This is a genomic window from uncultured Paraglaciecola sp. (assembly GCF_943787955.1).
GTDB lineage: Bacteria > Pseudomonadota > Gammaproteobacteria > Enterobacterales > Alteromonadaceae > Paraglaciecola.
On the sequence record NZ_CALSOK010000008.1, the window covers coordinates 1 to 57,671 of the forward strand.

General features: G+C 39.2%; 54 protein-coding genes, 4 tRNA genes and 1 rRNA gene (1 of these 59 running past the window's edge). 46 read left to right on the forward strand and 13 right to left on the reverse strand.

The window, feature by feature from the left end:
- Nucleotides 1–174 precede the first annotated feature (174 nt).
- Nucleotides 175–290 (forward strand): 5S ribosomal RNA (gene rrf / locus Q0Y52_RS06310).
- 139 nt (nucleotides 291–429) lie between these two features.
- Here rrf and Q0Y52_RS06315 read toward each other — a convergent pair.
- From Q0Y52_RS06315 to Q0Y52_RS06325, 3 genes are all read right to left on the reverse strand, one after another.
- On the reverse strand, nucleotides 430–1,926 hold the full coding sequence (locus Q0Y52_RS06315; RefSeq protein WP_297819522.1) for an IS66 family transposase: 1,497 nt from the start codon (nucleotides 1,924–1,926) through the stop codon (nucleotides 430–432).
- Nucleotides 1,927–2,011: 85 nt separating this feature from the next.
- Nucleotides 2,012–2,362, reverse strand: coding sequence for an IS66 family insertion sequence element accessory protein TnpB (gene tnpB, locus Q0Y52_RS06320; RefSeq protein WP_297819525.1), 351 nt, complete (start codon nucleotides 2,360–2,362; stop codon nucleotides 2,012–2,014).
- Complete coding sequence (locus Q0Y52_RS06325; protein ID WP_297819528.1) at nucleotides 2,359–2,655, reverse strand: hypothetical protein; 297 nt, start codon at nucleotides 2,653–2,655, stop codon at nucleotides 2,359–2,361. Before Q0Y52_RS06325 ends, tnpB begins: the two co-directional genes overlap by 4 nt.
- Before the next feature lie 447 nt (nucleotides 2,656–3,102).
- Between Q0Y52_RS06325 and Q0Y52_RS06330 the strand changes: the two genes are divergently transcribed.
- Nucleotides 3,103–4,292 (forward strand): IS3 family transposase gene (locus Q0Y52_RS06330; protein WP_297817896.1). Its coding sequence is split into 2 segments (ribosomal slippage): nucleotides 3,103–3,361 and nucleotides 3,361–4,292, totalling 1,191 coding nucleotides; the frame shifts between segments, so codons are not numbered across the junction.
- A 283-nt stretch (nucleotides 4,293–4,575) separates the two neighbouring features.
- On the opposite strand, the gene Q0Y52_RS06335 is transcribed toward Q0Y52_RS06330, so the two are convergent.
- Both Q0Y52_RS06335 and ygfZ read right to left on the reverse strand, forming a co-directional pair.
- Nucleotides 4,576–5,061 carry a peptidylprolyl isomerase gene (locus tag Q0Y52_RS06335; protein WP_297819531.1) on the reverse strand — a complete coding sequence of 162 codons (486 nt, stop codon included), beginning with the start codon at nucleotides 5,059–5,061 and terminating at the stop codon, nucleotides 4,576–4,578.
- Nucleotides 5,062–5,089: 28 nt separating this feature from the next.
- On the reverse strand, nucleotides 5,090–6,100 hold the full coding sequence (gene ygfZ, locus Q0Y52_RS06340) for a tRNA-modifying protein YgfZ (RefSeq protein ID WP_297819534.1): 1,011 nt from the start codon (nucleotides 6,098–6,100) through the stop codon (nucleotides 5,090–5,092).
- Between the two features lie 90 nt (nucleotides 6,101–6,190).
- On the opposite strand from ygfZ, the gene Q0Y52_RS06345 reads away from it, so the two are divergent.
- Both Q0Y52_RS06345 and Q0Y52_RS19410 read left to right on the forward strand, forming a co-directional pair.
- Entirely contained in the window at nucleotides 6,191–6,442 is a 252-nt protein-coding gene (locus Q0Y52_RS06345; protein WP_297819537.1) for a succinate dehydrogenase assembly factor 2, read from the forward strand.
- 28 nt (nucleotides 6,443–6,470) lie between these two features.
- Nucleotides 6,471–6,878, forward strand: a complete 408-nt coding sequence (locus Q0Y52_RS19410; protein ID WP_366939256.1) for a protein YgfX — start codon at nucleotides 6,471–6,473, stop codon at nucleotides 6,876–6,878.
- Nucleotides 6,879–7,706: 828 nt separating this feature from the next.
- Here Q0Y52_RS19410 and nadB read toward each other — a convergent pair.
- Nucleotides 7,707–9,305, reverse strand: a complete 1,599-nt coding sequence (gene nadB / locus Q0Y52_RS06355) for an L-aspartate oxidase (protein WP_297819543.1) — start codon at nucleotides 9,303–9,305, stop codon at nucleotides 7,707–7,709.
- Between the two features lie 238 nt (nucleotides 9,306–9,543).
- Here nadB and rpoE point away from each other — a divergent pair, with 238 nt between their 5' ends.
- From rpoE to Q0Y52_RS06405, 10 genes are all read left to right on the forward strand, one after another.
- Nucleotides 9,544–10,125, forward strand: coding sequence for an RNA polymerase sigma factor RpoE (gene rpoE, locus Q0Y52_RS06360; protein WP_297819546.1), 582 nt, complete (start codon nucleotides 9,544–9,546; stop codon nucleotides 10,123–10,125).
- A gap of 43 nt (nucleotides 10,126–10,168) precedes the next feature.
- Nucleotides 10,169–10,801, forward strand: a complete 633-nt coding sequence (locus Q0Y52_RS06365; RefSeq protein WP_297819549.1) for an RseA family anti-sigma factor — start codon at nucleotides 10,169–10,171, stop codon at nucleotides 10,799–10,801.
- A gap of 22 nt (nucleotides 10,802–10,823) precedes the next feature.
- A complete protein-coding gene (locus tag Q0Y52_RS06370) occupies nucleotides 10,824–11,795 on the forward strand; it encodes a MucB/RseB C-terminal domain-containing protein (protein ID WP_297819553.1) in 972 nt (323 codons plus the stop codon).
- Nucleotides 11,795–12,283 carry a SoxR reducing system RseC family protein gene (locus Q0Y52_RS06375; protein ID WP_297819556.1) on the forward strand — a complete coding sequence of 163 codons (489 nt, stop codon included), beginning with the start codon at nucleotides 11,795–11,797 and terminating at the stop codon, nucleotides 12,281–12,283. Before Q0Y52_RS06370 ends, Q0Y52_RS06375 begins: the two co-directional genes overlap by 1 nt.
- A gap of 171 nt (nucleotides 12,284–12,454) precedes the next feature.
- Nucleotides 12,455–14,251, forward strand: a complete 1,797-nt coding sequence (gene lepA / locus Q0Y52_RS06380) for a translation elongation factor 4 (RefSeq protein WP_297819559.1) — start codon at nucleotides 12,455–12,457, stop codon at nucleotides 14,249–14,251.
- Entirely contained in the window at nucleotides 14,252–15,157 is a 906-nt protein-coding gene (gene lepB / locus Q0Y52_RS06385) for a signal peptidase I (protein ID WP_297819561.1), read from the forward strand.
- Entirely contained in the window at nucleotides 15,158–15,844 is a 687-nt protein-coding gene (rnc, locus tag Q0Y52_RS06390) for a ribonuclease III (protein WP_297819564.1), read from the forward strand.
- A gap of 19 nt (nucleotides 15,845–15,863) precedes the next feature.
- Nucleotides 15,864–16,763 carry a GTPase Era gene (era, locus tag Q0Y52_RS06395; RefSeq protein WP_297820009.1) on the forward strand — a complete coding sequence of 300 codons (900 nt, stop codon included), beginning with the start codon at nucleotides 15,864–15,866 and terminating at the stop codon, nucleotides 16,761–16,763.
- 42 nt (nucleotides 16,764–16,805) lie between these two features.
- A complete protein-coding gene (pdxH, locus tag Q0Y52_RS06400) occupies nucleotides 16,806–17,447 on the forward strand; it encodes a pyridoxamine 5'-phosphate oxidase (RefSeq protein ID WP_297819567.1) in 642 nt (213 codons plus the stop codon).
- A gap of 17 nt (nucleotides 17,448–17,464) precedes the next feature.
- The gene (locus tag Q0Y52_RS06405; protein ID WP_297819570.1) at nucleotides 17,465–18,232 is read left to right on the forward strand and encodes a TatD family hydrolase; all 768 of its coding nucleotides are present in this window, start codon (nucleotides 17,465–17,467) and stop codon (nucleotides 18,230–18,232) included.
- A gap of 4 nt (nucleotides 18,233–18,236) precedes the next feature.
- On the opposite strand, the gene Q0Y52_RS06410 is transcribed toward Q0Y52_RS06405, so the two are convergent.
- Nucleotides 18,237–18,848 carry a hypothetical protein gene (locus tag Q0Y52_RS06410; RefSeq protein WP_297819573.1) on the reverse strand — a complete coding sequence of 204 codons (612 nt, stop codon included), beginning with the start codon at nucleotides 18,846–18,848 and terminating at the stop codon, nucleotides 18,237–18,239.
- Between the two features lie 191 nt (nucleotides 18,849–19,039).
- Here Q0Y52_RS06410 and Q0Y52_RS06415 point away from each other — a divergent pair, with 191 nt between their 5' ends.
- Genes Q0Y52_RS06415 through Q0Y52_RS06430 form a run of 4 tightly spaced genes read left to right on the forward strand, consistent with a single transcriptional unit; the run spans nucleotide 19,040 to nucleotide 23,602 of the window.
- Nucleotides 19,040–19,963 (forward strand): ABC transporter ATP-binding protein, encoded by a 924-nt coding sequence (locus Q0Y52_RS06415; RefSeq protein WP_297819575.1) that lies wholly within the window; start codon nucleotides 19,040–19,042, stop codon nucleotides 19,961–19,963.
- Nucleotides 19,963–20,697, forward strand: a complete 735-nt coding sequence (locus Q0Y52_RS06420) for an ABC transporter permease subunit (protein WP_297819579.1) — start codon at nucleotides 19,963–19,965, stop codon at nucleotides 20,695–20,697. Before Q0Y52_RS06415 ends, Q0Y52_RS06420 begins: the two co-directional genes overlap by 1 nt.
- Nucleotides 20,698–20,699: 2 nt before the next feature.
- Nucleotides 20,700–22,556 (forward strand): GldG family protein, encoded by a 1,857-nt coding sequence (locus Q0Y52_RS06425; RefSeq protein ID WP_297819581.1) that lies wholly within the window; start codon nucleotides 20,700–20,702, stop codon nucleotides 22,554–22,556.
- A gap of 20 nt (nucleotides 22,557–22,576) precedes the next feature.
- Entirely contained in the window at nucleotides 22,577–23,602 is a 1,026-nt protein-coding gene (locus Q0Y52_RS06430) for a DUF4340 domain-containing protein (protein ID WP_297819584.1), read from the forward strand.
- Here the strand turns inward: Q0Y52_RS06430 and Q0Y52_RS06435 are convergent.
- Nucleotides 23,599–24,174, reverse strand: coding sequence for a DUF1415 domain-containing protein (locus tag Q0Y52_RS06435; RefSeq protein WP_297819587.1), 576 nt, complete (start codon nucleotides 24,172–24,174; stop codon nucleotides 23,599–23,601). The two genes, Q0Y52_RS06430 and Q0Y52_RS06435, sit on opposite strands and share 4 nt — an antisense overlap.
- A gap of 2 nt (nucleotides 24,175–24,176) precedes the next feature.
- A complete protein-coding gene (folD, locus tag Q0Y52_RS06440; protein ID WP_297819589.1) occupies nucleotides 24,177–25,031 on the reverse strand; it encodes a bifunctional methylenetetrahydrofolate dehydrogenase/methenyltetrahydrofolate cyclohydrolase FolD in 855 nt (284 codons plus the stop codon).
- 327 nt (nucleotides 25,032–25,358) lie between these two features.
- Here folD and Q0Y52_RS06445 point away from each other — a divergent pair, with 327 nt between their 5' ends.
- From Q0Y52_RS06445 to der, 20 genes are all read left to right on the forward strand, one after another.
- Nucleotides 25,359–25,619, forward strand: coding sequence for a DUF5062 family protein (locus tag Q0Y52_RS06445; RefSeq protein ID WP_297819593.1), 261 nt, complete (start codon nucleotides 25,359–25,361; stop codon nucleotides 25,617–25,619).
- A gap of 167 nt (nucleotides 25,620–25,786) precedes the next feature.
- Nucleotides 25,787–25,863, forward strand: a tRNA-Pro gene (locus Q0Y52_RS06450).
- Between the two features lie 30 nt (nucleotides 25,864–25,893).
- Nucleotides 25,894–25,970 (forward strand) — tRNA-Arg (locus tag Q0Y52_RS06455).
- Nucleotides 25,971–26,030: 60 nt separating this feature from the next.
- Nucleotides 26,031–26,106: transfer RNA gene (locus Q0Y52_RS06460), tRNA-His, on the forward strand.
- Nucleotides 26,107–26,109: 3 nt separating this feature from the next.
- Nucleotides 26,110–26,194: transfer RNA gene (locus tag Q0Y52_RS06465), tRNA-Leu, on the forward strand.
- A gap of 608 nt (nucleotides 26,195–26,802) precedes the next feature.
- Nucleotides 26,803–28,113, forward strand: coding sequence for a trigger factor (tig, locus tag Q0Y52_RS06470; protein WP_297819596.1), 1,311 nt, complete (start codon nucleotides 26,803–26,805; stop codon nucleotides 28,111–28,113).
- Between the two features lie 90 nt (nucleotides 28,114–28,203).
- The gene (clpP, locus tag Q0Y52_RS06475; protein WP_297819599.1) at nucleotides 28,204–28,848 is read left to right on the forward strand and encodes an ATP-dependent Clp endopeptidase proteolytic subunit ClpP; all 645 of its coding nucleotides are present in this window, start codon (nucleotides 28,204–28,206) and stop codon (nucleotides 28,846–28,848) included.
- 102 nt (nucleotides 28,849–28,950) lie between these two features.
- Complete coding sequence (gene clpX, locus Q0Y52_RS06480) at nucleotides 28,951–30,228, forward strand: ATP-dependent protease ATP-binding subunit ClpX (protein ID WP_297819602.1); 1,278 nt, start codon at nucleotides 28,951–28,953, stop codon at nucleotides 30,226–30,228.
- 169 nt (nucleotides 30,229–30,397) lie between these two features.
- Complete coding sequence (lon, locus tag Q0Y52_RS06485) at nucleotides 30,398–32,764, forward strand: endopeptidase La (protein ID WP_297819605.1); 2,367 nt, start codon at nucleotides 30,398–30,400, stop codon at nucleotides 32,762–32,764.
- Nucleotides 32,765–33,001: 237 nt separating this feature from the next.
- The gene (locus Q0Y52_RS06490; RefSeq protein WP_297820012.1) at nucleotides 33,002–33,274 is read left to right on the forward strand and encodes an HU family DNA-binding protein; all 273 of its coding nucleotides are present in this window, start codon (nucleotides 33,002–33,004) and stop codon (nucleotides 33,272–33,274) included.
- A gap of 240 nt (nucleotides 33,275–33,514) precedes the next feature.
- Entirely contained in the window at nucleotides 33,515–35,392 is a 1,878-nt protein-coding gene (locus Q0Y52_RS06495) for a SurA N-terminal domain-containing protein (RefSeq protein WP_297819608.1), read from the forward strand.
- Between the two features lie 419 nt (nucleotides 35,393–35,811).
- Nucleotides 35,812–36,243, forward strand: coding sequence for a nucleoside-diphosphate kinase (ndk, locus tag Q0Y52_RS06500; protein WP_297819611.1), 432 nt, complete (start codon nucleotides 35,812–35,814; stop codon nucleotides 36,241–36,243).
- Nucleotides 36,244–36,364: 121 nt separating this feature from the next.
- A complete protein-coding gene (locus Q0Y52_RS06505; protein ID WP_297819614.1) occupies nucleotides 36,365–37,510 on the forward strand; it encodes a bifunctional tRNA (adenosine(37)-C2)-methyltransferase TrmG/ribosomal RNA large subunit methyltransferase RlmN in 1,146 nt (381 codons plus the stop codon).
- A 41-nt stretch (nucleotides 37,511–37,551) separates the two neighbouring features.
- Complete coding sequence (gene pilW, locus Q0Y52_RS06510) at nucleotides 37,552–38,445, forward strand: type IV pilus biogenesis/stability protein PilW (RefSeq protein ID WP_297819617.1); 894 nt, start codon at nucleotides 37,552–37,554, stop codon at nucleotides 38,443–38,445.
- A 286-nt stretch (nucleotides 38,446–38,731) separates the two neighbouring features.
- Nucleotides 38,732–39,655 (forward strand): RodZ domain-containing protein, encoded by a 924-nt coding sequence (locus tag Q0Y52_RS06515; protein ID WP_297819621.1) that lies wholly within the window; start codon nucleotides 38,732–38,734, stop codon nucleotides 39,653–39,655.
- A 31-nt stretch (nucleotides 39,656–39,686) separates the two neighbouring features.
- Nucleotides 39,687–40,805: a flavodoxin-dependent (E)-4-hydroxy-3-methylbut-2-enyl-diphosphate synthase gene (gene ispG / locus Q0Y52_RS06520; RefSeq protein WP_297819624.1), complete on the forward strand. Its 1,119-nt coding sequence runs from the start codon at nucleotides 39,687–39,689 to the stop codon at nucleotides 40,803–40,805.
- A 131-nt stretch (nucleotides 40,806–40,936) separates the two neighbouring features.
- The gene (gene hisS / locus Q0Y52_RS06525) at nucleotides 40,937–42,217 is read left to right on the forward strand and encodes a histidine--tRNA ligase (protein WP_297819626.1); all 1,281 of its coding nucleotides are present in this window, start codon (nucleotides 40,937–40,939) and stop codon (nucleotides 42,215–42,217) included.
- A 71-nt stretch (nucleotides 42,218–42,288) separates the two neighbouring features.
- Nucleotides 42,289–42,912, forward strand: a complete 624-nt coding sequence (locus Q0Y52_RS06530) for a tetratricopeptide repeat protein (protein ID WP_297819629.1) — start codon at nucleotides 42,289–42,291, stop codon at nucleotides 42,910–42,912.
- Nucleotides 42,913–42,922: 10 nt separating this feature from the next.
- Nucleotides 42,923–44,152 (forward strand): outer membrane protein assembly factor BamB, encoded by a 1,230-nt coding sequence (gene bamB / locus Q0Y52_RS06535; protein ID WP_297819631.1) that lies wholly within the window; start codon nucleotides 42,923–42,925, stop codon nucleotides 44,150–44,152.
- 95 nt (nucleotides 44,153–44,247) lie between these two features.
- Complete coding sequence (der, locus tag Q0Y52_RS06540) at nucleotides 44,248–45,699, forward strand: ribosome biogenesis GTPase Der (RefSeq protein WP_297819634.1); 1,452 nt, start codon at nucleotides 44,248–44,250, stop codon at nucleotides 45,697–45,699.
- Between the two features lie 313 nt (nucleotides 45,700–46,012).
- On the opposite strand, the gene xseA is transcribed toward der, so the two are convergent.
- Entirely contained in the window at nucleotides 46,013–47,359 is a 1,347-nt protein-coding gene (gene xseA / locus Q0Y52_RS06545) for an exodeoxyribonuclease VII large subunit (RefSeq protein ID WP_297819636.1), read from the reverse strand.
- A gap of 138 nt (nucleotides 47,360–47,497) precedes the next feature.
- Here xseA and guaB point away from each other — a divergent pair, with 138 nt between their 5' ends.
- The 6 genes from guaB (at nucleotide 47,498) to Q0Y52_RS06575 (ending at nucleotide 53,868) form a co-directional block, all read left to right on the forward strand.
- Nucleotides 47,498–48,967: an IMP dehydrogenase gene (gene guaB / locus Q0Y52_RS06550; RefSeq protein WP_297819638.1), complete on the forward strand. Its 1,470-nt coding sequence runs from the start codon at nucleotides 47,498–47,500 to the stop codon at nucleotides 48,965–48,967.
- A gap of 74 nt (nucleotides 48,968–49,041) precedes the next feature.
- On the forward strand, nucleotides 49,042–50,619 hold the full coding sequence (gene guaA / locus Q0Y52_RS06555) for a glutamine-hydrolyzing GMP synthase (protein ID WP_297819641.1): 1,578 nt from the start codon (nucleotides 49,042–49,044) through the stop codon (nucleotides 50,617–50,619).
- 44 nt (nucleotides 50,620–50,663) lie between these two features.
- Entirely contained in the window at nucleotides 50,664–51,152 is a 489-nt protein-coding gene (locus Q0Y52_RS06560) for a thioredoxin family protein (RefSeq protein ID WP_297819644.1), read from the forward strand.
- A gap of 388 nt (nucleotides 51,153–51,540) precedes the next feature.
- Nucleotides 51,541–51,999, forward strand: coding sequence for a GNAT family N-acetyltransferase (locus tag Q0Y52_RS06565; RefSeq protein WP_297819647.1), 459 nt, complete (start codon nucleotides 51,541–51,543; stop codon nucleotides 51,997–51,999).
- Nucleotides 52,000–52,045: 46 nt separating this feature from the next.
- Nucleotides 52,046–52,600, forward strand: coding sequence for a YaeQ family protein (locus Q0Y52_RS06570; RefSeq protein WP_297819650.1), 555 nt, complete (start codon nucleotides 52,046–52,048; stop codon nucleotides 52,598–52,600).
- A gap of 128 nt (nucleotides 52,601–52,728) precedes the next feature.
- A complete protein-coding gene (locus Q0Y52_RS06575) occupies nucleotides 52,729–53,868 on the forward strand; it encodes a 1-acyl-sn-glycerol-3-phosphate acyltransferase (RefSeq protein ID WP_297819653.1) in 1,140 nt (379 codons plus the stop codon).
- A 79-nt stretch (nucleotides 53,869–53,947) separates the two neighbouring features.
- Here the strand turns inward: Q0Y52_RS06575 and Q0Y52_RS06580 are convergent, their stop codons facing one another.
- The gene (locus Q0Y52_RS06580; protein ID WP_297819656.1) at nucleotides 53,948–54,190 is read right to left on the reverse strand and encodes a hypothetical protein; all 243 of its coding nucleotides are present in this window, start codon (nucleotides 54,188–54,190) and stop codon (nucleotides 53,948–53,950) included.
- 193 nt (nucleotides 54,191–54,383) lie between these two features.
- Here Q0Y52_RS06580 and tadA point away from each other — a divergent pair, with 193 nt between their 5' ends.
- Nucleotides 54,384–54,869 carry a tRNA adenosine(34) deaminase TadA gene (gene tadA, locus Q0Y52_RS06585; RefSeq protein WP_297819659.1) on the forward strand — a complete coding sequence of 162 codons (486 nt, stop codon included), beginning with the start codon at nucleotides 54,384–54,386 and terminating at the stop codon, nucleotides 54,867–54,869.
- A 9-nt stretch (nucleotides 54,870–54,878) separates the two neighbouring features.
- On the opposite strand, the gene Q0Y52_RS06590 is transcribed toward tadA, so the two are convergent.
- Both Q0Y52_RS06590 and mltF read right to left on the reverse strand, forming a co-directional pair.
- Nucleotides 54,879–55,031: a hypothetical protein gene (locus Q0Y52_RS06590; protein WP_297819662.1), complete on the reverse strand. Its 153-nt coding sequence runs from the start codon at nucleotides 55,029–55,031 to the stop codon at nucleotides 54,879–54,881.
- 411 nt (nucleotides 55,032–55,442) lie between these two features.
- Nucleotides 55,443–56,831, reverse strand: coding sequence for a membrane-bound lytic murein transglycosylase MltF (mltF, locus tag Q0Y52_RS06595; RefSeq protein WP_366939257.1), 1,389 nt, complete (start codon nucleotides 56,829–56,831; stop codon nucleotides 55,443–55,445).
- 310 nt (nucleotides 56,832–57,141) lie between these two features.
- Between mltF and purL the strand changes: the two genes are divergently transcribed.
- Nucleotides 57,142–57,671, forward strand: partial view of a phosphoribosylformylglycinamidine synthase gene (purL, locus tag Q0Y52_RS06600; protein WP_297819665.1) — the start only. The gene runs 3,361 nt beyond the window's last position; 530 of the gene's 3,891 nt are visible here — the first part of the coding sequence; its start codon is at nucleotides 57,142–57,144; the stop codon falls past the right edge of the window.

The following is a 57,671-nucleotide window of genomic DNA, read 5'->3' on the forward strand; positions in this document are numbered from 1 at the left end:
TCATAAAAGAAGTGCTGAGTGTTTGATGAGTGGCAAGTATTAACATAAAATTAAGAGTAAGACTGAAGACATTCTTTAGGCTCGATTACAGCGCGCTTCTACCTAGGTAGGCAGCGAGCATCAGCTTTTACATATTGATTTATTGAGTGAAAACTTGATAGATAACAGTTTTTGTCTGGCGACAATAGCGATGTGGCACCACCTGATCCCATTCCGAACTCAGAAGTGAAACACATTAGCGGCGATGGTAGTTTGGGGTTTCCCCATGCGAGAGTAGCACATTGCCAGGCTCCTATTTAGAGAAAGGGCTATCCGTATGGGTAGCCCTTTTTTGTATCTGCAATTTAGTAAGGCTTGTGGATTATTCGATTATGCATCTGAGCAGGTAGAGGCAAAGCTTCTTTATCCGTAAGCGTCCGGTGATCCCACCTAGCGTTTAGCGCAATTCCATGGCAACAGGTGGTCGATAGTGTCATCTGGTTTCAGGCTTGGGATTTCATTTAGCAGATGGTTGAGGTAATCGAATGGCACTAAGCCATTGGATTTAGCAGTTTCGATAATACTATAAAGTGTGGCACTGGCGTTTGCGCCGTTAGCCGTGTTTGAGAATAACCAGTTTTTTCGACCTATCACAAAGGGTTTTATGGCCCGTTCCGCCCGGTTATTGTCGATAGTCAGGTTGCCATCTTCAATGTAACGAATGAGTTTGGACCATTGATTCAGGCTGTAGGCAAGGGCTTTGCCCAGAGCCGTTTTAGGCGGTACCTCTGTGGCGGACTTATCCAGCCAGCCTTTGAATTGCATAAGTAAGGGTAAGGCGTCAGCCTGACGTATTCGGTATTTTTCTTGTGCTGTTTTACCTTTGATTTTTGTTTCTATGCGATACAGTTTTTGGATTTGATTGAGTGCCCAATTGGCTTTGCCGGTTTTGCCTTTCGGTTGTGCGGTTTCTGCCTCAACAAACTTTCTGCGGGCATGGGCCATGCAGGCGACCAGCGTGGCCTGAGTTTGGGCATACCCCTGATAACCATCCACTTGCAAATAGCCTGAATATCCGGCGAGGAAATCCACCGCACACTGACCTCTGCGACTGTTTTGATAGTCGTAGAGCACAATATTGGGAGTGGAGCTGTCGTTGGGCGAGTCTGTGCCACTGCAATACAGCCACATATAACTGGTGGTTTTGGCTTCCCCGATAACTTTTAATGTTGTCTCATCCGCTTGAATGACCGATTGTTGCAGCAGTATTTCCCGCAGTCGCTCATACAGTATTTGCAACGCCAGTTGCGACTTTATCATCCAATCAGCCATGGTCTTGCGACTCAGCTCGATGCCGTATTGTTTGAACAGGCTTTCCTGGCGGTAAAGCGGTAAACCATATTGGTATTTACTGGTAATGATTTGGCTGAGCAAGCTGGGGGTGGCATAACCTTTGGGAATAATGCTGGCTGGCACAGGCGCCTGTTTTATCTGGTTTTGTGTACCGTCTTTTTCGCAGGCTCTGCATGCATACTTTGGCCGTACCGTTTCAATCACTTTGACTTTAGCTGGGATAAATTCCAACTTCTCGCTCTTATCTTCGCCAATCTGATGCAGTTCACCGTTGCAGCAAGCACAGACTTTATCTTCATCGGCAATATCAATGACCACGACTTCACGGGGTAAGTCCTTCGGCAGCGGTTTGCGCTTTGGCTTATTGCGGGTGTATCCAATTGTCTCTTGTACTGGCTCAACGTCAAGCTGCTCTACTTCGGCTTCCACCTCATTAAACAACTCGCCTTGGCCCGGATGACCTTCACTGCTGGCACCAAACTGTTTTTGTTGGGCAAGGCGGAACTGCTCTTCTAGAAATGCTATCTTGGCATCTTTCTCTGCCAATAAGCTTTCCAGCTCAGTAATGCGTTGTTGGTATTGCGTCTCTATCATGTCTGTATTTTATCGAATAACAGACTGATTTAATTGACTTTTTTAGAATAAGTCGTGATCGTTAAATGCTGCTTATGATCTGTGGTTATAAGCTGACGGCTTGATACGTCAAGGGGCTGTGGCCGATGATGTCATAACCGCCGAGTAACCAATTGAGCTGTTGCTCTGACAGAACTAAACGACTTAGCTGGTCATCTTTGGGCCACTTGAAGCGCTGCTTCTCCAGCCGTTTGTACCACAACGCAAAACCTGTCTTATCCCAGTAAAGGATTTTGAGTTTATCCCGTTTCTTGTTGCTAAAGACAAACAGCGCATCGCTTAAGGGCGACAATTCAAGTTGCTGCTCAACCACCACAACCAAACCGTTAATCGACTTTCGAAAGTCCACAGCCTCAATGTGCATATAGATATCCGACGGCTCAATAAACATCTTCATGCTGCCACTGCCTTGAGCAATTGTGCCAACCACAAGGGCTCGCAATTGAGTGGCAAAGACAATGTAGCGTCACCTATTTGCAGTGACATCATTGTTGTATCAGGACTTGTTTTACTGACCTTGATAAACGGTGATGATAGTTTGCGTTGTTGACGCTTGAGCAATGACTGTTTTCTGGCATGGAAGTATTTATTGTTTAGCGCGTGTTGTTTGCAAAATTGAGCAACCGATATGCCGCTGCTTTCCTGTTGCTCAATGATGACCTGCCATTCTTTAGAACTACGTCTTCCCATATTCGACTCCGATGATTATCAAAGTCGATATTCTGCTCTGCAAGGTTAACTAATGGAACGTGCTAATTACCGGACGCTTACCTTTATCCTCCTTCAAAGTAGCACTGGTATGGCGCTGTAGAGTGCCTCGCACATTGCTGGAAGGCCAGCCCCACATTTGGATACACCGCAGGCTCCCATTTAAAAAAAGGGCTATCTGTAAAGGTGGCCCTTTTTGATATCTGCTCGTTAAAAAACGAGGGCAGACATATATATCCCTGTTGAGATAGACCCAAACTCATCTCCTCGATAATTACACCTGGATTGTTTACCCTTCACCCTCCACCATTTTATCGTCCTTGATAATTATATGCTGAATAGTCAGGTTTCCCTATGAAGTGGCATAGTTAATTTGGCCACCTAACTAGAGATGTTATGCTATTTGCATAGCAAGATTAGGTGCCAAAGATGAGCAAAAGAACAAGACGGACTTTTAGTCCTGAATTTAGATTGGAAACAGCACAACTGGTTGTTGATCAAAGTTACACTCACGACGAAGCCGCTAAGGCAATGGGGGTTGGTTTTTCAACGATAGGAAAGTGGGTAAAACAACTTCAACAAGAACGTAAAGGCGTGAGAGTTGAGCAAACCCCAATGACGCCTGACCAGCTAGAAATAAAGGATTTAAAGAAGAAGCTTGCGCGAGCTGAGCTTGAGAAGGAAATATTAAAAAAGGCTACCGCTCTGTTGATGTCGGACTCCATGAACAACTCTCTCTAGTAGAGAAACTGAGTCAGAGTGATGAACGCCGTTATTCGATAAAAGTGCTATGTGAGGTATTTGGAGTCCACCGCAGCACCTACAAATATTGGCTTGGGCGAGATAGACGCTTATCACCAGAGGTCGCTAAATTGTACGGCCAGGTGAAAGAAGTGCATCGGCAAAGCAACGGCTCAGCGGGCGCAAGAACGATAGCGATTATGGCAACCGACAATGGTTTCCCTTTATCTCGTTATCGTGCCAGTAATATCATGAAGAAGTTGAATTTAGTCAGTTGCCAACTACCGCAACATGCCTACAAGAAGGCGACTAAAGAGCATGTGGCTATCCCGAACATATTGGATAGGCAATTTGCCGTCATTGAGCCTAATCAATTGTGGTGCGGCGATGTGACGTATATTTGGACAGGCAACCGATGGGCTTACTTAGCGGTCGTCATGGATTTATTTGCAAGAAAACCCGTTGGTTGGGCGATGAGTCATTCGCCTGATAGTAATTTAACCTGTCAGGCGTTGACCATGGCATTTGAAAGTCGTGGAAGACCTAAAGAGGTGATGTACCATAGCGATCAAGGAAGTCACTACACAAGTCGCCAATTTAGGCAGCTAGTATGGCGATATCGATTAACGCAAAGTATGAGCCGACGAGGAAACTGCTGGGATAATAGTCCAATGGAACGCTTTTTTAGAAGCTTAAAAACAGAATGGATACCAACAACTGGCTATTGTAGTTTTAGTGAAGCTAAGCACGGTATCAATGATTATATTATTGGCTATTACAGTGAGTTTAGGCCGCATTCATATAATGGTGGATTGACACCAAATGAATCGGAATATCGGTATCGAAAATACTACAAACCCGTGGCCAAAATGACTTGACCACTTCACTATGGGAGAGTTTAACTCGGTAGCTGCTATGTCGCGTATCTAAGCTTACTACCTATAACGAATTTATTTTTCATTGCCCTGAGAGAAAATAGGTTTTGTTCCAATAAAATCCTACATCCTATACCTATATAAGTTATTGAAGATGTCATGCACACTTAAGTATTCTGAATTAGAGGGATTTCTATTTGTATCTGTTAATACCTAAGTCATTTCATAATTTATGATATAAAAAAAGCGCCAATTGAGCGCTTTTTTTATATTTAAATTTTATTGCTTAATGAGAATGCTCACATCCACCTTCAGTATGTGGGTGACCATGGGCGATTTCTTCTTCTGTCGCTTCTCTGACTTCTAATACCTCTACATCAAAATTAAGTGTCAGACCTGATAAAGGGTGATTTCCGTCAACTACCACCTCTTCTTCATTGATGTCGATGATCATCACTGATTGTTCACCGTCATCAGTTGATGCTCTGAAAGTCATACCCACATTTAAATCCATATCCTCAAACATTGTTTTTGGTACTGACTGAACTAATTCTTCATGGCGTTCGCCATAGGCAAGAGCTGGTTCTATGTCTATAGTAAACTTATTACCAACTGTTTTACCTTCTAATTCATCTTCTAAGCCTTGAATTAAAAAATGACTACCTTGTAAGAAAACCATAGGTTCACTATTTCTCGATGTGTCGATTTGAGCTCCGTCTGATGAACAAACAGTAAAGTGGATGGTGGCAATGGTATTATTGGCTATATTCATTATATTCCAGTCAAAATTGATTTTTTACCTATTGTAGAGGATAGGGAAGTGCTTGAGCAATGAAGATTGTATTTGGCGAAGATTTAACTCTAAAAATACTACCTATTTGTGTATCTTTGGCTAAAATCGCAAATATCCATGTCTGTCCTTCATCAGAACCACTTCGAAGTATCTTTCCGCCAGGTCGCCAATTCTCCCCTATTTGGTATTCGAGGTGCTCACCACTTAAATCTTTTGTGTCGGTCTGAGTTTTTAGAATAAAACCAGCACGTTTATTACGGCCCAAATATTTTGTTCTAGCTACAACTTCTTGTCCCATGTAACAACCTTTTTCAAAATCTATGGCGTCCATTGCCTGCAGATTAAACATTTGTGGTACAAATTCGTTTATTGTTGTTCCTCGAATGTCACCTAGCCCTGACTTTATGTCTGCGATTTCCCATAGCTCTCTACTTTCGGATTCTTTTAAACCTAATTTTTTTTCAGCATTATTGGGTTGTAAAACTAGATAACGTTGATCTGGTTGTTCTTTTGACATTACCAAGCCATAAGCATTTGATATGACTTTTCTATCACCCGTTGGTAATTCGTCAAACAGATCTAAGATTGCCTTTTCAAATAAGTCGCCAGAGCCACCGGTTATCTGCCAATTGTCGCTTTGGTTTGTGATATCTACTTTGGCAAATACTCCATATTTTTTTAATTCGGATAGAGATTTTTCTAAAACTGATTTATGTGTGATTAATAAAATAGAGTCTTGCCATAGTAAGGTATAAAAGACACTCCAAACTTTACCTTTAAAGTCACAATGAGTAGCTAAAAGTGCATCATTTTTAGTTAGCTGATTAACATCTGCCGTTATTTGACCTTGTAGATAATTGACTTTTTCTTCACCAATGAGTTGGATGACTCCATTATTTTTAAGCTTATTGGTATACTGTTTTGGCGCGGTATGGTCTGGGAGTGCTTGTGACATAAATTGTTTTCTTTTGCTAATCATCCGTAGCATTTGATATGGGGTACGAGTTTGATTTAGCAAGGAATAATCTGAAAACAACTGATTATTACTGTTATTATGAAAATCAGATATTCAAGTTAAATTGAAATTATTGACAATTAGAGGTTAAAAATGTTTGATAAAAAACGATACGGTCGTTTGAAGTGGGCATGTCGCCGTGGAATGCTGGAGCTTGATGTGCTCTTTATGCCTTTTGCTGAAACCGGTTTTAATGAATTATCTAGTCATCAGCAAGAAGTGTTTGAGAGGTTGTTAATCTGTGATGATCCTGATTTGTATGCTTGGTTTATGGGACATCAAGCCTGTGATGATAAAGAATTTAGTCAAATGATTGAACACATTTTAAGCCGTGTTAAAGTATAGGGTTGAGTTTAAATCGTCTCGAATATTAGTGACTTTCACGTTGCTGGTTTATGTTATTTTAATATTATCAGTCTTAAATTGGCAATCTGATAGTATTCAATACCAGTTTTTATTCCAAATGTTGACTATTTTAGGCATTATTCTTTTTTTTCTTAAAACGATCTTTAATTCCAGAAAAAAAAAGCAGCCTCCTGTTATATTTTCCCAAGGGGGAGAATGGTTGGAAGTATTTGAAGACGAACAATTGGGCTGGAGAATTACTGCTAAATCCAGAGTCAGTAGTTTTTTAATATTTATTCATTTGATCTCTTCACTTAACTCTCGTTATTCAAAATGGTGTTTTATATATAAAGACCAAGTTATTAAAAGAGATTTCCGCCGACTTTGCCGTGCCGTTATCTATCAACAACATACCTCTGACAAGGGTAATCTATGACACCTCATCTTGATATAATCACTTTTTTAGTATTACATATATTAAGGTGTAGTTAATATGATGTGCTCACTAACATTCTAACCTCCATTTTAGCAACTTTCCAAAATCTTCTAGCTGGAAAATATATTTTACCTAAAGGATTTACAATAGATTAAAATCCTAAAAAAACTTACTGTCAATCGGTCGGTTTGGACCCCAAGGATGATCTTTTCTTTTATTAGAATTAATGCAGGTTAAGTGCCTGATAAACTGTATTAGCTCAATCACAAAGGCTAAATAAAGTAGTCCGTATTTAGTGTTTTTAACATTTGAAAATGCATTCTGATTAATAGGTATCTTAACTAGACTGACATTTCTTAGCTGTTTTGAGCTTGCATGGCAATGTGCCATTATTAATTTATTTCGCCGTGATCATGTCCATATTACAGACCCAATAGGAATGAAGTTTTATAGGTGATTTTACTAACTCTAAAAATAAAACCTCTAATCTCTATTCTAGTTTAGGTCGACAATATGCAGCGTTTTCTGGTGATTTCAATCCAATCCAGTCCAATTAGATGGTCGGCTAAATTACAATGTTCTAAACAGCATGTTATTCATAGAATATGAACTAGTTATCAATGTATATATGGGATACATAAGAAATTCTCACCTTTATAAACTCAAACGTTGAGGTTTAACTTATCTTCATGCACCTTCTTTATTTACCATTCAAGTTAGCATGGTTTTTCATTCTTTTAAGTTTGCATGTTGAACAGTATTTTAAGATGGTAGGCTGCGGGGCTAACAACGAGTTATATTCTTTACACTTTATTCGTAATATTCGCTCTATTTAAGATCGTTTTGTATTATTGTCGGTTTGGGATCGTCAAGTTTCTGAGGGTAGTCTAAGTTAAAGTGTAAGCCTCGACTCTCTTTGCGTTCTTTAGCGCACTTCACTATTAACTCAGCAACTGTCAGTAAGTTTCTAAGCTCAAGTAAATTATTACTAACTTTAAAGTTACAATAATAATCATTCACTTCCTGTTGTAATAATTCAATACGATGATGGGCACGTTCTAAACGTTTATTCGTTCGCACAATACCTACGTAATCCCACATAAACAGGCGCAATTCATGCCAGTTATGTTGAATAATTACTTCTTCATCGGAGTCACTCACCTTGCTTTCATCCCAAGCTTTAATTTGTTCATCTACTGTGTTTTCAGTTAACTTTGCCGTTATGTGATTAGCAGCAGAATGGCCATATACTATACACTCCAACAATGAGTTACTTGCCATCCGATTTGCACCATGTAGTCCAGTATAAGCCACCTCACCGATCGCATATAAGTTATCTATATCAGTTTTGGCATATGTATCTGTGACGACTCCACCGCAACTGTAATGTGCTGCTGGTACAACCGGGATGGGCTGCTGAGTAATATCGATTCCCAAAGAGCGACACTTTCGATAAATATTTGGAAAGTGCTTAACAATAAAATCACTTGGTTTATGGCTGATGTCCAGATACATACAATCAGCGCCTAACCTTTTCATCTCAAAATCAATGGCTCTGGCGACGATATCTCGTGAAGCCAAATCACCCCTTTTATCAAATTTATGCATAAAAAGGGTACCGTCAGGATGACAAAGTTTCGCACCTTCGCCTCGTAAAGCTTCAGTAATTAAAAAATTTCGCGCTTCTGGATGATACAAACATGTTGGATGAAATTGATTAAATTCCATATTAGCAACCCGACATCCTGCGCGCCAAGCCATAGCAATACCATCACCACTAGATACGTCTGGATTAGACGTATATTGATAAACCTTACTTGCTCCGCCTGTTGCTAAGGAAACAAACTTACTACGAATTATTTCCACTCTTTCCCGTTTTCTGTTCCATACATAGGCGCCTAACAATAGATTTTTTGTGTTTTGACTTTTGATTAAATCTACGGCGTTATAGCGTTGAAATAGGTGAATGTTAGGATGCTGCTGCACTGCTTCAATAAGAGTGACTTGCACTGCGGCGCCAGTGGCGTCGGCTGAGTGTAAAATTCGTCTGTGGCTATGACCTCCTTCTCTAGTCAGATGAAATCGAGTTTCACCGTTTTCTGAGCTTTCCCGGTCAAATGGCATTCCAAAATCAATTAGCCATTGCATAGAAGTTTTGGCTTGAGATGCGGTGAACTCAACAGCGCTTCTATCACACAAACCGTCGCCAGCTAATAGTGTGTCCTCAACATGTGAGGCAATAGAATCATTTTCATCAAAAACGGCTGCAATGCCGCCTTGGGCATATTTGGTTGACCCTTCAGATACATCACTTTTACTTAACACTATCACTTGGCAATGATCTGCAAGTTTTAAGGCGTGACTTAATCCTGCGGCGCCGCTTCCAATAATAAGTACGTCACATTGGTGTTCAATAGTAGAGTGCATAAGGTAAACTAGGTAATATGGTCGATTTGTTAGGCAATACTAATTTACACGTTATAAATTACAATGCTTTTCATAGCGGATTGTATGTAAATTTCCTTTACTGACAGTAATTCAATTAAACATTTTTGTTTTTTCGAAAAAAAAAGTTGGATATATTCGAACTTTTCAAATTTCATAGAGTCAATAGTAGTGCTTGCATGAGCCGTAGTTTATTTTCGTACAGGAGTAAAGGCTCGAAATGAGCGAGCAGATAGCAGACCAACAAATTGTTGAAAGAGTGCAACGCGGAGATAAAAACGCATACGGGTTGTTGGTAACAAAGTACCAACAAAAAGTATCCTATTTAGTCTCTAGATATGTTAAAAATTCAGGGGACGTGGCAGATGTAACGCAAGAGGCGTTTGTAAAAGCTTACAGAGCCTTACCAAATTTTAGAGGTGATAGCGCTTTTTATACTTGGCTATATAGAATAGCTGTAAATAGTGCAAAAAATTATCTGGTGTCTCAAGGGAGAAAGCCCCCAGCAAGTGATGTTGATGCTGATGAAGCAGATTATTATGACGGCAGTGATGCATTGAAAGAAAATAATTCACCCGAAAAAAACTTAATGTCAGAGCAAATGGAGACGCTGTTGTTTGACGCCATGGAAAAGCTACCTGAAGATTTACGTATGGCTATAAGCTTGCGTGAACTAGAGGGGCTAAGCTATGAGGATATTGCTAATGTTATGGATTGCCCAGTAGGAACCGTCAGGTCGAGAATATTCAGGGCAAGAGAAGCATTAGATAAAGTTATTCAACCATTATTGATGAATGATTGATTTTAAATCAAAGAAAAAATTAAATTAGCGGGAATCACAATGTATGTCGCAAAAACTTGAAAATTTGTCAGCCTTAGTCGATGGAGAATATATCGCTTCTAGCTCATCGAGCATTCATGTGTTGGATGCGATAAAAAATGATACTGATTTGCAGCTAAAATGGAAAAGTTACCACCTTATTCGTGATAGTTTGCGTCAGGAACTTCCATTAAATATTAATTTTGATATTGATATTGCTAATATGGTTGCTAAAGCGTTGGAGTCTGAGCCTACATTATTGGCTCCAAAGAGAACTTGGCGTGACCTACCTTTAGTTGGTAATGTTGTTCCCTTTGCAAAACAAGGCGGACAAATGGCTATTGCTGCCTCGGTTGCCGTAGTGATGATAATTGGGGTTCAACAATTTAATCAGGCTGACTTAGACCAACCATTTAATGCAGCCCCTCATATCCCGGGCATTCAAGGTGGTTTGTCACCAGTGAGTTTTGATCAATCTCCTGCAATACCGAACTCTGATGGGGCTGAACAAAGACGTCGAATCAATGCGTATATGACAGATCATAAACAACAATTACGTTTTAAAACGATTCAACTGACTAATGATGGTTCTGAGATTTCGGATCCAAAAATCACTAATGAAGAGGCACAATCAGACATTGTTGAAAATACACCCTAATAAAATTGCTAGCAGGGTCATATTGACTCTGCTGATTAGTGTTTTTGTTCCTTTTCAATCTTTTGCACAAGTACAAAAGATTAACACTACCAATTCTTATACACCTAATAGTGCGCAAGCATGGTTAGCGAAGATGTCCGAAGCAGTTAAGTCTCTCAATTACACTATTTCCTTTGTTTTATTAAAACCCGCTGTAGATTCCCAGCCCTATCTTTGGCGTCACGGGGTGAATGAAGATGGCCTCGAAATGGAACAACTTAATCTTTTGAATGGCCCAGGCCGAGAAGTTGTTCGTATTGGAAATAAAGTCAGTTATTTTGAACCTAACGTTCCTCCTTACAGCTTGCAAACATCTATTATCAACGGACCTTTTCCTAGCGAGTTTTTGCAAAACCCAGAAAAATTGTTGCTGGGTTACGAATTCATTATGATCGGCCGTAGTCGGATCGCGGGGCGCTCGGCGCAACAAATCCGAATAATCAGTAAAGACAAAACTCGCTTTGGCTTAAATGTTTGGCTTGATCAAGAAACAGGGTTGTTATTAAAATTGAACATGTTCGGTCAAGAAGGTCAGCTTCTGGAGCAAATTCAAGTGACAAGTATACAAATAGCTAAAGAGCCTGATCCTTTTTTTGCAAAAATTGAGCCCGGAATGTTGCCTGAGGTGGTCAGTTTTAGTACAAGCGCTACACTTAATTCACTTTGGGAAATTGGCTATATTCCTAGAGGTATGACAATAGTAAAAAGAGACTTACGTCGTTTGTCTAGATCGAGTGGAGTAGTTGAATACATTATGTTGAGTGATGGTTTGGTTGATGTCTCTGTCTATTTACAAGGCAGAGATAACAATAAGCCACAGGATAATTTAGTGGGCACAGTTCAGTCTGACACATTGCTAACTATTGAGCATGGTGAACTAATCATCACTATTATTGGGAAGCTACCAGCAAGCACTGCCAATGCCATTGCTAAATCAATTCAAAGAATTAAATAATGATTGAGGAGATTGGAGTGATTTGTGCTATCGAACACCACAACTCTCAGCAGGTTGTATTGGTTGAAACACAAATTAAGTCAACATGTGGCAGTTGTGAAGCTCAATCCAATTGCGGCACAGGAGCCATCGCAAAAATTTTTGCAAGAAAGCGAGAAATATTGCGCTTTCGATTGAATGAAATGGTTGAAGTTGGGCAAAAGGTCAGTTTAGGGATACCGGAAGAGAACTTACTTAAAGCTTCTGCGTTGGTTTATTGTTTGCCTTTATTGGCCCTTGTTTTGTCTGCACTTGTCGGACAAAGTATCTTGCCATTAATAGGATTAATAGTCGAAGGGTGGTTGATATTGTTCTCCGCTTTTAGCACTTATTTTACATTTAGATTTGTGCGTCGCTTTTTAAGCCGTTCTGATCAAGGTGATTTTTACCCTCGTATTCTCAGAATTTTTCCCTTGGAAATTGATAATATCCAAGTCAAACAAGTCTAAGTTTCCTATTCTCTTACAAAAAACAAGAAACAATTCTTTTGTTGTGTCGCAAAGTGATTGATAAAACTGTAAAATTCTTTTCTATTTAATTTTTGTCCCATTCTCTAGCGACTTATATTTATTTAACTAGTTGCTTGGAAACAAAACCACTTGGTAATTTTCTAAAATTTTATGCAACACAAGCACATACGTAATTTCTCAATTATTGCTCATATAGACCACGGTAAATCAACTCTTTCCGATCGGCTCATCCAACATTGTGGAGGATTGAGCAGCAGAGAAATGTCTGCACAAGTCCTTGACTCAATGGATATCGAAAAAGAACGTGGTATTACCATCAAAGCGCAAAGTGTTACGCTGAACTACACCGCAAGAAATGGTCAGACTTATCAATTAAACTTTATCGATACGCCAGGACATGTAGATTTTACTTATGAAGTCTCACGTTCACTTGCTGCTTGTGAAGGGGCATTGTTGGTTGTTGATGCCGGGCAGGGAGTAGAGGCTCAAACATTGGCGAATTGCTATACCGCCATTGATTTAAACATGGAAGTGGTGCCAATTATAAACAAGATTGATCTACCCCAAGCTGAACCTGACCGTGTCGCAGAGGAAATAGAAGACATAGTCGGTATAGATGCTATCGATGCAGTGCGCTGTTCTGCCAAAACAGGTATTGGAATAGAAGAAGTACTAGAAGTGATTGTGCGCCAAATACCACCACCAGAAGGTGAGATTGATGCGCCGTTAAAGGCATTGATTGTTGACTCTTGGTTTGATAATTATCAAGGGGTGGTATCTCTTGTGCGAATTATGCAGGGGGAGTTACACAAGAATGATAAGATTAAAATAATGACGACTGGTGGCATTCATCAAGCTGATAAAGTGGGTATATTCACACCTAAAGCAACCGATACTGGAGTGTTAAGAGCAGGTGAAGTTGGGTTTGTTGTTGCTGGTATAAAAGAAATTAATGGAGCACCTGTGGGTGACACTATCACCTTAGCGAGACGGCCTGCACCTGAAGCCCTCCCTGGTTTTAAAAAGGTCAAGCCTCAAGTCTACGCTGGTCTGTTCCCAATTAGTTCTGATGACTATGAAGATTTTCGTGACGCATTGGCAAAATTAAGCCTCAATGACGCATCTTTGTTTTTTGAGCCAGAGAGTTCATCTGCTCTAGGTTTTGGTTTTCGTATTGGTTTCTTAGGTATGCTACATATGGAAATCATCCAAGAACGTTTAGAGCGTGAATATAATTTGGATTTGATCACCACTGCACCTACTGTTGTGTATGAAGTAGTCACTAAAGAGGGTGAAACGATTTATGTAGATAATCCTTCAAAATTACCTGCTATCAATGATATAGAAGAGATTCACGAGCCTATAGTTGAAGCGCATATATTAGTGCCGCAGCAGTATCTTGGTAATGTCATTACGTTATGTGTTGAAAAGCGTGGTATGCAAACCAGCATGACTTATCACGGCAAACAAGTTGCGGTGAGTTATGATCTACCTATGGCAGAAGTAGTAATGGACTTTTTCGATAAATTAAAATCGACTAGTCGAGGTTTTGCATCTCTGGATTATAATTTTAAGCGTTTCCAAACCGCTGAAATGTCACGCTTAGACATTTTGATCAATAGCGAGCGTGTGGACGCCCTTGCCATGATTACGCACAAGGACCACGCTGTGACTCGTGGTAGGCAGTTAGTCGAAAAACTCCAAGAGCTTATCCCCAGACAAATGTTTGATATTGCTATCCAAGCAGCTATTGGTAATCAGATAATTGCTCGCAGTACCATCAAGCAATTACGTAAAAATGTAACAGCCAAGTGTTATGGTGGTGATATCAGCCGTAAGAAAAAACTATTACAGAAACAAAAGGACGGAAAAAAACGTATGAAGTCAGTAGGTAACGTAGAACTGCCTCAAGAAGCCTTTTTAGCACTTCTGAAGGTAGGTAAATAAATGGCTAATTATTTTTCAATCTTTCTGGTTGTACTGACACTCGTTTCGGGTCTGATTTGGTTGGTCGATAGCTTGATGTTTGCCTCTAAGCGTCGTCAGAGAATGGTAATTGCTGCTAGCCCTGACAGCGCAAAATCTGTTTTAGAGCAAGACCCGCAATTACCTTGGTTAGTCGATACAGCACAACAAATTTTCCCTGTGATTGCTTTTGTTATGGTGTTGCGTTCATTTTTGTATGAGCCTTTTCAAATTCCTTCTGGCTCAATGATGCCCACATTATTAGTGGGGGATTTCATCCTTGTTGAAAAGTTTACTTATGGGCTAAAAGATCCCGTAATGCGGAATAAGTTTGTCGATGTTGGAGAACCAAAACGAGGTGATGTCGTAGTGTTTAAGTTTCCGCCTCAGCCACATCTAGACTATATTAAGCGGGTAGTAGGCCTACCCGGCGATACTGTTATTTATCGAAATAAACAACTTCAAGTTAAGCAATCTTGTGATATTGCTGAAAATTGCTCAGGATTTCAGACTATTGATTTAAAGTTGGAGAGCACAGGAGAAGCATATCAGCAATTTGCACCATTAGAAAAATACACGGAGCAATTGGGTGATGTAAGCCATCAAATATATCGTACTCAAGGCAGAGCTATTACTAGTCGTTATTATTCTCAGCCAGGAACACAGGCGGATGAATGGATTGTTCCTGAAGGACATTACTTTGTTATGGGTGACAATCGCGATAATAGTGAAGATGGAAGGTATTGGGGATTTGTACCTGAAGAAAATTTAGTAGGTAAAGCCGTCGCGATTTGGATCAGTTTTGAATTTGATCGTGTGCCTAGTAGTTGGGTTCCAGGATGGATCCCTACTGATGTTAGGTTTGAACGTGTTGGTAGCATAAAATAAATGTCACTTGTTAACCCATATATACGTTTGTATAAGCGCTTGGGTTATACCTTTGCGGATGAGGCTAAAATAGTTGAAGCTTTAACCCACAGAAGTGCTAGTAAACAACACAATGAGCGTCTGGAATTTTTAGGGGATGCTATATTAGGAATGGTCATAGCGAAAGCCTTATACCAGCGTTTTCCTCAACAGCCTGAGGGCAAGCTAACTCGCATGCGCTCAAGCTTGGTAAAAGGAGATACCTTGGCCGAAGTTGCCAGGGAATTTGAGCTTGGTGAGTTGTTACTTCTTGGTCCAGGGGAGCTAAAAAGTGGTGGGTTTCGCCGTGATTCAATATTAGCTGATGCAGTAGAATCCATTATAGGCGCCATTTATTTAGAAGCGGGCATGAATACGTGTGAATCCTTAATTCTGGATTGGTTTGCTTGCAGACTTAAAGCGCTCGATCCAGAAGCTGTTTCCAAAGATGACAAAACCCGCTTGCAAGAATACCTACAGTCAAATAGACACCCTTTACCTCTTTATGAGGTGACTGAAATTAAAGGTAAGTCACATGATCAGACTTTTTATGTTGAGTGCAATGTAGAAGGTTTAAAAAAAGCGGTGGTAGGTAGCGGTAATAGTCGACGCAGAGCAGAACAAAAAGCCGCAAAGCAAGCATTTGAGAAATTAATTAATGATAGATAATAAGCCTGATGAAAAGTCGATGATCGACACACACTGTGGAATGATCGCCATTGTTGGACGCCCAAATGTGGGTAAGTCGACCTTGCTGAATAAACTGCTAGGTCAAAAAGTGAGTATTACTTCTAGAAAACCGCAAACTACTCGTCACAGAATAATGGGTATTGACACTGTAGATAATCGTCAGGCCATTTATGTTGATACCCCCGGATTACACATTGAAGAAAAACGCGCTATAAATCGTTTTATGAATCGCGCAGCATCGAGTTCAATTGCTGATGTTGGTTTAGTACTATTTTTGGTTGAAGGCACTAAATGGACAGATGACGATCAAATGGTGCTAACGAAATTACAACAATCGGGCTCTCCGTGTTGGCTGATTGTGAATAAATCAGATAACGTTAAAGATAAAGAAACTATGCTTCCCCATCTTAAATGGCTGGGTGAGCAACATAGCTTTCAACAGATTATGCCTATCTCAGCTAAAATTGGTAAAAATGTCGAAGAGTTACGTGCCCTAGTTCTGGATACTTTGCCCAAAAGTGAGTTCTACTTTCCAGAAGACTACATAACAGACCGTTCAAGTCGGTTTATGGCATCTGAGATTGTTCGTGAAAAGCTGATGCGTTTTACAGGAGACGAGTTACCATATTCTATTACTGTGGAAATTGAACAATTTCTTCTGGCTGAAAATGGTATTTATCGTATAAATGGATTGATTTTGGTTGAGCGTGATACCCAAAAAAGTATGGTCATTGGTAAAGGGGGACAGCGCCTTAAAACCATTGGTATGGAAGCACGAAAAGATATGGAGGTTTTGTTTGATGCGAAAGTTTATTTAGAACTTTGGGTAAAAGTGAAGTCAGGTTGGGCTGATGACGAAAGGGCACTTCGTAGCTTAGGTTATGGACTAGACAACTAATTTATGGACCTGGGTTTCATTCTTAACAAATAAGAGATCAAGATGCGTTCAATCAGTGATATTCGTAGAGATTACACACGCGCAGGGTTAGATGTTGATGACTTGACCCCTGAACCTTTTGCGCTATTCGAGCGCTGGTTAAAAAATGCAATTGATGCAAACTTAGCTGACCCCACTGCTATGACTGTTGCTACAGTTGATAAATCGGGGCAACCTTCTCAACGTATTGTGCTCTTAAAAGATTTTGATAAGACCGGGTTTGTTTTTTACACAAATACTGGCAGTAAAAAATCCCAAGACCTAAGCCAAAATAGTAAAATTTCGCTGCACTTTCCATGGCACATGCTGGACCGTCAAATTAAAGTAACAGGTATTGCTCAGAAACTAAGTTCAGTGAGTGTAGCGAAATATTTTATGTCTCGTCCCAAACCTAGTCAGATTGCTGCTTGGGCCTCCGCACAAAGTCGTCCTATTAATAGCAAAAAATTACTTATGGAGAAATTTTCTGAGGCAACAGCTAAGTTCGCCAAAAGGGAAGTTCCATTGCCTGAATTCTGGGGAGGATACAGAGTTGTCGCCCTCCAAATCGAGTTTTGGCAAGGAGGAGAGCATCGGCTTCACGATCGTTTTGTTTACTCTAAAACATCCGAAGGCCATTGGCATACAGAACGTTTGATGCCTTAACCATTTAGGGGCTTATTGTGCTGATTGATAGCCATTGCCATATTGATTTTTGCTGTTTTGATCATGACAGAGCTGAAGTTTTAAATAGCTGTAGAAAGCTGGCAATAGATACTATTGTGATCCCAGGTACTCAGGCCAGTCAGTGGCAAAAACAAATCGACTTGTGTCATTTGTATCCTCAACTTAGGTTTGCATTAGGTTTACATCCATATTTCCTAAAAAGTTTTGAACCTTTACATTTGGTTCAGCTATCTCAGCTGCTGAACCAGCATCAAGACAAAGTACTGGCTGTTGGTGAGATTGGTCTCGATACTCATATTGATGTTGATTGGAAAATGCAATTACAAGTATTCGAACAGCAATTGTTGATTGCTGAAGAGCATATGTTACCAGTAATTCTTCATCACAGAAATTCACACAACGAGCTTATACAATCGCTTAAGGCAAAAAAATTCACTCAAGGCGGCATAGTGCACGCTTTTTCTGGGAGCGTGCAACAAGCAAACACGTATATTGATTTAGGGTTTAAAATTGGGGTTGGCGGAGGAATTACCTATTCTCGGGCAAGTAAAACGCGTAAGACATTATCTAAGTTGCCTATTAATTGTCTGGTTTTAGAAACTGATGCTCCAGATATGCCTTTGATAGGCAAGCAAGGATTAAGAAATAGTCCTGAGTACCTACCTGAAATATTTGAAAGTCTGTTGTTACTTCGGGCTGAAACTAAACAGCAATTACTCCAAGCCTGTTATCAAAACGTGCAAGGTACTCTGGCAAATCTTTAAAAAATTATTGTTTAGATGAACGAATAAGTTGCCTATATCTGAATTTGTAGAATGCACGCGTAATTAAGATGCCCGCTATGGCTGCCAGAATCATTAACATTTGTAATTGTTGATTGAGCTGTTTTTGATATTCACTGTGATATGCCATCACTTCTTTCTCTTTGAGCACAATACTCAAGAAACCGATTGTTTGCTCATTATGGGTAATGTTTTGTACGAAGACTAAAGGTGATATACCTTTCGATTTATAAGCCGCTATCACAGATAACCCTGCGTTGTTGTCGGCTAACATTCTGCCTTTATTATCAAATAAAGATACCCCAGCAACATGTGGATCAGTGACGATATATTCGAGTTGTTGTTTTAACGCGTTTGAGTCATTTTGAAGTAATGAACTTATTAGTACTTTGCCTGATAAAGAAGATAGGCTTACCCCTAATTGATTCGCTTGTTTAGAGTGCCAGTTAAGAGATTGTTCAGAACTTATCAGCCAAAGATTTGTGCAGGCTATGCATCCTATAACAACTAAAACCAAATTTGCTATGCGTTTAAAGATAGAAAAGCGACTTGGTTGCTGAAAAGGGGCAGTGATATTAGATGTGTTTATTTGTTGCATACACAAACAATAAGTCAAATTGGTTGTGATGCCAAGTTAATAGCCTGTAGGTAGCAAAAATAGTTCAATATGGGTGAGTAGAAGACTTCTTTTTATATGTAATTTTTATATTCTGATATTAAAAAGATTGAAAATCACCGTGTAAGCACAATATATATTGAGTATTCAAAATTGGTCATTTAAGGATTATTATGATCTCAGTTAAAAATTTATTTAAAACCTTTAATGGTTTTGAAGCAGTGAGCGGTCTCTCATTTGACATTATTCCAGGTGATGTTGTGGGTTTTTTAGGTCCAAACGGAGCGGGGAAATCTACAACTATGAAGATCTTGACAGGTTTTTTAGTTCCCACCAGTGGTGATATACATATTGCCAACTTGTCTCTGGAGCAGTCTACATTAGAAATAAAAAAGAAAATTGGTTACTTACCCGAGGGAGCCCCAGCTTATGGCGATATGACTCCTCTGCAGTTTCTGAATTTTATTGCTCAGATTCGAGGTTATAAAGGCGCCAAAAAGGTAGCAAGGATTGAACATGTCGTTAAACAGGTAGAACTTCAAGAGGTACTAGATAAGCCCATTGATAATCTATCCAAAGGTTTTAAAAGACGTGTGGGTTTAGCTCAAGCTTTGATCCATGACCCAGAAATATTGATCCTCGATGAACCTACTGATGGACTCGATCCAAATCAAAAACATCAAGTCCATAAACTAATCAAAAATCTTTCTAAAGATAAAATAGTTATTATCTCAACCCATATTCTAGAAGAAGTCACAGCTGTGTGTAATCGTGTGATGATATTAGCTAAAGGTACACTCTTGTTTGATGATACTCCTCAAGCCCTTAACCGAATGTCTAAATATTACGGTGCCGTGACTTTATATTGTAGTTATCGCGCCGATGTTTCTGAGTTAGGTGAATTGGAAGGTGTAGCTGAAATGGAAGAAGAATTAGAAACGGGGCGGGTGACTCTTTTTCCAAAACCGGGAGCAGAAATATTGCATTTAGTGACTGCTCACGCACAACGATGTAAATTACCTATAGATAGTTTATATGTTGAGCAAGGGCGGTTAGACCAAGTATTTAGACAAATTACTCAAGAGGTGACAGCGTAATGAGTAATATAAGTATATTATTTCGAAGAGAATTTTCTAGTTTTTTTGCGACACCTGTTGCCTATGTTTTTATTGGTATATTCTTGATTTTGTCGGGGGTGTTCACATTTTTTGTTGGTGGTTTTTATGAGCGTGGACAAGCTGACTTGTTACCTTTTTTTAATTTTCATCCTTGGTTATATCTTTTTCTTGTTCCAGCGATCTCCATGCGTAGTTGGTCTGAAGAACGGAAAAGTGGCACTATTGAACTACTCATGACCTTACCAATCAGTTCTTGGCAAGCCATGTTGGCCAAACATCTTGCAGCATGGTCAGTATTGGGTTTGTCGCTATTATTAACTTTTCCATTATGGCTAACAGTTAATTATCTGGGAAACCCAGATAATGGCATTATCGTTGCTGCTTATGTCGGTAGCTGGTTAATGGCTGGGGCTTTTTTATCTATCGGCATGTGTATGTCGGCCATAACTAAGAATCAGGTGATCGCCTTTATATTATCATTGGTAGTGTGTTTTTTATTTGTAGTCAGCGGAAGTAATATTGTACTCGATGCCTTTAAAAGTTGGGCACCTAGTATGGTTATTGACGTTGTGGCCTCTTTTAGTTTTCTGACGCATTTTGAGGCTATGGCCAAAGGTGTGATTGCTTTAAACGATTTAATTTACTTTCTGATAGTGACTGGCTGTTGGCTGTTTGCAGGCTTAGTGATAATTGAACAAAAGAAGGCGGATTAGTTATGAAGCATAAATTGACCTTTTCTGTTAATTTGTTTTTGATATCGGTAATATTTATTGCTTTGGTTTTTATCAATAATCAATTGTTATCTTCAGCAAGGTTAGATTTAACTGAAAATCAGGTTTACTCTTTGTCACAGGGAAGCAAGCAGGTTCTGAAAGAAATAAAGGAACCCATTAATCTATACTTTTTCTTTTCAGAAAAAGCATCTAAAAATATGACAAGTTTGCGTAACTATGCCAACCGTGTCAAAAGTCTACTTTCTGAATATGAAACCTTTGCTAACGGCAAACTCAAGTTACAGGTGTTAGATCCTCTAGCCTTTTCTGAACAAGAAGATCAGGCAGATCAATTTGGTTTGACCGCTGCAAATATTGGCGTAGCAGGCGAATCCATTTATATGGGATTGGCAGCGACTAATGCTTTAGATGAGAAAAAAGTTATTGCGTTTTTTGACCCACAAAAAGAAGGTTTCTTAGAATATGAAATCAGCAAACTGATTTATCAACTAAATGAGCCAGAACCAGTCAATGTAACCTTAATCACTGATCTTGCTATAAAAGGTGGGCAGAACCCCATGACGGGACAGGTTGATCCTCCTTGGACGTTTCTTACACAATTGGATGAATTATACACAGTAGAACAACTCACTAGTGAAACCATCAGCTTGCCAGATAATACAGACGTATTGCTGTTAGTTCACCCCAAAGAATATAGTGATGCGTTATTATTTGTTATTGATCAATACGCTATCTCTGGTGGTAAAGTCTTAGCTTTTCTGGATGTACATAATGAATCTGACCAAATGGCAATGATGGCCACACCAATGCCTAGCGTCAGTAGTTCACACCTAAATCGATTACTCAAAGCATGGGGAGTGCATTTTGATAGTGATAATGTGCTACTTGATGCTATGGCAGGTCTTGATATACTGACTCCAGAGGGGGGCGTGGCCAGACATTTTGGTTTTGTAGGTTTTACTGCAGACCAGCTTGATCGTGAAGATGTGCTCACATCAAACCTAGAGTTATTAAATGGTGCGTCGTTTGGTGTTTTTAGCCAAATTGAAGAATCTGAAACTAATTGGTTACCATTGGTAACGTCAACACAAAACTCAGACTTGATGGATACAGCGACGTATGCCATGACACAAGACCCTGAACAATTAGCGAAAGCCTATCAAATTGATAAACAGGCATATGTTCTAGCTGTAAGATTATCAGGGCGGGCCAAAAGCGCCTTTGAACAATTACCTAAAGAAACAGAGCTGACAGAAATAGTTAAATCGACAGATAATTTAAATGTCATTTTAGTGGGGGATACTGACATGCTCGCCGATCGATTCTGGGTGCAACAATCTAATTTTTTTGGCCAAACTATCTATACTCCTTTCGCCAATAACGGTGATTTTATTATTAATGCTATTGAGAATTTAGGTGGTAGTAATGCACTCATCAGTATCAGAAGCCGAGGTGTTTTTAGTCGCCCTTTTAGCAAAGTTGATGAACTAACCGTCATTGCAGAACAAAAATTTCGCGAACAAGAAGAAATATTACAAAAACAACTAGAAGAGACCGAGCAGCAATTATTGCAGTTGCAAAATCAACAAGTTGAAGTGGGTGCATTGATTATTAGCCCTGAACAACAGTTAGCTATTGACGAGTTTATGCAAAAGAAAGTCACTATTCGTAAGTCTCTACGTGATGTTAGACATCAACTTGATAAAGATATTGAAAGTTTGGGTAACTGGTTAAAACTTGTCAATATTGCCATTGTTCCATTTATCCTCATTTTATTACTTGCGTTGTTAAGAGTCTTTTTCAGAACTAGGCCTCGTTTAACTTCAATTACCACTTAGTCAAAAGTGGAGCCTGTTTTATGAATAAACAAGTTTCAATATTAGCTGTTTGTGCGATATTGTCTTTAGGACTGGTTGTATGGTTGAGTCAATCACCTTCCAAATATAAATTTGAAGCGGTCCTTTTGTTTGATGATCTGCAAGAATTTGCTAATCAAGTGGAAAGTCTCGAAATAAAGAATGCTCAAGGTGTATTGTTTAGTGCAAAAAAAATAGAGGGACGTTGGTTGGCAACTTTTGCTCAAGAGCAAACCGCATATCCTATTTCTCAAGATAAACTATCAGAATTTGTCGAAATAATGATGCGTACAAAGTTAGTTGAGGCAAAAACTAGCAAGCCAGAAAACTATATTCGTTTGGGTTTACAGTCTATTGATGTTGAGGACAGTATGGCCAGTTTAGTTACTTTGAAAACAAGTGACAATGCTTGGCAAGTTTTAGTTGGAAATGAAGTCACACTAGGTAAAGGCCAATATATACTTAAACTAGATGATCCTCGAAGCTGGCGAACTGATAAAACGATTCATTTACCAATAGATAAATATTCGTGGCTAAGACAACCTATTTTGCCTTACCAAGCACAAGATATCAGTTCAGTATCACGAGTTGATAGTTTTGGTTGGCAAATTGCCAGATCTGTTAGTGGCGATCTTCAGCTTATTAACATGCCAAAAGATAAGAAATTGGAATACCCTAGTATTCTTAATTCAATCGTTAGCAGCTTAACCAGCCTTAATTTTGAGGAATTTTTACCTAATGATGAAGTCTTTGAGCAAACGTTAAAGATAGTAACTCAGCTTGAAGTCAATACAGCACAACAGAATATATTTCAGGTAGTGGTAAGTGAATTAGATAATAAATATTTTGTGAATTTTTTTTCTAGCAACCAAACAGAGTATTGGCAAAAATGGACTTACCAAGTTTCTAATTTTTCCGCACAACAATTGATAAAAACAATAGATGACTTTTTAGAGCAAGAAGAAGCCATAACAAGCAACAGCGATACAAAATATCAAAATGTTGACGAAGATGATTCACCCAATTAACTTGATTCAGTGTTTTGATTTTGGTTACTCAATAAGGTTTTAAAGAAGCTTAAACCTAGTTTTCTTGCTTTGGCAATATTATTTTCTGGGATACTTTCTGGTTGAGGATAATGTTCCAGCACTGTCTCTACACTACTTTCTCTGAGTATATGTAATATTGGGAAAGGTGACCGGTTAGTATAATTGGCAGGGTCATTTTGCTCCTCTCCGTCAAAACAATAATCTGGATGAAAGCTGGCTAATTGATAAATACCCCCGTAACCACCTTGTTCAATGAGCGTGTTGGCCAGTCCAAGCATATCCAGAAAATCATCAAAATTGGAAAAACCTTGTGGGAAAATAAGCAATGTGGTTTGAATATCCTGTAGCTGGTCAAGTAATGTCAGCTCTTCGAGTAAGTGACTGAGTGCATCCTTCACTTGTGTCGCGGGAAAGATTGCATACCGAAGCGTATTACGCTCCATCACCTTTTTAGCGAAAGGACAAAAATTCAGTCCTACAATCACTTTTTCTATCCAGAATTTTACAGATGTCTCTACGGTATTATCGGCTATATGGGCTGAGGTGCTCATATTTATGAGTGATACTTCACATAGGCTTCCAAGGTATTTTCAATAAGGCTGGCAACCGTCATTGGCCCTACACCTCCCGGGACAGGTGTTATCCAACCAGCTCTCTGGGAAGCGCTAGCGTAATCAACATCTCCACCTAAGCTACCGTCTGGATTTCTGTTGATACCTACATCAATAACAATTGAACCTGGTTTTATCCACTCTCCAGGAATAAAGTCAGATTTGCCCACAGCCACAACCAGTAAGTCCGCGCGCTTAACATGAGATTGAAGATCCTGGGTGAATTTGTGGCAACTGGTAACGGTACAACCGGCTAAAAGTAATTCCATAAACATCGGACGACCTACAATATTGGATGCACCCACAATAACTGCATCTAATCCTTTGACTGGGCGCTTAGTGGATTCAATCAGGCTCATGATGCCTTTGGGTGTACATGGACGCAAAGCAGGGATACGCTGAGCGAGTCTGCCAATATTATAGGGGTGAAAGCCATCCACGTCCTTGTGTGGATTGATACGCTCCAAGATTTGCTCTTTGTTTAAGCCTGCAGGGAGAGGTAACTGCACGAGTATGCCATCAACTTCGTGGTCGTCGTTTAATTGGTCAATAATATCGAGCAGCGATTGTTGTGACGTTGTCGCCGGTAAGTCGTATGATTTGGATACAAATCCAACTTCTTCACAAGCTTTACGCTTCTTATCAACGTAAACATGTGACGCGGCATCACTTCCAACTAAAACAACCGCTAAGCCCGGGGCTCTTTTGCCTGATGAAGTAATGGCTTTAACTTGTATAGCCACATGTTGTCTTATATGTTTGGCAATTAAAACACCATCAATTTTCTGTGCTGGCATAAATGATCTTGAGCTGAATCTGTGATTATCCATTGTCACATATCCCAGGGGTTTATCGCAATTATGATGTATTAAAAAGACTATATTCAATCATATTTGTTAAGCCATTTCTTGTCGTTAATGATATAACGTATGGAATTGATTGAACTATAAATGAATCGGTTTGGCATTATTAGTTGATGAAATATGTGGGTATTTATTGCTGGCTATGGAAATTGTTGCGGTGGCAAATAGTGATGAATATGAAAACTATTGAACTACATTAGGTTCTACTTTTAAAATGAATGGTCGCTGAACTATGACCGCAATTGATAATGTGAGATGTGAATGAAAAAAATTTTAAATGAAACCCAATTGTTGAAAAAAGCCTTAGTGGTTGGCGAGGCATATGCAAAAAACAGGGGATTTAAAACTTTCTCTGCAACAGACTCTGCAAAGGAAAAAGTCGAGTGTATTTATCGTTTATTGGCAAATGATAAATTAATAACACCATTACCTGCTGGCAGTGAAGATTTGTTAAGTATGAAACATAAACTTGCGGTGTGGTTGAAAAACAAGCTTCCTAAAGATCACCCGCTGTTAAAGTAGCAAGGGTAAATGTTGTTGTTTTTACGAGCTGATTTAATAAAAAACGTACATCTAGGATTAAAAATAACCAATCAAAAAATTTGATTGAAAAAGTGTTTGACGGGCATTTACCAACTCTGTACTATGCGCCTCTTCTTAGCTTTGAACAGAAAGAAGTTAGAGTAAGTCGGTGAGTAGCGCAGCTTGGTAGCGCACTTGGTTTGGGTCCAAGGGGTCGCAGGTTCGAATCCTGTCTCACCGACCATTTTCTCAAATGTTACTTTCGGTACATGTAGCGCTTGTAGCTCAGCTGGATAGAGCAACGGCTTTCTAAGCCGTGGGTCACAGGTTCGAATCCTGTCGGGCGCACCATGCGATCGTAGAGCCTGAGAAAAATTAAATCATAAGTATCATATTACTACAGTTTATGTGGTGAGCGTAGCTCAGTTGGTAGAGCCCCGGATTGTGATTCCGGTTGTCGCGGGTTCGAGCCCCGTCGCCCACCCCACTCGCGGGAGTGGTGGAATTGGTAGACACGCTGGATTTAGGTTCCAGTGCCTCACGGCGTGAGAGTTCGAGTCTCTCCTTCCGCACCATATTTAAAAAATTAATTTGTAAAAAAATTCTGAAATTTACATTTTATTATGATTAACATTTGTACCAACAACGTTGATAAAAAAGTTACATCGGTTATATTTTTTTAGGAATTTTTAAACTCGCAAAGTAATCAAACTCTTTGTTAGATAACCCCTTCAATATTACGTCTATTTTCACCATCCTTTGAGTATTTGTTATTATTGAGTTTTAATGCTTTGGCTGCATAAAATTGTCTATTGCAAACCACCTTGGAACTTACAGATTCACCAATTATTGTTTATAACGTGTTTATTGGGTGCAACTTTTTGAGTTTTCAAAATTTAGTCATTCAATGCCTAATAATGTTTATTATGGTGTAGTTTTTTAACCTTCAATGGGCCTTACCGCTAAGACTATCCTAAAGTGGGGTATTTTCCCTCGACTTGCGTAATAGCTATCGCTATACTACTGCGTCTTTTTATCAGGTGATCTTGAATAATAAGAAAATTTCTTTTGTCAGGATATTCGGACTCAATTAGTGTATCCGAAACAATAATTATGTTACGCCGATAAAAGCCCGTTAGTAATCATACACAAGCGCAAGTATGCGCATAATTGAGGTATCAGAATGCAAGTTTCCGTTGAGGCGACCAAAGGTTTAGAACGCCGTCTTACTATTACCGTTCCTGCTGAGTCAATTGATTCTGCAGTGAAGTCTCGCTTACAGCAATTAGCCAAAACCCAAAGAATTAATGGTTTTCGCCCTGGTAAAGTGCCTGTTAATGTTATTAAGAAACGTTATGGCCAATCCGTGCGTCAAGAAATTGCTGGTGAAGTAATGCAACGCAACTTCTACGAAGCTATTACCCGAGAAAAAATCACTCCAGCTGGAATGCCTAACTTTGAGATAAAAACTGACGAAGATGGCAAAGACCTAGAGTACGTTGCCGCCTTTGAAGTGTATCCCGATGTAACAGTCAAAGATGTTGCTGAAATACAAGTTGAAAAGTCAGCAGTAGATATCAGCGAGAAAGATTTAAGTAACATGATTGATACTTTGCGAAAGCAACATGCTGCTTATAAAGAAGTAAAACGCAAAGCCAAGAAAGACGATAAAGTTACTATTGACTTTATCGGTACTATCGATGGTGAAGAGTTTGATGGTGGCAAAGCAGAGGACTTCGCTCTGGAAATGGGGAAAGATCGCATGATCCCTGGCTTTGAAAAGCCCATCGTAGGTAACAAAACTGGTGATGAAGTCACTGCAGACGTTACATTCCCTGAAGACTACCATGCTGAAAAGCTTAAAGGCAAAATTGCTCAGTTCATTATCAATATCAAAAAAGTTGAGCAATTAGACTTACCTAAAGTCGACGAAGAGTTTGCAAAGTTGTTCGGCATCGAAGATGGCAACATCGAAGCGCTCCATGCTGAAGTTCGCAAGAATATGCAACGTGAATTAGACCAAACTTTAAAAGCTTCTGTAAAAGAGCAAGTCATAGCGGGTCTACTTGAAAAAAATAACATTGACTTGCCAAAAGCTCTAGTTGATCAAGAAATTGAGGCGTTACGCGAACAAGCAAAACAACGCTTTAGTCAGCAACAAGACGGAAACATCGACAACATGCCAGAGCTCCCAGCTGATTTGTTTGAAGAAAATGCCCGTAAACGTGTCAGTATTGGTTTGTTGCTAGGTGAAGTGATTAAAACCAACGAGATGAAAGTAGATACTGATAAAGTTACTGCGCTAATTGAAACAGCTGCGTCTGCTTATGAAGATCCTAAAGAAGTAATAGAATATTACAGGACAAATGACGAACTAATGCAACAAATGAATAACATTGCTATGGAAGAACAAGCGGTTGAATTGTTGCTTGAACAAGCCAAAGTTAAAGAAGTAAAGAAATCTTTTGATGAGATTATGAACAAACAGGCATAATTTGCCGTTTGTTATTTGACTTATCTAGTCTGCAACTGCTTAAATGCTCGGTATCCACCGAGCATTTTTATTTGTGAAGAATTTTAATTTATGATGAATACCCCTTTTGACCCAACAAATGCGTTAGTTCCGATGGTTGTAGAGCAAACTGCCAAAGGTGAACGCTCTTACGATATATACTCTCGTTTGCTAAAAGAGAATGTTATTTTTTTAGTCGGTCAAGTTGAAGACCATATGGCTAATCTTATCGTTGCTCAGATGTTATTTTTAGAAGCCGAGAATCCAGAAAAAGATATTTTCTTATATATTAATTCTCCAGGCGGTTCAGTAACAGCAGGCATGGCTATTTACGACACCATGAACTTTATTAAACCTAATGTCAGCACAGTGTGTATTGGTCAAGCTGCCAGTATGGGGGCATTCTTGTTATCTGCCGGCGAAAAAGGTAAACGTTATTGTTTACCTAATTCTCGTGTGATGATCCATCAGCCTTTAGGTGGTTTCCAAGGACAAGCGTCTGATTTTGAAATTCATGCTAAAGAGATTTTATCTATTAAAGAGAAGATGAATCGTTTGATGGCAGACCATACAGGTCAAGAGTATGAAAAAGTTGCCCAAGATACCGACAGAGATAATTTTTTAAGTGCAACTGATGCTATGGAATATGGACTAATTGACCAAGTATTATCGAGTAGACCAGATACCAGTCAAGCTGATACAAAAAGCGTCAAATGATAAAATAACTCTGTGTAAAGCCCAAAGTTAGATTACATTCAATTCAATTAGTTTGTAGGCTCCCTTTAGGTAGAGTCAGTATGAGATAGGAAAAGATTATACATGAGTGATAAAAAAAGTAGTGATGGGGACAACAAGCTTTTGTATTGTTCTTTCTGTGGTAAGAGCCAACATGAAGTAAGAAAATTAATTGCTGGTCCGTCAGTTTTTATTTGTGATGAATGTGTCGATTTGTGTAATGACATTATTCGAGAAGAAATAAAAGAAATAGCCCCCAAAAAGATACAAGACGATTTACCCACACCAAAAGAAATCCATAATCATCTAGATGATTATGTTATCGGACAAGAGCATGCTAAAAAAGTGCTCTCTGTTGCGGTTTATAATCATTACAAACGTTTAAGAAACGGCGATGTTCACGAAGGTGTTGAATTAGGAAAAAGTAATATATTGTTGATGGGACCTACCGGTAGTGGTAAAACTTTATTAGCTGAAACGCTTGCAAGGTTGTTAGATGTTCCATTTACTATGGCTGATGCAACTACTTTAACTGAGGCTGGTTATGTAGGCGAAGATGTCGAAAATATCATCCAGAAACTGTTACAAAAATGCGATTATGATGTTGAAAAAGCTCAGCGTGGTATTGTTTATATTGATGAAATAGACAAAATATCACGCAAATCAGACAATCCTTCTATTACTAGGGACGTGTCTGGTGAAGGCGTGCAGCAAGCCCTTCTTAAGCTAATTGAAGGTACTGTTGCTTCCGTTCCCCCTCAGGGTGGCAGAAAACATCCTCAACAAGAATTTTTGCAGGTAGACACTTCTAAAATATTATTTATTTGTGGCGGTGCTTTTTCTGGTCTAGACAAAGTGATAGAGCAGCGCGCTCATACAGGTACCGGTATTGGTTTTGCTTCAGAAATTAAAAACACTAGCAAAAATTCTCAAGAAGGCGAGTGGCTTAAAAAGGTTGAGCCTGAAGACTTAGTCAAGTATGGCCTGATACCAGAATTCATTGGACGTTTACCTGTATTGACTTGCCTTGAAGAACTCAGTGAAGATGCGTTGGTACAAATCTTACGTGCACCTAAAAACTCCTTAACAAAACAATATTCAGCATTATTTGGAATGGATAATACTGAACTTGAATTCCGTGAGGATGCCTTGCAAGCCATAGCAAAAAAAGCGATGCAGCGTAAAACTGGTGCTCGTGGTTTACGCTCAATAGTTGAAGCGGTATTGCTTGATACTATGTACGACTTACCGTCGATGGACAATGTGAGTAAAGTAGTGGTTGATGAAACAGTTATTCGAGGAGAGTCAAAACCTATTTTGATTTACGACAGCAGCGTTGATAAAAAAGTCGCTTCAGAATAAACACTAAAAAGGCTCGAAAGAGTCTTTTTTTATGGTAAAAAAATACAGCTCACCAATACATTAACTGCACTTTTTTCTGCTTTGTTTAAAATTTTATTTGAACTTTAACTGCCTAACCCCATATATACCGGTTAGATGTTATATAAAACGACTTAATACGAGACCAAGTATGATTAAAAAGCGAGAAGATCTCATTGAAATGCCTGTTCTAGCATTACGAGATGTAGTGGTATATCCACATATGGTTATCCCATTATTCGTTGGGCGTGAAAAATCTATTCGCTGTTTAGAAGCCGCGATGGAAAAAGATAAACAGATTTTCTTGGTGGCTCAAAAAGATGCCAGTGTTGACGAGCCAGAAATGGATGACATATTCACCGTTGGTACTATCGCTACTATCCTACAGTTGCTTAAGTTACCTGACGGCACAGTTAAGGTCTTAGTTGAAGGTAGTCAGCGTGGTAAAATTGATAAATTTGTCAATACCGAAGATTTTTTTATCGCTAATGTTCAAAGCTCAGTAGATACAGAATTAGCTGAAGCAGATCAAGAAGTGCTCATTCGTTCTGCAATTTCTCAGTTTGAAGGATACGTCAAATTGAATAAAAAAATTCCACCTGAAGTATTAACCTCGTTAAGTGGCATCGAAGATGCTGCGCGCTTGGCTGATACGATGGCTGCGCATATGCCTCTGAAGCTGTCCGAGAAACAAAAAGTGCTTGAGATGTTGGGCATCACAGAACGATTAGAATACCTAATGGCATTGATGGAAAGCGAAATAGACTTACTTCAAGTTGAAAGAAAAATTCGCACACGTGTTAAAAAACAGATGGAAAAAAGTCAGCGAGAATACTATTTGAATGAGCAAATGAAAGCTATTCAAAAAGAATTAGGTGAACTTGATGAAGCACCAGATGAATTTGAATCACTGAAACAAAAAATCACTGATGCCAAGATGCCAGAAGAAGCACAGAAGAAGGCAAACACAGAATTAGCTAAATTAAAAATGATGTCGCCTATGTCGGCAGAAGCAACAGTCGTACGAAGTTATATTGAATGGTTGACAAATGTACCTTGGGTAAAAAGAAGTGTAGTCAAAAAAGATCTTGCTGCTGCTGATAAAATATTAGATTCAGACCATTATGGTTTAGATAAAGTCAAAGAGCGTATTATTGAGTATCTCGCAGTGCAACAACGTGTTAAAAAGCTCAAAGGACCTATTTTATGTTTAGTTGGGCCTCCGGGAGTGGGTAAGACGTCTTTAGGTCAATCTATCGCTCGAGCCACAGGGAGAAAGTATGTACGCATGGCATTAGGTGGAGTTCGAGATGAAGCTGAAATTAGAGGGCATCGCCGAACCTATATTGGCTCTATGCCTGGAAAAATGGTACAAAAAATGGCGAAGGTGGGGGTGAAAAACCCACTCTTTTTGCTAGATGAAATAGATAAAATGTCATCAGATATGCGTGGTGATCCATCTTCAGCATTGTTGGAAGTACTGGATCCTGAACAAAACAATAAATTTAGTGATCATTATCTAGAAGTCGATTACGATTTATCAGATGTTATGTTTGTTGCTACCTCCAATAGTATGGATATTCCCGAAGCTTTACTAGACCGCATGGAAGTAATACGTTTATCTGGATACACCGAAGATGAAAAACTTAATATTGCAATCCAACATCTTGTCGATAAACAAATCACTCGCAACGGTTTAAAGAAAGGCGAGTTGGTTATTGATGAAAGTGCGATTATTGGCATTATACGTTATTTCACACGCGAAGCAGGGGTTAGGAACTTAGAAAGAGAAATTTCTAAGATATGCCGGAAGGCGGTTAAGAATATCTTGCTAGGGAAAAACATAACCAAAGTGCTGGTTAATCAAGATAATCTGAATGAATATCTAGGTGTTCAACGTTTCGATTATGGTAAAGCAGACAAAACCAATCAGATAGGTCAGGTAACGGGATTAGCCTGGACACAAGTTGGTGGCGAATTATTAACCATAGAAACCACATCTGTAGTAGGCAAAGGTAAGACGACCTTCACTGGTTCACTGGGTGACGTGATGCAAGAGTCTATACAAACTGCAATGACAGTAGTACGAAGCAGGGCAGAAAAACTTCGTATTAATAATGATTTCTATGAAAAGCGAGATATACACGTACATGTGCCTGAGGGAGCAACACCTAAAGATGGTCCCAGCGCAGGTATTGCCATGTGTACAGCCTTAGTTTCTACTTTAACGGGAAATCCTGTTAGGTGTGATGTGGCTATGACGGGTGAAATTACCCTTAGGGGTGAAGTGTTACCTATCGGTGGCCTTAAAGAAAAATTACTCGCTGCACACCGAGGTGGAATTAAAACGGTGATTATTCCTAAAGAGAATGAACGCGACTTAGAAGAGATCCCAGACAACGTTAAACTTGATTTAAATATCCACCCAGTAAAGTGGATTGATGAAGTCTTAGAATTAGCTTTGCAAGAGCATCCGAATAAATTTACGCCAGTTACAGTAAAAAAGGTTCAAAAGTAACCATAAATAGGTGGTTTTTTAATTATTTTTTAATTTAATGGCTTCACTATGTAAATAGTTATGGTAGCCTTAACTAGGATTGTCTTTAAGCCTCGTCACAAAAGGGATTGAGACGGTTTTTAAAAAGTTAACAAATTGTAAATATATATCTTGTAGTTAAGTTTTATGCCTGATATAAATGAATGGCTTTGCATATTGCAAGCCGCAAATATTATAACAAATGAAGGGGTTCATATTGTGAATAAGTCAGATCTTATTGATACCATCGCTGCAAGTGCAGACATTTCTAAAGCAGCTGCAGGACGCGCACTAGATGCATTGACTGGCGCTGTAACATCGGCACTAAAAGATGGAGACCAAGTTGCATTAGTTGGTTTCGGAACATTCTCGGTTCGCGATCGTGCCGCTCGTAGTGGTCGTAATCCTCAAACTGGTGAGACTATTCAAATTTCAGCAGCTAAAGTTCCTTCGTTTAAAGCTGGTAAAGCATTAAAAGACGCTTGTAACTAATTACTTAGTTCATTTAACAAAAGGCGATGATTTATCATCGCCTTTTGTTTTTGTGCGGTTTGTATTCTTCATTTTTTAATCTTAAATATATCGCTCACCAGATATTTTTAATTCACTACAAACAATCATTAATAAATGAACACGGTTAGTATATAATATTGCGGAATTGAAACTAAGACAACCTAAATAGGCGTCTTTAGCCCTTATAACAAACAGCTCATTTGGAGTTTGGAATTTAGTATGTTGGAAAGAATTAGAGAAGGAGCACAAGGCCCTTGGGCAATGGGGATCTTAGTATTAGTCATTTTAAGTTTTGTATTTGCAGGTGTAGGGAGTTATATCAATTCATCTTCTCCTGGCGCAGCTGCTAATGTTAATGGTGAAGAAATTGGCATTGATGAACTAGAACGTGCTTATCAAAATGAGCGTTCACGAATGGAATCTCAGTTTGGTGATGCTTTTGCTACATTAGCAAGTGATACTGCATACTTACAAAATTTCCGACAAGGTATATTAGACCGCCTTATTAATGAGAAATTGCTTGACCAAGCAGCAAAAGAGATTGGCTTGAGAGTCAGCGATGATCAAATTAAGTTAGCTATAGTGGGAATGCAAGAATTTCAAGTCGATGGTAAATTTGATAACGACCGTTATCTTGCTCTTTTACGCCAAGCTGGTTTCCAAACTAATAACTTTAGAGATTACATGCGAGTAGATATGGTGCGTAGGCAACTTTCACAGTCATTAATCGGAACCGAATTCGGATTAGTCGGTGAATCAAAAACAGCACACCTCTTGCAACAGCAAACTCGTGACATTCGTTACTTAAACATTCCTGCGGTTAAATTTATTGAACAAGTTAATATCAGTGATGATGAAATTTTAGATTACTATCAAAGTAATATTAGTCAGTTTGATACAGAACAGAAAGTTAGTTTGTCTTATGTTGAACTGGTATTAGAAGATTTATTGCCTTCGATTGAAGTCAATGAAGATGAGCTTACACAGTACTATCAACAAAATCTCATTGATTATCGTACTGATGAAGAACGTAAAACGGCGCATATATTGTTTGAAAGTGCTGAAGAGGACGAAAAGATTGCGACTAAAGCTGAAGATGTTTTGGCCAAAATACAAGCTGGAGAAGAATTTTCTAAACTAGCTAAAACATTTTCAAGCGATACTTTTAGCGCTGAAAATGGTGGTGATTTAGGTTGGTTTGGCAGAGGAATCATGGACCCTGTGTTTGAAGACTCGGCATTTGCATTAACTTACAAAGGTGAAGTGAGTGGTGTTGTTAAAAGTGAATTTGGTTATCACATTATAAAGTTAACTGATATTAAGCCAGAGCAAGTTAATTCCTTTGAAAACGTAAAAGAAGAGATAGCAATAAAAGTTAAAACGTCAAAAGCAGAGGACCGTTTTTACGAGCTTAGTCAAAGGATTTCAGAAGTAGCTTTTGAGGTTCCTGACAATCTTGATGAAGTTGCAGACGTTGCTGGGAAATCGATTATTACAACAGGTTTGTTTAGTCGAGTGAATGCACCAGAAGGTGTATCTAACCTTAACGTATTAAACAGTGCGTTCAGTTCTGAGTTAATTGAAGATGCGGTTAATAGTGAAGTGTTTGAGTTGAACAGTAATCACATTATGGTTGTTAGAGTATCCAAACACGAACCTGAACGAACCAAATCTATAGATGAGGTCAAAGAACAAATACAACAGATATTAACTGCACAATCTGCTCAACAGCTTTCAAGAGATTGGGCTTTTGAATTAAAAACAGCACTGTCTGATGGTGAGGACGTTAATGCTAAATTATCCACTCTTGAAATTAACTGGGAAGAGAAGCAAGGGGTAACTCGAAATGATGCAGATTTGTCACAGAATATTCTTGATGCTCTGTTTAAACTATCTGTAGCAGATACAAGCGTCGTTGACCTAGTCACTGGTGATATTAGTTTAGTTCAACTGACTCAGGTTAACTCAGCTGCAGATGCAGATGCTCAACAATTAATTTCATTACAAAGTCGTCTTGCATCAAGTAAATCTCAAATATCATATGGTGCAGTAATCGAGTCTTTAAAAGCGCAAGCAGATATTGAAATTTTCCAATAATTTGAATTGTGCCATCCAAAAATAATAAAAAAGAGCGTCAATCGCTCTTTTTTATTATTTTTGGATGGCTTACAACGTGTTTTGAAACCTCCTTATTTAGATATCCACAACAAGGAACTATAAAAAACAGCAATCACAGCACAAAAGGTGAATATATATATAAACCCTTGTTTTCCATCTCCCAAGCTATAGCCCTTTTTTTTCAAATATATAAACCAAACCAAACATAACACTACAGGAATAAGTACCAAAAATTTAATCAAGCACACCTCGTTTCTAAATTACACCAACCTTGATTTTAGGGAGATCAGAATAATATGCAATCTATACTATGTATTTGCCCTCTAATTGCATATAATTCGCGCGAAATTTTATGTGTCCCTTGAGGACGAAATATTACTAATACTGGAGTTAAGAAAATGGCCTTAGAGCGCACTTTTTCTATCATTAAGCCTGATGCAGTTGCTAAAAATGTCATCGGTGCTATTTACAACCGTTTTGAGTCTGCGGGTCTAAGATTAGTCGCGTCTAAAATGCTGCATTTAAGCAAAGAACAAGCGGAAGGGTTTTATGCTGAGCACAGCGAACGTCCATTTTTTGCTGCTTTAGTATCTTTTATGACCTCTGGTCCAGTTATGGTTCAAGTGTTGGAAGGTGAGAATGCTGTTTTGAAAAATCGTGAAATTATGGGGGCTACAAACCCATCTGAAGCGCTAGCGGGCACTTTACGCGCTGACTATGCTGCTTCAATTGATGAGAATGCTTGTCACGGTTCAGATGCACCTGAATCAGCAGCTCGTGAAATCGCTTATTTCTTTAGTGATGAAGAAATCTGCCCACGCACTCGTTAAGACTAAATCTGCTATATTAAAGGGAGCCTAGGCTCCCTTTTGTGTTATTTGTTATATGTGCTGCAAAAGCTGAGTAATCGGTTAAAATGGTAGCTGTTTTGTTTGAGTATTGAGGTTTATTGTGTCAACTGAAGTGGTATCTACCCAACCTAAAAAAATTAACTTGCTTGATTTTACACGTGAAGGTTTACGTGCCTTTTTTAATGAGATGGGAGAAAAACCTTTCAGAGCAGAACAGATTATGAAATGGATATACCAACAAGGCGTGGCAGATTTTGATGAAATGACGAACCTCAATAAAACCTTGCGAACTAAACTTCAGTCTAAATGTGAAATCAAAGCACCAGAAATAGCTTTTCAAAAAACTGCTGCAGACGGCACCATCAAATTTGCATTAAAGTTAGAAGGTGGCCAAGAAGTTGAAACGGTTTGGATACCAGATGGTGACCGAGCGACATTATGCGTGTCTTCACAAGTAGGCTGTGCGCTGGAATGTACTTTTTGTTCTACTGGGCAGCAAGGATTTAATCGTAATTTAAAAGTGTCTGAGATTATTGGTCAAGTTTGGCGAGTCGCGACAACAATAGGTTTGAATAATGATACTGCCAAACGTCCCATCACAAATGTTGTGATGATGGGGATGGGTGAACCCTTGCTGAATGTTAAACATGTGGTGCCTGCCATGGAACTAATGTTGGATGATCTCGCTTTTGGATTATCTAAACGCAGAGTGACTTTAAGTACTTCAGGTGTGGTGCCTGCACTTGATATGTTGAGCGACCAAATAGACGTAGCGTTGGCTATATCATTACATGCTCCTGATAATGCATTACGTGATGTGCTGGTGCCAGTTAATAAAAAATATCCAATTGATGTATTTTTAGCCAGCGTAAAAAGATATTTAGCCAAATCAAACGCCAATCAAGGTAAGGTTACCGTTGAGTACGTGATGTTAAATGGAATTAACGATAGCACTGATCAAGCGCATGCACTTGCAAAAATATTGTCTGACACGCCATGTAAAATAAACCTTATTCCATTTAATCCATACCCTGGCTCGCCATATACATGTTCAAGTAATTCAAGGATTGATCGTTTTTCTAAAGTTCTTATGGAATATGGACTCATAGTCGTAGTTCGTCGTACTAGAGGTGATGATATCGATGCTGCCTGTGGACAGTTAGTGGGTGAAGTAGTTGATCGTACAAATAGAGTGTTGAAAAAACAGCTGAAGGGCGAGAATATTTCAATCAAAATGACTCAATAGATTTTTATAGCCAATATATCTAAAAGGTTCTTATGAACGCCATGCTAAAAATTATCAGTAGTGTTTTTATTGTCCTGTTGCTACTCAGCGGGTGTATCAGTCAAAGTAACCAAAATCATGACCAAAAATTTGATTATTTAAAAGCTGCTAAAACACGTGTTTCTCTTGGTTTGACTTACCTTAAAAATGGTAACTTTAGCCAAGCAAGATTTAATTTAGACAAAGCGTTAGAGTTTGCACCCAAGTCAGCAGACGCTAATTTTGCTATGGCTTATTATTATCAAAGTGTGAATGAGTTAGAGCAAGCTGAAAATTCTTATCAATTTGCCATGGAACTTGAACCAAAAAACCCCAACATTGCTAACAATTACGGGGCTTTTTTATGTCAGAATGGTAAGTACCAAAAAGCCAAAAAATTTTTTCTTAAAGCAGTGAATACCAGCAGTTATATTTCCAGCGCTGAAACCTATGAAAATTTAGCCCTCTGTAGCCGAAGTCAAGGGTACCCTGAAGACGCCATTCAATACTTACGTAATGCAGTTAATCACCAACCAGGAAGAGCTAACAGTCTGTTTTTACTTGCACGTTCATTAGTTGAAGTACAACAATGGCAAGAAGCTAGAGTTATTCTCAGACGTTATGAAAAAATTGCTCAGTTAAGCCCGCAAAGTCTGTTGATGGCAATGAAGATAGAGAGTGGCACAGGCAACGAAAGTGCGGCAAAAGGTTATTCAGAAATGTTGTTAAGGATATATCCTAATGATGCAATAACAAAAACAATGTTAACTGAGCAACAGCGACTCCTTGAGGTTAGCAAATCAGCAAAACTTCCAATATTCACCAAAGAATCTAACAGGGTATCAGAGTTACTTGAATCAGCACTAGCTGAAACACCTTCTGACAGTTTAGTGTCACCGCCAACCAAGAATAATTGATTCGTAAATGGAAAAGACTAAAAATCAGTAACTAATGACATCTCGCAATCAATTGAAGCGGTTGCAGGACAACAGCTGGAGCAGAATGTTCAGGTAGAGTCAGAAACCTCAGATATACCAGAGTTCAATATTGTTGACAGAGGCGAAAATTTGTATCGGATTTCGCTTCTTTACAGCATCAAAATGCAACGTCTGGTAGACTGGTTCAACTTGGTCGATGCATCGGCTATTTTTGGAGTGAAAATTTATTTTAGTTGCCCCAAGCGCTGAAGAGTAGAGCTTAACTATGATTGTAAATGAAGAAGTACAACAACCAGAATCGGTTTTTCAAGGACCCGGTCAGATACTAAGACAGGCTCGTGAACGTGCCAAATTATCGACCCAAGACATTGCTGATAAAATCAAATTAAAAAGGGCTCTTATTGAAGAGATTGAACAAGACAACTTCGATATTAATATTTCGTTAACGTTTGTTAGAGGATATTTAAAACTCTATGCAAAACATGTTCATGTTGAAGAGACTGAGGTCCTAAACGCTTATGAAAAATTAAGTACTCAAAAAAGAGAACCTGCTAAACTTCAAAGTTTTTCACGCAGAGTTGCTAATCAGTCCAATGATGATAAGTTAATGTTAGTGACGTATCTGATTTCGGCTGTGATTATTACTTTAGTGGTCATTTACTGGTTTCAACAAAGCTCAACAGACGCCACCGCATCAAATGTGACTAAATATCCAGAAAATGTTATTTCCCAAGAAATATTGCCGCTTGAACAAACATTAACTTCGGATGCCGCGACCTTATTATCTCCACAGATTAATGTAAATATGTCTTCGGATGATTCCAATGTTACTAAAGAGCTAATAACCGATAATCAATCTATTAGTCCAGAAAAATACAGTGATACAGACAGTTTAGCTGTACTAGCTGATGCTACTGAAACAAGTATTGTCGAAACTAAAGCGCCAGTTAAGTTGATATTTGAATTTTCTGGTGATTGCTGGTTGAATCTGACCGATGCTACAGGTGAAAATATAGCTTATGGGGTAAAAGTCAATGGCAGAGTCATGCCAGTTAACGGTATCCCACCTTTTGTGGTTACTTTAGGTGCTCCAGAAGTAGTGAAAATTCGCTATGCAGGCGAATCCATAGATATGTCTTTTCTGCCTTCTGGGCGTATTGCCAAATTTAATTTACCTCTGTCTGAATAAATGACCGAATAACTAGAGCTAAGATATCAATATGTTTTCTGATTCACCTATTAATCGCCGAAATTCCAAACGTATTTATGTAGGTAATGTACCTATTGGTGATGGTGCGCCTATTGCTGTGCAGTCTATGACTAACACATTAACAACAGATGTAGATGCAACAGTGGCTCAAATTAAACGTATTCAAGTTGTAGGAGGCGATTTAGTCAGAGTGTCAGTACCTACAATGGAAGCAGCTGAAGCGTTCAAGTTAATTAAACAACAAGTTACGGTGCCATTGATTGCGGACATTCACTTTGATTATCGTATTGCTTTAAAAGTGGCAGAATACGGAGTGGATTGTTTGCGGATTAACCCAGGAAACATTGGGAGTATGGACCGAGTTCGATCGGTAGTAGATTGTGCCAAAGATAATGGCATTCCTATTCGTATCGGTGTTAATGGTGGCTCTTTAGAAAAAGATATACAAGAAAAATACGGTGAGCCTACCGCTGAAGCATTAGTTGAATCTGCAATGCGTCATGTGGATATTTTAGATAGGCTTAATTTTGATCAATTTAAGGTCAGTGTTAAAGCTTCAGATGTGTTTTTGGCTGTAGGGTCTTATCGATTATTAGCAAAGAAAATTGACCAACCCTTACATTTAGGTATCACAGAAGCGGGCGGTATTCGTGCAGGTGCAGTCAAAAGTTCGGTAGGTTTAGGCATGTTATTGGCTGAAGGTATTGGCGATACGATCCGAATTTCATTGGCGGCTGATCCTGTAGAAGAGATAAAAGTTGGATTTGACATATTAAAGTCATTACGTATTCGCTCAAGAGGCATTAACCTTATTGCTTGCCCGAGTTGTTCTCGCCAAGAATTTGATGTAATAAGCACAGTGAATGCCTTAGAGCAGCGATTGGAAGACATACTTACACCGATGGATGTATCTATTATTGGTTGTGTAGTAAATGGCCCGGGTGAAGCAGAAATTTCAGATTTGGGCTTAACCGGCGCGCGCAACATGAGTGGGTTTTACTTGGATGGCAAACGTCAAAAAGAACGTTTATCTAATGATAACTTAGTGGATCAACTTGAAAAACGGATTCGTGCAAAAGCTAGTCAGCTTGATAAAAGCCGTAAGATAGAGATAAAGCAACTAGGTTAGTTAACTGACTAATTGACATAGGTAAATTTTAATTAGTTTTTATGCATTTTTTAGCTTCATTATTTTACGTTTATCTATAAAGCCCCTATACTATTTAGCTTTTTTAATTATTGAATAAGAGATTATTTTTAGTGTCGAAACAAATTCAGGCTATTCGAGGAATGAACGACTGTTTGCCTAGTGAGACAGGGCTTTGGCAGTTCGTTGAATCTACCATTCGTCAAGTGGTCGCCAGTTATGGATATCAAGAAATTCGCACGCCTATTGTTGAAAGCACCGATTTATTCAAACGCTCTATTGGTGAAGTGACCGATATCGTTGAAAAGGAAATGTACACCTTCGCTGATCGCAACTCAGACAGTCTTACATTACGTCCAGAAGGTACCGCTTGTGTGGTGCGTGCTGGAAATGAGCACGGTTTATTGTATAACCAACAGCAACGGCTCTGGTACATAGGTCAAATGTTTCGCCATGAACGTCCCCAAAAAGGACGATACAGGCAGTTTCATCAATTTGGCGTAGAAGTATTTGGTTTAGCTGGACCAGATATCGATGCTGAAGTGATATTGCTTAGTGCAAGGTTATGGGAAAAGTTTGGGATCAGCCAAAACGTCACGTTAGAAATAAATTCTCTTGGTTCAACTGAAGCTAGAGCGTCTTATAAAGAACAACTAGTGGCATTTCTGAAGACTCGTGAATCTGAGTTAGATGAAGATAGTTTAAGACGACTACAGACCAACCCATTGCGTGTGCTTGATAGTAAAAACCCACAAGTACAAAAAGCTGTAAAAGATGCCCCTCAACTGATTGATTGCCTTGATGAAGAATCAGCTAAACATTTTCAAGGATTATGTGAACGTTTAGATAACCTAGGTATCAAATACCGCGTTAACCCTGCTTTGGTGCGTGGGCTTGATTATTACAATCGTACAGTATTTGAATGGGTCACTGATAGTTTAGGCTCTCAAGGAACCGTCTGTGCTGGTGGTAGGTATGATGGTTTAGTTGAACAACTTGGCGGTAAAGCCACTCAGGGTGTAGGTTTTGCCATGGGACTAGAACGTTTAGTGTTAATGCTACAAACATTAAAATTGGATAAAGATTTAGCTTCGGTAGTAGATATTTATGTCACAGCCATGGATGAATCTGTTGAGTTATATGCTAGACAAGTCAGTGAAAAATTAAGAGACGCCTTACCACAGATAAAATTGATGAATCATTGCGGTGGTGGCAATTTTAAGAAACAGATGAAACGAGCCGATCAAAGTGGTGCAAGTATCGCTTTTATAATCGGTCAGGATGAGATGGAGACACAGCAAGTTGCAGTTAAATACTTACGAGAAAAGCAACCACAAGAAATAGTTTCAATTAACGAATTAACTCACTTTACGCAAAAACTATTTAACGTCTAAAAGCGTAAATTTCTGAATTAACATTATGTGCCATTAAACTTTCGATGGCCAAGTAGTAATAGGAATGGATGATGGAACAGTACGAAACAGAAGAACAACAAGTTGAAGCCATTAAACGCTTTTGGAAAGAAAATGGCTTATCGCTAGTTATTGGTGCGTTATTAGGCTTGGGTGGACTTTTAGGGTGGCGCTATTATAACGACTCACAAATTGAAGCAAAAGAGCAAGCATCTTTTGCTTATCAGAAGGCCTCTGAAGAATTAAAAAAAGGTGAGATGGGTTTTGGTCAAGCCAAGTCTTTTATCGATAGTCATAGTGACACAGGTTATGCCATATTAATGGCATTGGAAATGGCACAACAAGCCATCGAACGCAAAGACTTAGTTGAAGCGGCCAAACAACTTGAGTTTGTGGTCATCAATGCCAAATTATCAGCTGTTCAGTCAATAGCGCAACTTCGCTTAGCTCGTATTCAAATAGAACAAGGTGAATTTGAATTAGCCTTAACAAGTGCAAATAAGGTGTCAGACCAAGCATTTAAAGGCCAAATTCAAGAGGTTAAGGGGGACGTATACCTATCTCAAGAGTTATTTGACAAAGCAAGAGCTGCTTATAGTGCTGCTTTGGAAACTAATAACCGTGATCAAGTCTTGAAAATGAAGCTAGATAATTTAGCTGTTGCGGCAAATGGTTAAGGTGAAAATAGTGAAGCAATCTTTTTTATTAATATTGTTAATCAGTACTGTATTGTTATCAGGCTGTTCAACAATAAGTAATTGGTTTTACGAAGAAGAAGAGTTAGAAGTTCGAAGGCTCAAGCCTATTCAAGTTCAATTTACCCCAACCGAAATTTGGTCAGCAGATCTAGGTGTTGGGATTGGTAAATTCTATTCAAAACTTAGGCCAGCAGTGGCTTATGACAAGGTATTTGCAGCGAACCGCCAAGGCCAAGTAAACGCATACGATCAAGCTACAGGTAAAAAGGTATGGTCTAAAAACTTTGCGATTTATGACGAGAAAGGTTTAACTTCAGGAGTAACCAATCTTTGGTCGAATGGTATGTCAGCTAAAATTGCTGGTGGTATTAGTGTTGCTTATGAAACGGTCTTTTTTGGTACTGAGAATGGTGAAGTTGTGGCACTGGATGCCAATACCGGCGAACAAAAGTGGATTACAATGGTAAAGGGAGAAGTCTTGGCTTCCCCTGCGATTGATGCGGGTATTGTGTTGGTTAACACAGGTTCTGGATTTATATTTGCCTTAAATGCAGATGATGGCAAGGAAGTTTGGTCGTCAGAGTCTGATGTGCCACCGTTATCATTGCGTGGTACATCTTCCCCAGCTGCGGTTAACGGTGGTGCTATTAGGGGTACTGCAACCGGCAAACTGATAGTTAATATTCTTGAAACTGGTCAGACTGCTTGGGAGCAAGTCATTTCAGCTGCCACAGGCGTGACAGAGTTAGAACGAATTGTTGATATTGATAGCGAGCCTTTAGTGGCCGGTGGTAATGTTTACGTCATTTCATATAATGGTTCTGTTGCTGCTGTTGAATTGCGCACAGGGCGTGTTATTTGGAAACGTGAGTACAAATCATTTAGACGTTTATCATTGTCGGGCAACACACTATATTTAGTCGATGTAAACAGTAGCATTTATGCATTAGACAGTCGTAATGGTGTCGAGTTATGGAGCCAAGGCGCACTTAAAGGACGCTTATTGACAGGGGTTACCCCCGTTGGCAACTATTTAGTGGCAGGCGATAAATTTGGCTATTTACATTGGTTTGACCAAGCTGATGGTAACGTTGTCGCCCGCTTAGAAGTGGGTGGTGATGACGAAGATGAAGGCATTTATCACTCGCCAGTGGTTGATGGAAACACCTTATACACCCAAACTCGAGATGGTAAATTAGTGGCTATTAAAACGCCATAAAACAAGTTTTGTGTGATTTCGCCAGAGGAACACACTGATAATTTTTAACGGCTTGGAATTTTTCCAAGCCGTTTTTGTCTACAGGATATGTATTTATGTTACCCGTTGTTGCCTTAGTTGGCCGCCCAAACGTTGGAAAATCTACCTTATTTAATCGTCTAACACGCACACGAGATGCTTTGGTGGCTGATTTTCCTGGCTTAACTCGGGATAGAAAATACGGGCAAGCCAAATATGAAGGATTGCAATTTATTGTGGTTGATACTGGCGGCATTAGTGGCGATGAACAAGGCATTGATGTGGTTATGGCTGAACAATCCCTGTTGGCTATTGTAGAAGCTGACGTGGTGTTGTTTTTAGTGGATGCCCGAACGGGTATGACCGCTGCAGATCAAGGTATCGCTGAGCATCTTCGTAAACAAGAAAAGCCTGTTTATGTGGTTGCTAATAAAGTCGATGGGATTGATGGCGATAGTGAAAGTGCAGATTTCTTTGCCTTAGGGTTGGGTGATGTGAATCAAATTGCTGCAGCTCACGGAAGGGGTGTAACACAATTACTGCAAAATTCTCTTACGCCTATTGCTGCACAATTCCCCGATATGCACATTCCCGAAGAAAGTGATGAAGAGCTTCAAGAGGAAGACGCCGATGAGCAACTCGCTAGATTGCAAGCTCTGCCTATAAAGTTAGCTATAGTGGGTAAGCCTAATGTGGGTAAGTCTACTCTTACTAACCGTATCTTAGGCGAAGAACGAGTGGTGGTTTATGACGAACCTGGTACGACTAGAGACAGTATTTTTATTCCTATGGAACGTGACGAAAGAGAGTACATTCTGATTGATACAGCTGGTGTCAGAAGACGGCGAAATATCTCAGAAGCAGTGGAAAAATTTTCCATTGTAAAAACGTTGCAAGCTATTGAAGAATCGAATGTGGTGTTATTTGTAGTTGACGCTCAGGAAGGAATTACGGATCAAGATTTGAGTTTGTTAGGCTTTATTCTTAATGCCGGTCGATCGTTAGTTGTGGCAGTGAATAAATGGGATGGTCTTGATAAAACTATCAAAGAAGAAATCAAACGTGAGTTAGACAGACGTTTAGGTTTTATAGATTTTGCCCGCCTACATTTTATTTCAGCTTTACATGGCACGGGAGTCGGGCACTTATTTGAATCGGTGCAAGAAGCCTACGCTTCGGCAACTAAACGGGTTAATACTTCTATGTTAACGCGGATCATGGACATGGCCCAAGAGGACCATCAGCCGCCTGTAGTGCGAGGCCGTCGTGTTAAAATGAAATATGCCCATGCGGGTGGATACAATCCTCCAATTGTCGTTATCCATGGTAATCAGCTAAAAGATTTACCGGATTCCTATAAACGTTACTTGATGAATTATTTCCGTAAATCATTAAAAGTCATGGGTACGCCAATCAAAATAGAGTTCAGAGAGAGCGCAAATCCTTTCCAAACAGATCACAGCAGTTTAAATGATTCACAACGTCGTAAGCGTAGGCAACTTATGCGTTTGCATAAAAATGCTAAATAACATAACTAACCTTAATGAAAATGTGAGAGTCACTTTTAATTTGTTTGATATGTCGATTGACGGTTCGGGACAGGCGCTGCTTTAGTTAATATTGTAGCCTGTTGCCATTGCATGGCTAGATTGTTTGTTTTCTGCTAGATATTTATCTACGAGTTCAAGTAAGTTAGTCGCTTTTTGTAAGGCTTAAAGTGAAGCCATCCGCGCAGTGGTAGCTATTTTCTCAAGCATTAAATATTCATTTTTGCTTTTGTGGATTGAAGATAGTGCCAAACCCATTATATTACCCACAATTTCAGTTTTTTTAGTTGAGTGATTATTTCTTTATCTGGTGAATTTCACTGTGTATTTCTCCGTCTGCTAAACGTGTTACTAATAGATCGCTCACTTGAACTTGTTGAGTACTTTTAACTATGTTTCCCTGCTTAAAACTAATGCTGTAACCCCGTGCCAAGGTCGCTAATGGACTCACGGTATTTAATAGATGCATATTATTGAATAACTTTTGCTGTTTGATTTCTACTAGTTGTTGGCAACTTCTTTGCAGCTTAGTTTGTAATTCCTGCAATCTTAGCTGATGACGTTGAAGCAGTTGCTGCGGTGATGATAAAGAGAGTCGATTTTGCATATGCTCTTGCTGTTGTTTCGCCTGTGTTAACTTCTGTTTAATTGCTGATTGTAAAGTGTATTGTAATTGATCGACATACTGACTTTTTTGCTCTAGCTGCTTTTGTGGGTGGTTTTGTAGTAGTCTCTGTTTTACGGCCTGATGCTGATGAATTAGTTCCTGTTGTAAACGGTGAAACGCTTTAAGTAACTTGTCTTGTAGGATTAAGGTTTTATTGCGCAAAGTAGATTGGTCTTGGCTCACCAGTTCGGCGGCGACTGAAGGTGTTGGAGCCCGCATATCTGCCACAAAATCAGCGATGCTCACATCTATTTCGTGACCGACTGCACTTATTATGGGAATGGAAGAGGCGAATATTGTTCTTGCCACCTGTTCACTATTAAAGCTCCAGAGATCTTCTAAAGAGCCACCACCTCTGCCAACAATTAACACATCCACTTCATTCCTGAGGTTAGCTTGAGTAACCGCGGCACAAATAAGCGAAACTGCTATATCACCTTGCACTTGACTGGGATAGATAACCACTTCAATAGCAGGGTTACGGCGTTGTAGCACAGTTAAAATATCATGCAAAGCGGCACCAGTAGGTGAAGTAACAATACCGACTTTTAATACAATTTCGGGTATCGGCTTTTTAAATTTTTGTGCAAATATTCCCTCTGAAGCTAATTGTTGTTTTAACATTTCGAATTGTTGTTTAAGTTGCCCTTCACCCTCTGGCTCCATATGTTCAACAATGATTTGATAATCACCTCTAGGCTCATACAAGCTAATGTTTGCTTTAACTAGAACCTTGTCACCTTCTTTAGGCTTTTGATGCACCTTGCGATTTGCACCCTTAAACATTGCGCCTTTGACTTGTGCGCGATCATCTTTAAGGGTGAAGTACCAATGACCAGAACTAGCCGCGACAAAATTTGAAATTTCAGCGGATAGCCAGATTTGCCCAATTTTGGTCTCTAAAACTGAGCGGGCCAAGCGATTGAGTTTACTAACAGTAAGGATGTTTTTTGCGGTATTTTGGACAGGAAACATTGATTGGTGGGTGCTCTGATAAAATATTATGAAGAAGTTTACCTGATTTACTGACAAATCTGATATATATCTAGACTGATATGCCTAAAGCCGCTAGAATTGCGCCGCAATTAAATCAGCATTTATAGGTGATATTGCATGTTAAGGATCGCTAAAGAAGCCCTTACGTTTGACGATGTTTTGTTAGTACCAGGGCACTCAACTGTTCTCCCTCACACCGCTAATCTTAAAACAAGATTAACCCGTGGTGTTAGTTTAAATATTCCCATGATCTCTGCCGCTATGGACACTGTTTCTGAAGCGCGTCTTGCTATTGCACTGGCACAAGAAGGCGGTATCGGATTTATTCATAAAAACATGACGCCAGAACAACAGGCTGGACATGTACGAACAGTCAAAAAATACGAAAGTGGCGTAGTGTCTGACCCTGTTACCGTTCTACCCACAGCCACTATTGGTGAAATTAATACCTTGTGCAAATTACACGGCTTCTCTGGTTTCCCCGTAGTGGATGAAGACAATAACTTAATCGGTATAGTGACCGGTCGTGATCTGCGTTTTGAAAATAGGCTAGAGCAACCCATTTCTAGTGTTATGACCAAGAAAAATGACTTGATTACAGTTAAAGAGGGAGCTCCCTCTGAACAAGTGCTTGAATTAATGCACGAATACCGCATAGAAAAAATTCTTGTAGTTGATGATGCATTTAAATTGACTGGCATGATTACTGTTAAAGATTTCCAAAAAGCAGAAAGTAAACCCAACGCTTGTAAAGACGAATTGGGCCGCTTACGAGTTGGAGCCGCTGTCAGTGTTGGACCAGGAACAGATGAACGTATTAAAGCATTAATTGAAGCTGGGGTTGACGTATTACTGATTGATACTTCACATGGTCATTCGCAAGGCGTTATCGACCGAGTGAGAAAAGTACGTCAAGATTATCCCAACATGCAACTTATTGCAGGTAATGTTGCCACAGGTGAGGGCGCCAAAGCATTAGCTGATGCGGGTGTTGATGCTGTTAAAGTCGGAATTGGCCCAGGTTCAATTTGTACCACTCGTATTGTAACTGGTTGTGGGGTGCCACAAATAACTGCAGTATCAGATGCCGTTGAAGCTCTTAAAGGTACTGATGTGCCAGTGATAGCTGATGGTGGCATTCGCTTTTCTGGTGATATTGCAAAAGCTTTGGCTGCAGGTGCTAGTTCTGTGATGGTTGGTAGCATGTTGGCAGGAACTGAGGAAGCGCCGGGTGAAGTGGAGTTATATCAAGGCCGTTATTTTAAATCCTATCGTGGCATGGGCTCTTTGGGCGCTATGGATCAAAGCAATGGCTCTTCTGACAGGTATTTCCAAGACAGTAAAAGTGCAGAAAAGTTAGTTCCTGAAGGCATTGAGGGCCGTGTTGCTTATAAAGGACCTATCTCTAATATTATTCACCAACAAATGGGTGGGTTGCGTTCAGCAATGGGATTGACTGGTTGCGCTACTATTGAAGAGTTACGTACTAAACCACAATTTGTCAAAGTGACATCTGCTGGTATGGGGGAGTCTCATGTGCATGATGTGAGTATTACTAAAGAGGCACCGAACTACCGCTTAGGTTAGTTTGTGTTATCTCGAATGAACGTTGTTTGTTAGTCAGGCAGCGTTCACGTTTTATTTTTTACAAGAGTACCAAAATGAGCTTAGATATTCATGACCAACGTATTTTAATCCTTGATTTCGGATCACAATACACCCAGTTGATTGCCCGCCGCGTAAGAGAAATTGGCGTTTATTGTGAACTTTGGGCATGGGATGTTAGTGAAGATCAGATTCGAGAATTTAATCCCAACGGTATTATTTTATCTGGAGGTCCAGAATCTGTTCATGCTGAATCCTCACCCCGAGCACCAAAATATGTATATCAGGCAGGTGTGCCTGTCCTAGGAATTTGTTATGGCATGCAAGTGATGGCTGAGCAACTTGGCGGCGCAGTTCAAGGTTCAAATAAGCGAGAATTTGGCTACGCACAGGTCGAAGTCGTTGGTGAGATGGCGTTGTTTAAAAACATTGAAGATCACGTAGGTGCCAATGGCAATGCCTTACTTGATGTGTGGATGAGTCATGGCGATAAGGTAAGCGCTGCGCCCCCTGGTTTTGTGACTACAGCTAAGACCGAGAGCTGTCCATTTGCGGCTTTTGTGAATAAAGACAAACAATTTTATGGTGTTCAGTTTCATCCTGAAGTGACTCACACTCAGCAAGGTGAAAGGATTTTATCTCAGTTTATATTAGACATATGTGGTTGTGAAAAGCTATGGACACCCTCCGCTATAATAGAAAATGCAATTGTAAAGATGAAAAAACAAATTGGTGATGACCAAGTTATTTTAGGTTTGTCCGGTGGTGTTGATTCTTCTGTTGTGGCTATGCTTTTACACCGAGCTATTGGTAAAAACCTGACATGTGTTTTTGTTGATAACGGTTTGCTGCGTCTTAATGAAGGCCAACAAGTGATGGATATGTTTGGTGATCACTTTGGTTTGAATATTCGAAAAATTGAAGCAGAAGATAGATTTCTTGATGCTTTAGCCGACACTTCTGAGCCTGAGGCTAAACGCAAAATTATTGGTCGGATATTTGTTGAAGTATTTGATGAAGAGTCGAAAAAGTTAGTCAATGCTAAGTGGCTTGCACAGGGAACCATTTATCCCGATGTTATTGAGTCCGCGGCTTCTGCTACAGGAAAAGCCCATGTAATTAAATCACACCATAATGTGGGTGGTTTGCCTGCTAATATGAAAATGGGGTTAGTGGAACCATTACGAGAACTATTTAAAGATGAAGTCCGCAAAATTGGCTTAGAACTAGGTTTGCCCTATGACATGTTATATCGGCACCCTTTTCCGGGCCCGGGTTTAGGGGTGCGGGTATTAGGTGAAGTGAAAAAAGAATATTGTGACTTGTTACGCCGTGCAGATGCTATTTTTATTGATGAATTACACGCTGCAGATTTGTATCAAAAAGTCAGTCAAGCTTTTACGGTATTTTTGCCGGTTAAATCGGTAGGTGTAATGGGTGACGTGCGAAAGTACGATTGGGTAGTGTCATTAAGAGCGGTAGAAACTATTGATTTTATGACCGCACATTGGGTACATCTACCTTATGAGTTTTTAGGCAAAGTATCGAATCGTATTATCAACGAAATTGATGGGATTTCCCGTGTGGTTTACGATATTTCTGGCAAACCGCCAGCTACCATTGAGTGGGAATAGAGCTGTAACAGAGAGAATAAAACCAGTATTTATGGGAACAGAAAATGAAAACCAAAATCGTCATCTCAATCTTAGCAATACTATTCGCTGGAGTGGCATTTAGTGAAGACAAAAAAGGCGTTTTGGATCATCAGCCTTGGTGGGCACCTTTTTATCCAATAAAATTAGCCTTAAAGTCATTTGTTGAGCCATCTTTTGATAATAGCTCTCTATTAAAAGGAAAACATATTGTGGTAATAGTTGCAGATGGGTATTGTCCATATTGTGAAAAATTTGAACAAGACGTTGCTAGCGAATACAAAGGAACGATTCCACTAATCAATAGAACAGCGAGTCAGCTCAATGACCTAAAAATTAAAACACCAAAATGGGGCACACCAACAATTATCTTTATTCAAGATGGCACAGAGGTATTTGGTCATCAAGGATATATGACACCCAAAGAGTTTTATAAAGCCCTTGGCATATTCCTTTCGCTTCCTATGCGCCTCAAGACAGGAAGTGAGCAAGCAAAAAAGGACAGCATTAGATGAAAATAGCATTTAAATGGATCGGTATTACGAGCATTACACTGGCAATGGTTGCTGGAATCGGGTGGGTAGATTTACCCTAGTTACTACACGCTAGTAAAAACTACCTCGGAAATCCTTATAAAAACTGGGGTTTGAGTCATGTCGACTATTGAGTGGGTAGGGCATTAGCAGTTGCAACGTTTACAACAGCAGAAATGCTAAACTACTGATACTACAAGGATATTAAGATAGTGGGGCACACAGAAGTAAAACCAAAAACTTGTAAACTACTTGTAAACTCTATTTTGGTACTCGCAAACCATTGTTCTTATGAGGGTTATTTTACGACTACTATTGAGTGGGAATAACTCAATTATTCATCAGTTAAGTTAAAAAGGCCAAACGCCCTATGAGTGACCTGATAATAAGAGCAGCTGTACAAGCAGACTTGCCGATATTGAAAGAGTTTGAGCAAGATATTATCGCTACAGAGCGACCTTTTAATGATTCTTTAAAGTCTGAGTATATTTGTTATTACGATATTGGGGCGTTAATTGATAGCGAAAATTCTAGCGTTTTAGTCGCTGAAGATGACGGGATGATTGTGGGTTCTGGTTATGCTCGCATCAGGGAGTCAAAAGCACATTTGACCCATGATTTTCATGTCTATCTTGGATTTATGTTCGTTGCACCGACACACAGAGGGCGTGGGATCAATCAATTGGTGATCCAATCCTTAATCAGTTGGGGTAAAAGTCAAGGCATGCAGGATTTTTATCTTGAAGCCTATGCACAGAACAACTCTGCACTTAGAGCTTACGAAAAGTTAGGCTTTAAAGCCTCACTTCTTGAAATGAAATTATCATAATAGCCTGTCTCCTTGGCACGCCTTCATACTTTGGATGCACTAACTTATGGCCTTAAAGCCAACCATTTATAAATTCAAATTATCTGTATCCGATCTTAACCATGACTATTTTGATTCCCTCAATTTAACTGTTGCTTTACACCCTTCAGAAACCAAAGAGCGGATGATGGTGAGAGTTTTAGTATTTTGTTTGCATGCTTATCAAGACCATGAAAACCTAATGACTTTCACTAAAGGTTTAAGTGCAATCGAAGAACCAGATATTTGGTTGCGAGGTTTAGATGATCAACTACATCTTTGGGTAGATGTTGGCGAGCCAAGCTTTGAACGGGTAAAGAAAAGCTGTCGTTTGGCTAAACAAACTTATGTATACAGTTTCAATTCAAAATCCAATGCTTGGTGGAAACAATCACAAGTACAATTTAGTACCTTACCAGTGAATGTATTTAGTTTTGATTGGCACGAGATACAGACATTGAGCCGTTTACTTGCTCGCACCATGGACTTTTCAGTCACCTTGAGTGGAGACTCCGCATTTGTTGCTGCAGAATATGAGCAGGTGGATGTTAATTGGCAAGCATTACAGCTTGATGAAAATTAAAGCATTTTTACTCGGCTAACAGTCAATATTGTGTGTATTGAGCAGAATACCCTTAAACAGTTTGCTCGTTGGCAGATTAACCGGCAAAATATGTCGCCTGTTTTGAAGTAGGGACCATAAAAAGTAATATGCCTAATAGATTTGATTCAATTCGACCCTTTGACGACTCAGATTTATCTGACGTTTTACCTAAGCTTTTTAATAACAAAGAATTTATCGATAGCATAGTAGCTTTCAAATTTAGCGCTTGGCCGCGGTTTATGCGCCCGACTCTGGGTTTTTTTACTCGTCATTACATCATCAAGCAAATCACTAAGGTCACAACGCATAGAGATTTTCAACGCTTAGTTGAACCTTATATGGAACGAATGATTAGCACTACTACAGAATCGTTTACTGTTAGTGGTTTAGATAAGCTGGATTTATCTCAAGCCTGTTTGTTTATGAGCAATCATCGTGATATTGCTTTAGATCCCGCTTTTGTGAATTGGGCGCTGCATATCAATGGTCTAGATACAGTGCGAATTGCAGTAGGTGACAATTTACTTAAAAAAGAATGGGTAGCTGATCTAATCAGGCTAAATAAGTGTTTTATCGTAAAACGTTCAGCCACAGATAGACGTGAAAAGTTATCGGCAGCAAAGTTGCTAAGTGAGTATATTGAGGCCTCTTTAAACGCTGAGCAACAGCATATATGGATAGCGCAAAGAGAAGGGCGCGCCAAAGATGGTAACGACATCACTAATCCTGCTATTTTGTCTATGTTGGCGTTAAATAAGTCTAAAGACCTTAAGTTTTCACAATATATTCAAAGTTTACGCATTGTACCTGTATCTATATCCTATGAGTTTGATCCCTGCGACATCAATAAAGCCAAAGAACTACAAGAAGTTGAACGTGAAGGGAGTTATGACAAACCTGATAATGAAGATGTTAAAAGCATTGTTAAGGGTATTACCGGTCAAAAGGGTAGAGTGCATATTCATTTTGGTGAAGTACTGGCTGCAGAGTTTAATACAGCAAAAGAAGTGGCTGAACATATCGATCAGGAAATACTGCAAGGATATACATCTTACCCAACGGGCTCTGTTGCCGCTAAAATGCTCAGTATAGATGGTATTACCATCGATAATAGTACCGAAGAGTCTGAGCATTACACCCAAGCAGCTGCTGATTATTTACAATCCAGGGTAGTCGACCTAACGAAAGAAGAACAAAAAAAGTTACTTAGTATGTATGCTTGCGCCTATCTTAGAAAAATGAGTTAAGTTCATTAGCCAAATTTTCATTAATATAACAAACAAAATGCATTCAATCATTCCATGTGAATAGCGTAATAGTTGTACCTTAGGCGACTTTTTCTTTTTTCAAATCATCGAATTTACGATTTAAGTCATATTTTTCATCAGTTACGATTTTTTCTAATATTTCAATTCGTTCGCGCATGATAGCTATGTCATGTTCTAAGCCATTCGCAAGGTTAATGTGGTCAGCGTCTTGCTTATTTCTTTTCTTACCTTTTGGTCCATTGATTAGTTCGACTATTGCCCAACATACCAATGCGACTATTGCTATTGCTGTTATATTCATTTTTTATATCCTTTAACTTGTCATGATTTATAAAAAGTTTATGCTTATGCCAATTACAAAGCAAATTATTGACCATGATTTTAAGTGTATAAATATCATATGGTTAGAGTTTGTCAGTCAGTTTTTCTTATATGTTTTGGCGAAAATGGCCAATTGAGTGATGTAATTAACCAAGAATAGAGAAATACAACTATTGAGTACCGAACAAGACGAATACTGGATGCGCCATGCCTTATTTTTGTCAAACAATGCGCAGCAGCAAGGAGAAATCCCTGTAGGAGCGGTTTTGGTCAAAGATAACCAGATTATTGGTGAAGGCTGGAACCAGTCGATTAGTTTACACGATCCCTCTGCCCATGCAGAAATTATGGCAATTCGTGAAGCAGGGAAAAACCTTGAGAATTATCGGTTGGTTGGCAGTAGTTTATACGTGACACTTGAACCATGCTCTATGTGTGCAGGTTTATTGATCCATAGTCGTATCCATCGTTTAGTGTTTGGAGCTGCAGATTTCAAAACAGGTGCCGTGGGTAGTTTACTCGATTTACTCGGTGACCCTCGAATGAATCATCACGTTGAGGTGATAAGTGGCGTATTAGCTCAGCAATGTGGCGAGAAGTTATCAGCGTTTTTCAAGATGCGCAGGGAACAAAAGAAACTATTGAAAAACAAAGATTGACAAGCTGTTTCAATCGACTTGTGGTAATTTTTCAATTGCCTCTATTATTTGAAAACTTTGGCGACGTGATGTTACTTTTTGATGAACACGTTTGAGTAGTTGACGTCTTCTATTGTTGCTACCTAAGCGATTTTTGTTGATAAAGGTAGAAGGTTTTTTCATTACGGAACCAGTTTATTTATTTGTTGACACTTATCAAAACTAATTAAAGTTTCATCAGTATAAAATAACGTTGTTAAAAATTTATGACAATTAAACTTTTTTGGCTTATTAATAAAATTAATGGTTTGCCTGATTTTGATTCAATATATATTTTTTGGTTGTTCACATTAAATTATTTTCGATCTAGCTGCGCTGAAAAACATAGATTCAACAGGTATTAGTACTTTAATCCTAATAATGCATTGCTTCACAAGATAAGTTTAGTTATCGGAGCAATATGTTGACCGTGACTAATCTTAATATTTAAGAGCGATGTATTTCCAATAACCTCAGCGACAACGATATGCATGCTCGAGCGACGTTTTATGAATTCATAATTCTCACGGGCGTTATTCTACTATGAATAGTGGCCTAATCAGCCACCTTTGAAACATCTTGTGAATACGTCTCGTCCGGTGTGATTTTTGGCTCTAAAATTTGTGGTTGCTGTTCGTCTAGCCAGACAAGTGTGTCGTAGTAACGCCTTATGTTATCTACATATGCGACAGCTTCATTGCCACGTGCATAGCCGTAACGAGTAGTTTTATAGTATTTTTTTTGCCTTAATTGAAGTAATCTTATTTTTACGTCTACCCACATATCAGGGTTTGCACCTTGGCGCTCAGTTAATACTCTAGCATCTTCTAAATGCCCCAATCCCACATTATAAGACGCGAGTGCAAACCATAAACGGTCAGGTTGAGTGATGCGATCTGGGATACGTTTAAGAAGTTTAGTTAGGTATTTTGCCCCACCTTTAATACTTTGCTCAGGATCCAACCTTGACACAATACCTAATTCTTTTGCTGTAGTCAGTGTTAGCATCATCATACCGCGAACCCCTGTGACAGATTTAGCTTTTGGTTGCCAGTGGCTCTCTTGATAACTCATAGCAGCTAATAAACGCCAATCCAGATCATTCGAATATTGTACAAACCATGGTTTGAATTCAGGTAAAACTTCTCTTGAAGATTTTATGAACTCTCTAGTATCGACATAATTAAACTGTCGAACATGACCAAAATACTTGTCTTCCAAAGCAGCCAAAATTCCATTATTTTGAATGATACCAAAATATTCAATCAGAGCGGCCAACAAAGAGTCATCCCTATCTTTATTAACTGCCCAAGCAATGTCTTGTTCGGGGCTTATGGAAAAACCAATAGATAGTTCAGGGTAACGGCGGCGCATCAAGGCCAAAATATTAGAGTCGGCTACTGTGTAGTCTAGTTCTCCATCTAACACCATCTCAAGCAATTCTTCCATATCACTGTCGTTAGTTTCGTGCCAATTAAGTTGTTGATTCTCCTTTTGCAAGCGAAGCAGTGATTCATGATGACTACTACCTGCAGCGATAACCAAATTACCTTTTAAATCTTTAATAGTTCTGGGCCATTCTTCACCTTGCTTGAATACCAATTTTTCACTGACACGCTGATAGGCGGGTCCAAACTTGAATCTTTGATATCGTTCAGGGCTAACGCTTATGCCTGCTGCAATCATATCTAGATGCGCATCTATTAATTGAGGAAATAAGTCGTCTAAATTGTAGTACGGGAAAACTTCAAGTTTAACTCCAAGGTAATTTGCAAAACCTTCAGCCAGTTCATATTCAAAGCCAACTGCCCCAGTTGCACCATTGTAATAGGTGGTTAGCCCATAAGTGGTGCCAACTTTTAATACTCCGATATCTAGAATATCTCCCAAGGAGGAAGATTGTTTGATGTCATTACAGCCACCAATTATTAGTATTAGAAGCAAAATGAGACTGCGCTGTAAATGAATAACTATACCCTCATGTTTAGTTTGTATTGTATCTAAAATCCTATTGTGAACAAGTTATCAGATTTCATCCAGTGCTTTGTTAAACTGTTAGTCTAACATAGTAGACTATTTGGTCATGTTACAAAGTGAGTAAAGTTATGAATTAAAACAAATAAAACTAGGTTTTTAGTGAAACTGATGCTTATAAATGTAGTTAAATTATCCTATAATCCGCGCCATAAAATTCCTCATTCATCGACTCGCAAATTTTAAGTGATATGCGAAATCTGCTATAGGTAATGACTTTATGTTAGTGGTTCGTGGTACACCTGCTTTATCCGATTTTCGTATTGAAAAATATCTTTCTCAATTTCTTGAAAACAGCCTGCCTGTGCATGGTATCTATGCTGAATACATACATTTTGTGATGCTTTCAGCGCCACTCACAGAGCAAGAAAATTCAATACTGACTAAGCTTTTAACTTACGGTTCTACTACACAAGAGCACAAGCCTGAAGGTGTTTCATTTTTGGTTACCCCTAGGCCTGGGACTATTTCGCCTTGGTCTTCAAAGTCTACGGATATTGCACACAATTGTGGTTTACAAAAAGTACAACGTATAGAAAGAGGCGTGGCTTATTTTCTGCAAGCAGATAATTTAACCGATGAACAATTATTGGCAGTAAAAGCATTGCTTCACGACAGAATGACAGAAGTAGTGATGGCCGCTTTTCAAGCTGCTGAGTCGTTGTTTGTGAAAAGTGAGCCGACTCCTTTGACTTCTGTGGATATGATCGGTCATGGTAAAGTCGCACTGCAACAAGCCAATATTCGTTT

What these genes read in the sequence shown, in the direction of transcription:
- Q0Y52_RS06430 (WP_297819584.1), top strand. Translation starts at nt 22,577, where the DNA reads ATGAATAAACAAGTTTCAATATTAGCTGTTTGTGCGATATTGTCTTTA.
- Q0Y52_RS06345 (WP_297819537.1), top strand. Translation starts at nt 6,191, where the DNA reads ATGTTTGATAAAAAACGATACGGTCGTTTGAAGTGGGCATGTCGCCGT.
- Q0Y52_RS06335 (WP_297819531.1), bottom strand. Translation starts at nt 5,061, where the DNA reads ATGAATATAGCCAATAATACCATTGCCACCATCCACTTTACTGTTTGT.
- Q0Y52_RS06425 (WP_297819581.1), top strand. Translation starts at nt 20,700, where the DNA reads ATGAAGCATAAATTGACCTTTTCTGTTAATTTGTTTTTGATATCGGTA.
- tnpB (WP_297819525.1), bottom strand. Translation starts at nt 2,362, where the DNA reads ATGAAGATGTTTATTGAGCCGTCGGATATCTATATGCACATTGAGGCT.
- Q0Y52_RS06420 (WP_297819579.1), top strand. Translation starts at nt 19,963, where the DNA reads ATGAGTAATATAAGTATATTATTTCGAAGAGAATTTTCTAGTTTTTTT.
- Q0Y52_RS06515 (WP_297819621.1), top strand. Translation starts at nt 38,732, where the DNA reads ATGATTGTAAATGAAGAAGTACAACAACCAGAATCGGTTTTTCAAGGA.
- clpP (WP_297819599.1), top strand. Translation starts at nt 28,204, where the DNA reads ATGATGAATACCCCTTTTGACCCAACAAATGCGTTAGTTCCGATGGTT.
- nadB (WP_297819543.1), bottom strand. Translation starts at nt 9,305, where the DNA reads ATGCACTCTACTATTGAACACCAATGTGACGTACTTATTATTGGAAGC.
- Q0Y52_RS06325 (WP_297819528.1), bottom strand. Translation starts at nt 2,655, where the DNA reads ATGGGAAGACGTAGTTCTAAAGAATGGCAGGTCATCATTGAGCAACAG.
- ndk (WP_297819611.1), top strand. Translation starts at nt 35,812, where the DNA reads ATGGCCTTAGAGCGCACTTTTTCTATCATTAAGCCTGATGCAGTTGCT.
- pilW (WP_297819617.1), top strand. Translation starts at nt 37,552, where the DNA reads ATGCTAAAAATTATCAGTAGTGTTTTTATTGTCCTGTTGCTACTCAGC.
- lepB (WP_297819561.1), top strand. Translation starts at nt 14,252, where the DNA reads ATGGCTAATTATTTTTCAATCTTTCTGGTTGTACTGACACTCGTTTCG.
- tig (WP_297819596.1), top strand. Translation starts at nt 26,803, where the DNA reads ATGCAAGTTTCCGTTGAGGCGACCAAAGGTTTAGAACGCCGTCTTACT.
- lon (WP_297819605.1), top strand. Translation starts at nt 30,398, where the DNA reads ATGATTAAAAAGCGAGAAGATCTCATTGAAATGCCTGTTCTAGCATTA.
- clpX (WP_297819602.1), top strand. Translation starts at nt 28,951, where the DNA reads ATGAGTGATAAAAAAAGTAGTGATGGGGACAACAAGCTTTTGTATTGT.
- Q0Y52_RS06375 (WP_297819556.1), top strand. Translation starts at nt 11,795, where the DNA reads ATGATTGAGGAGATTGGAGTGATTTGTGCTATCGAACACCACAACTCT.
- guaB (WP_297819638.1), top strand. Translation starts at nt 47,498, where the DNA reads ATGTTAAGGATCGCTAAAGAAGCCCTTACGTTTGACGATGTTTTGTTA.
- Q0Y52_RS06495 (WP_297819608.1), top strand. Translation starts at nt 33,515, where the DNA reads ATGTTGGAAAGAATTAGAGAAGGAGCACAAGGCCCTTGGGCAATGGGG.
- folD (WP_297819589.1), bottom strand. Translation starts at nt 25,031, where the DNA reads ATGCCAGCACAGAAAATTGATGGTGTTTTAATTGCCAAACATATAAGA.
- Q0Y52_RS06580 (WP_297819656.1), bottom strand. Translation starts at nt 54,190, where the DNA reads ATGAATATAACAGCAATAGCAATAGTCGCATTGGTATGTTGGGCAATA.
- Q0Y52_RS06410 (WP_297819573.1), bottom strand. Translation starts at nt 18,848, where the DNA reads ATGCAACAAATAAACACATCTAATATCACTGCCCCTTTTCAGCAACCA.
- Q0Y52_RS06365 (WP_297819549.1), top strand. Translation starts at nt 10,169, where the DNA reads ATGTCGCAAAAACTTGAAAATTTGTCAGCCTTAGTCGATGGAGAATAT.
- era (WP_297820009.1), top strand. Translation starts at nt 15,864, where the DNA reads ATGATCGACACACACTGTGGAATGATCGCCATTGTTGGACGCCCAAAT.
- Q0Y52_RS06590 (WP_297819662.1), bottom strand. Translation starts at nt 55,031, where the DNA reads ATGAAAAAACCTTCTACCTTTATCAACAAAAATCGCTTAGGTAGCAAC.
- Q0Y52_RS06560 (WP_297819644.1), top strand. Translation starts at nt 50,664, where the DNA reads ATGAAAACCAAAATCGTCATCTCAATCTTAGCAATACTATTCGCTGGA.
- pdxH (WP_297819567.1), top strand. Translation starts at nt 16,806, where the DNA reads ATGCGTTCAATCAGTGATATTCGTAGAGATTACACACGCGCAGGGTTA.
- der (WP_297819634.1), top strand. Translation starts at nt 44,248, where the DNA reads ATGTTACCCGTTGTTGCCTTAGTTGGCCGCCCAAACGTTGGAAAATCT.
- guaA (WP_297819641.1), top strand. Translation starts at nt 49,042, where the DNA reads ATGAGCTTAGATATTCATGACCAACGTATTTTAATCCTTGATTTCGGA.
- Q0Y52_RS06445 (WP_297819593.1), top strand. Translation starts at nt 25,359, where the DNA reads ATGAAAAAAATTTTAAATGAAACCCAATTGTTGAAAAAAGCCTTAGTG.
- xseA (WP_297819636.1), bottom strand. Translation starts at nt 47,359, where the DNA reads ATGTTTCCTGTCCAAAATACCGCAAAAAACATCCTTACTGTTAGTAAA.
- rnc (WP_297819564.1), top strand. Translation starts at nt 15,158, where the DNA reads ATGTCACTTGTTAACCCATATATACGTTTGTATAAGCGCTTGGGTTAT.
- ispG (WP_297819624.1), top strand. Translation starts at nt 39,687, where the DNA reads ATGTTTTCTGATTCACCTATTAATCGCCGAAATTCCAAACGTATTTAT.
- Q0Y52_RS06315 (WP_297819522.1), bottom strand. Translation starts at nt 1,926, where the DNA reads ATGATAGAGACGCAATACCAACAACGCATTACTGAGCTGGAAAGCTTA.
- lepA (WP_297819559.1), top strand. Translation starts at nt 12,455, where the DNA reads ATGCAACACAAGCACATACGTAATTTCTCAATTATTGCTCATATAGAC.
- Q0Y52_RS06435 (WP_297819587.1), bottom strand. Translation starts at nt 24,174, where the DNA reads ATGAGCACCTCAGCCCATATAGCCGATAATACCGTAGAGACATCTGTA.
- Q0Y52_RS06415 (WP_297819575.1), top strand. Translation starts at nt 19,040, where the DNA reads ATGATCTCAGTTAAAAATTTATTTAAAACCTTTAATGGTTTTGAAGCA.
- Q0Y52_RS06575 (WP_297819653.1), top strand. Translation starts at nt 52,729, where the DNA reads ATGCCTAATAGATTTGATTCAATTCGACCCTTTGACGACTCAGATTTA.
- Q0Y52_RS06530 (WP_297819629.1), top strand. Translation starts at nt 42,289, where the DNA reads ATGGAACAGTACGAAACAGAAGAACAACAAGTTGAAGCCATTAAACGC.
- Q0Y52_RS06570 (WP_297819650.1), top strand. Translation starts at nt 52,046, where the DNA reads ATGGCCTTAAAGCCAACCATTTATAAATTCAAATTATCTGTATCCGAT.
- rpoE (WP_297819546.1), top strand. Translation starts at nt 9,544, where the DNA reads ATGAGCGAGCAGATAGCAGACCAACAAATTGTTGAAAGAGTGCAACGC.
- Q0Y52_RS06565 (WP_297819647.1), top strand. Translation starts at nt 51,541, where the DNA reads ATGAGTGACCTGATAATAAGAGCAGCTGTACAAGCAGACTTGCCGATA.